The following is a 57,041-nucleotide window of genomic DNA, read 5'->3' on the forward strand; positions in this document are numbered from 1 at the left end:
ATTCAGCACCCCGCTATCCACCGCCGAAAGCAGGACATTGACCTGTTTCGGCGCCTCGCCCTCTTTGACGCTGGCTTTCACTTTCACCGTCAGCGGCTGGTTGGGGCGCATTTTGTCCGGCGCTTCCAGCGCCAGCGTCAGGCGGCGGTTTTCATCGCCCAGCGGCAGATGCAGCAGGCCCACCGCGCGTTTTGGCGTCGCCGAGCGGGATTTATCACCGGGGCGAACCACCAGCGTGCTGAGGTAGAGATCGTGGCGGTTCCAGGCTTTATCCACCGGAATAGACAGATCCATCCCCTCGGCAGGGACGTCAATCTCCTGCCACCACAGCGGCCCTTCGCTGGATTCCACCATCGCGTAGCCTTTACCCGCCGCCGGGGCGGCAATGTGCAGCTTGATGGTGTCGCCCGGTTTATAGCTCGGTTTATCCAGCTTCATGGTGACCCGGTCAGGACGCGCCGCGCCGGTACCTTCGCTGTTATCCTGCCAGCTATAGCCGGCCCAGAAGCGCACGCTGCTGACCACGTCGTCCGGCCCTTTCACCTCCAGGCGATATGAGCCCCACTCTACCGGGAAGCTCACTTTGCCGGTTTGTCCGGCCTGCAGATCCAGCGACTCCTCACCCTCCTGCAGATCTTTTTGATCGAACTGCGACTGCCAGCCCTCGCTATCGGACCAGTTCCAGTAGTAGTCGCGCCGCTCGCGGATCAGCCGTACCTGCAGGCCCGAGACCGCTTTTTTCTCGCCTTTGGCGTCGGCATAGACGATGTCAAACGCGGCGTTACTGTTCTCATCGACCACCGGCTGCTTCACCGTGGTGTCGGTGCGGTAATCGTAAACGTCCTTCAGTGTAAATTGCGGGCGGATCCCCGGCAGCGCCTCGGCAGGCCAGATCGGCTGCTTAACCGTACGGGTCACCGGGCGACCGCCGGATTCCAGCAGGCTCGCCTGCAGCACCACCTGCAGCGGCGAGTGGCTATCCTGCCACTGGCTTGAGGTGGTCACTTCGCCACGGCCTTTTTTATCCAGCGTCAGCTGGACTTCATCCAGACTACGGGAGAGGTTTTCTTCCGCGATATCGCCGAACTGGAAGCCCGGCAGCGCGGCAACGGCATCGCGCAGCGGGCGCAGGAACAGCTTGCCCTGCAGCTGATTGCCGCTGGCCGGCGCACCGTAGAGATAAGCGCCGCGGACGCCAAAGGTGACGTCGGCATCCGGCGCGACTGGCGCCGCCTGCGGCGTCAGGTTCAGGGCCATGCGTTCCGGCATAAAGTCCTCGACGTGGAAGTCCCATTCGCGCGGCTGGTTATCGCCGGTGCTGGCGCGAATGTGCCACATACCGGTGGCCGCGCCGCTGTCGAGCGGATAAGTGAACTGGTACAGACCATTCACCGGTTTGCTCATCACCGAGCGGATCACCTGGCCATCCGGCTGAACCACCTCCAGCTTCACCGGCTGCTCCGCCAGCGGCTTGCCGTCGCTATCGCGCAACAGCGCATTAAGGATGACGGTTTCACCCGGGCGATAAAGGTCGCGCGGGCCAAACATAAAGAACTGTTTGCTAAAGCCGGGCGCCCCTGCGATAGAGAATTCAGCCAGATCCAGCGCCGGCAGCTTGAGGTCGAGCAGCGTCGTCTGCCCCTCTTTGCGCGCCAGCAGCAGCGCGGCTTCTTTATCGGTTTGCAGGGTGACATGGCCCTGGCTGTCGCTTTTCGCCAGCGCCAGCGTCTGCCCTTTGGCATTGAGCAGTTGCACCTCAATGCCCGACTGGGCAGCGCCGTTTTCCAGGCTCTGGGTAAAGACGTCCAGCCGGTTATGGTAGCGATGCGCCGAGACGCCGATATCGCTGAGGGTAAACAGCGTCGCCGCGTTGCTGTAGCTATAATGGCCCGCCGGGTTCATGACCGCCACGTAGACACCCGGCTGCTGGAGCGGCTTGATATCGTTCAGCGGCAGCAGCAGCTTCTCGCGGGTATTGCGTGCCGGGTTGAGATCGAAGCGGCCGGTATAGACCAGATCCGCCATCTTCAGCAGCTCATCAGACTCCCAGTTGCTTAACGAGTTGCGGTATTCCCACTGGCTGACAAACGCGGAGAGTGATTCCGGCTTAATACGGAAGAAATTGACATCGACATTGTCGACGTTCAGCGCCATCACCGGCAGCCCGGCGACCACGTTGCCCGGCAGCAGCGAGCCGCGGCTGGCGAAACCAACGCTCGGTGCGATATCGCGGGTGGTCAGGGTCTTCTCGAACGGTTTGTCGAGCGTAGCCTTGTTCAGGGCGGTCAGCGTCGGGTCGACCGAGACAATCAGCTCGCGCTTTGGCTCAAGGTGACGCAGACGCAGCTCTTTCAGATTCGGCGCCAGCTCCCAGGCACCGTCCACCTTACCGCTTTTCTTGTCGACCAGATGTACGCTGCGGGAGAAATCCTGGTCCGGCTGCAGCGGCACGGAAAACGTCAGCACCAGGGTCGCGGCGCCATCCAGTTGGACTTCCGAGGCGTCGATCAGCGTCAGCGCTTTGCCCTGACTTTTTTCCGCCAGCGCCGCCAGCTGGGCGCTGTCCGGTTTTGTCGTCGTGTCTGGGCTGCTATCCGCAGCTGGCGCCGGGGCAGTGGCCTGCGGCGTACTGCTGTCATCACACCCGGTTAATGAAAATGCGGTAAGGAGCGCCAGTGACAGCGCCGCTAAACGAAATGGTTTCATCCTTCTAACCCCTCGGCCGGTGGGCCTGATGCAAATTATCACTTTTTATTATGCGTTAAGGCGGCACTTCTCAACAGTGATGACGCGGGTTTCTGCCGATTAATCAGAAAAGTGCCGTGACGTCGTCCCCACTATGACGTCCTTAACTTGTCAGCGTGAGATAAAACGCCGACAATTCAGTCATGAATCGTAAAACGGAGGCACCCATGTCCACCTCGTTTTTTATCGCCGCCGACTGGCTGGCAGAACATATTGATGACCCGGAGATCCAGATTATCGACGCCCGCATGGCGCCCGCCGGGCAGGAGGCCCTGCGCGATATGGCAGCGGAATACCGCGCCGGCCATGTGCCGAACGCGCTGTTTTTCGATATCGAGGCGCTGTCCGATCATACCAGCCCGCTGCCGCATATGATGCCGCGCGCCGAGGCGTTTGCCGTCGCCATGCGCGAGCTGGGCGTCTGCAGCGATAAGCACCTGGTGGTTTATGACGAAGGCAATCTGTTTTCCGCGCCTCGCACCTGGTGGATGCTGCGCACCTTTGGCGTGGAGAAGGTGTCCATACTGGCCGGTGGGCTGGAGGGCTGGCGGCGCGACGAACTGCCGCTGGAGCAAGGCGTGCCGGAAGTAGCTGAAGGGGAATTCGACGTGCGTTTCGATCCCCAGCAAATTAAGCGCCTGACCGACGTCCTGCTGGTCAGCCATGAAGGGTCGGCGCAGATTGTCGATGCCCGTCCGGCAGCCCGGTTTAACGGCCTGGCCGACGAACCGCGCCCGGGCCTGCGTCGCGGGCATATCCCCGGCGCGCTTAACGTGCCGTGGACTGAGCTGGTGATTAACGGCGAGCTGAAAACCGTCGACGAGCTGAACGACATCTTTTTGCGTCAGGGTGTCGATTTTGAACGGCCAATCATCGCCAGCTGCGGATCGGGGGTGACGGCGGCGGTGGTCGTGCTGGCCCTCACCACGCTTGGCGTGAATGGCGTCTGCCTGTACGACGGCTCCTGGAGCGAATGGGGCGCACGGACCGATCTGCCGATTGAACCGGCCTCTGCCGCTCAGTAAACACGGCCTGACCGCGGGCGGTTCCCTCCCGCGGTCACTAAATAATTTCTGATTTTCCCTCCCCCTTCCTTCTGCTTCTCGATAAACCGGTTACTCTGTGCTGCCGCAGGGTTTGTACCTGCCGTATTCGCTTTGCCTGATGAGGAGGCAGAGCACCGGTACGGAATTCCTCAGGGCTGATAGCGCATCCAGTCCGTCCCAATCTGATGTCACCACAAGGAGTGAAAATGGCATTAGTCTCCAACCCACATTCTGCTTATTCGCCGCGCCTTCCCTGGCTGGGAGGCATAGCTGGCCTGCTGGCAGGCGGCGCGATCCTTTATTTTTGGCCGCAATGGAACCGAACATGGTTAAGCGTGATTCCTGCGCCGGTCTCCGTGTATACCCAGTTTCTCGGGGTCACTCTGGAAGAGGTCCCGTTGATCACCTATGGCCATCAGGCGCTGCTGGGTTTTCTGATGGTGCTGCTCGCGCCCGGCTACGGAAAATCGACCCTTGCCGCGTGGATGATGCATAACCCTGCGTCAAGCCGGCGCTGGCCCGGCGAGGTACTCCGTGCCTGGGGCATAAAATTTGGCCTGCTGATCATCGTCTTTTGCAATCTGTTCTTTTTGTCCCGGGTCGGATCCGGAACCCTGGCGTTATATATTTTTATTCTCCAGCACGTCAGCGTTGCCGCGGCGGTGGCGTCAGGGGTGCTGCTCCTGCGTGACGCCCGGCGTCTGGCCCGCACGTTTGACGCTCCGCTGGCGGATCTGCGTCTCCTCGTGATACTCACTCTGGGGTTCCAGACGATTTTGCCAGCGCAGATCGCGCTGATGAGCGCCCGGGGCGTGAATACACCGCTGGGCTGGTACATTGTTATCGCGCAAATGGCAGGGGTGTTACTGGCGTTTATGCTGGTCGGCGGGCTGGTGGCAGCGCTACGTTCTTTGCTGGGCGAGGAGAGATGTCGGGCATGGCGTGGGGATATGGCGCTCTTCAACGGCATTGTCACGCTGTGTGTGACGGGATTTCTCCTCTATAACATGGTGTCAGCCTATCCGCGGATCTTTGCTGCGCTGCATTAACCCTGGCAAAGCCGATTTTCGGCCTCACACTGGAAGCATAAAGAAACAGCGGGGGCAGCCGCCCCCGCTGTCAGATAATGCGGTTTTGTTTGAAATCGCGCAGGAAGCTGCCCCAGCGCTTTTCATAGAACGGCGTGATATGGGCAATCATAAAATGGCTGATGCCCTTCTCGCCTTCTACCACCTGGCAAATATCGATAGGTTCATCGCCTGGCAAGGTATCGGTGGCCACGCTGCCGGTGGTCTGAATAACGGATTCAATATCCCCTTCAGCTTCAATGCCGATCAGCAAGTTGGCCGGTGCGTCGACACGCTCTTTAATCGAGCACAGGAACGCCCGCTTGACGATCTTCAGCGTTTTAAACAACGTGGTCAGGGAATCCACCATCTGCGCCGGCGGGTCGGCGACTTCAGACAATAACAGCGCTTCGCCGCCTTCCAGTACTGTCTGGGTACTGAGCGGGCTGCCCTCTTCACCGAGCAGATGGCTGATCTCCCGCGGGGTGAACTCTTTGCCGCTCGGCAGCTTCGGGTTGAGGAACAGCGATTCGCCCAGTGTCATCGCCATCAGTGTGCGGGCCGGCATCATCACGAAAGCTTGTTCGTCTTCCACCGCCTGCTGCAGCGCCTCCAGCGAGGTAAAGAACGGGATCACCGAGCTGCCGTCATCTTTTTCCCAGTGCTGCAGATCCAGCGCGCTGTCTTCGACAATCTGCTCACCATCGGCTGCACTGCCCGGTACCCAGACGGTCGCCTCAAGCAGCGCGCTGAAAAATGCCGGACGGTGGGCGGGCTCGGTCGCCGCTTTTTCCAGCAGGGTTTCTAATTCATTTTTCGTATCAGACATAGTTTGGCTACTTCACAATGAATTGCCCGGCGGTGCTACGTCCACGCGGGCATACGAGTTTCCAGTCCGGGTAAGCGTAGCGCCACCCGGCAAAGCCGTTACTCGGCCGTCAGCAGGTTAGCAATGGTACGTACGCCAAGACCCGTCGCGCCCGCCGACCACTGCTCAACGGCAGATTTACGATAGGTTGCCGAACAGTCGATATGCAGCCAGCCCTGATGGTAGTTTTCCACGAAGTGGGACAGGAAGCCCGCCGCGGTACTGGCGCCAGCCGGATAGGCCGCGCTGCCGGTATTGTTCAGTTCTGCGAAGTTCGACGGCAGCTGATTACGGTGGAACTCGGCCAGCGGCAGACGCCAGAAGGCTTCGTTTTCCGCCTGCGCGCTCGCCAGCAGGCGATTCGCCAGCGCATCGTCAAAGCTAAACAGCGCATGGTAGTCATTACCCAGGGCAGTTTTCGCCGCGCCGGTCAGGGTGGCGGCATCGATGATCAGCTGCGGCTTCTGCGCCGAAGCGTCAATCAGGCCATCCGCCAGCACCAGGCGGCCTTCGGCGTCAGTGTTCATCACTTCAACGGTTTTGCCGTTACGATAATGAATAATATCGCCGAGTTTAAAGGCGTTACCGCTGATCAGGTTGTCGGCGCAGCACAGGTAGAGCTTCACGCGCTTGTTCAGCCCGCGAGAAATGGCAAAAGCCAGCGCGCCGGTGATGGTCGCCGCGCCGCCCATATCGGATTTCATTGAATCCATAAAGGCGCTCTGTTTGATGCTATAGCCGCCGGAATCAAAAGTAATGCCTTTGCCCACCAGGCAGGCGTATACCGGGGCTTCTTTATCGCCGGTTGGGTTATAGTCCAGCGCAAGCAGGACCGGCGGACGCTCGGAGCCGCGGCCCACGGTGTGCAGACCAAGATAGCCCTGCTCACGCAGATCTTCACCTTTGGTGATGCGATAGCTCATCTTCTCGCCCGCCACACTGCACAGCAGGTCGACGGCGCGCTGCGCCAACTGCTCAGGACCCAGCTCTTCCGCCGGGGCATTGATGGTGTCGCGCACCCAGTCAATAATGGTCAGACGGTTGTCCAGCTCGCTACGCTGCGCATCGTCCAGCGTCGGCCATTCGACCTGGCGCTTCCCCTTCGGCCCTTTGTAGCCGGCCCAGAACGCCCAGGCACGATCGGTGTCCCAGCCTTCGCCGCTTAACGCGACATGTTTAATGCCCATACCGTCAATTTTACGCGCCGCACGCTGAATCAGGCCCAGGTCGTCTTTGCCGTTGAGGTGCAGGGCGATGCCGTCGTTATTAATGCTGTAAGACGCCTTTTCTCCCCAGCGCGCATCGGCTGGCTGAGTAGAAAGCGTAATCTTCATGGCTTCGGTCATTATCATTATCCTTCTTAGCAAACGGGCCACCGTATGGCAGCCCGTAAAGTTCTCTCACTCGATGATTCATCCGACTTAAACTGCCGCATAAATCATGACGCGAAAATTATTCGGCTTCGTCTAACCAGACTAGCAGAATCGCCTCGAGAATTTTTTCATTGGATGCGTTTGGGTCGTCATCAAACTCTTCCAGATCGCAAATCCACTGATGCATGTCGGTAAAGCGAACGGTTTTCGGGTCGAGATCCGGGTAAGCGTCGTACAAGGCTTCGCCGATTTCACGACTGTCGGTCCATTTCAGTGCCATATTAGTGCTCGCGTGCGTGGTTGATGGTGTAACGCGGGATCTCAACGACCAGATCTTCGTCGGTGACGCGCGCCTGGCAGCTCAGGCGGCTGTCAGGTTCCAGTCCCCAGGCTTTATCCAGCATATCATCTTCATCTTCGGTACTTTCCGCCAGCGAGTCAAAGCCTTCACGCACAATGCAGTGGCAGGTGGTGCAGGCACAGGATTTTTCGCAGGCGTGTTCAATCTCGATGCCGCTACGCAGCGCCGCATCCAGAATGGTTTCACCGGTCTCAGCTTCCACAACGATGCCATCCGGACACAGGTCCTGGTGCGGCAGAAATACAATTTTTGGCATTTTAAACCTCGTCCACGGATTGGCCTTTCAGCGCGATACGGACCGACTGATCCATACGGCGGGCGGCGAATTCCTGGGTTTGTGTGTCGATATTTTTAATCGCTTCTTTAATGGCGTCGGCATCGTCGCCTGCCGCAGCGGCGCGCACTTGCTCCGCGGCGGCATCGATAGCCTGACGCTCCGCGGCGCTTAACAGCGCGGCATCGGCGGCCAGCGCGCTGACCAGGCTTTCCAGAACGCGGGCGGCTTCCACTTTCTGCTCAGCCAGCATACGCGCCTGGACATCCTGTTCGGCATAGCTCATCGAATCTTTGATCATGGTGGCGATTTCGCCATCAGTCAGACCGTAAGACGGTTTCACCTGGATAGAGGCTTCCACGCCGGTCGATTTTTCCATCGCCGTGACGCTCAGCAAACCGTCGGCATCGACCTGGAAGGTGACGCGAATATGCGCCCCGCCCGCCGGCAGCGCCGGGATACCGCGCAGCGCAAAACGCGCCAGCGAGCGGCAATCCTGCACCAGCTCACGCTCGCCCTGCATCACATGAATGGACATTGCCGTCTGACCATCTTTGAAGGTGGTAAACTCCTGCGCGCGGGCCACCGGAATAGTGGTATTACGCGGGATGACTTTCTCCACCAGCCCGCCCATCGTTTCCAGCCCTAACGACAACGGGATAACGTCGAGCAGCAGCAGTTCGCTGTCCGGCTTGTTGCCGACCAGAATATCCGCCTGAATCGCCGCGCCGATGGCGACGACTTTGTCCGGGTCGATGGAGGTCAGCGGGGTGCGGCCAAAGAATTCGCCAACGCGTTCGCGCACCAGCGGCACGCGAGTGGAACCACCGACCATCACCACTTCCAGTACCTCTTGCGCCTCAACGCCGGCGTCTTTCAGCGCACGACGGCAGGCCAGTAAAGTACGTTTTACCAGGGAGGCAATCAGATCGTTAAACTGGCTACGGGTGATATCGCCCTGCCAGCCGCCAACCTCGACGTGCGCCACCTCAGCATCGCTGAGGGCGATTTTCGCCGCGATGGCGGCATCCAGCAGCTCGCGCTGCAGGCGGTTATCGCTGCGGTCGCTGAAGCCCGCCTGCTCGCGCAGGTAGTCCGCCAGCAGATGGTCAAAATCATCGCCGCCGAGAGCAGAATCACCGCCGGTGGCCAGTACTTCAAACACCCCGCGGCTTAAGCGCAGAATAGAGATATCAAAGGTGCCGCCGCCGAGATCATAGACCGCAATCACCCCTTCCTGACCGGAATCGAGGCCGTAGGCGATAGCCGCCGCGGTCGGCTCATTGAGCAGGCGCAGCACGTGCAGCCCCGCCAGACGCGCCGCGTCTTTGGTCCCCTGACGCTGAGCATCATCGAAGTAAGCGGGAACGGTAATCACCACGCCATCAAGTTCGCCGCCCAGCGCTTCGGTCGCCCGGGCGGCCAGCGCTTTGAGGATATCGGCGGAGACGCGAATCGGGTTCAGCAGGCCGCCGGCGGTCTGGATCATCGGCAGACCGTTTTCACTGGCCTGCAGCTGATACGGCAGATGCGGATAGCGGTTTTGAATATCGGCGAGGGAGCGCCCCATCATTCGCTTCACCGAGCTGATGGTGTTCACCGGATCCTGGGCGGCATTCAGCCGGGCTTCATAGCCGACGGTCAGTCCCGAGGCGTGGTAGTTCACCACCGACGGCAGCAGATAGCGACCTTGATGATCGGGCAGAGTTTCGGCCTGGCCGCTACGCACGGTAGCCACCAGAGAATTGGTGGTGCCCAGGTCTATGCCGGCCGCCAGACGACGCTGGTGCGGCGCGGCGCTCAGGCCGGGCTCACTAATTTGTAATAAGGCCATAATTGCTTCCGAAAATTAAAAATCGAGCAGTTTTTCTTCGAGTTCTTCAGCACTGCTGCGCAGTTTATCGAGAAAACGGAGCTTACGTACCGTGTCCGCCGCCGCCTCCCAGCTCTCATTATGCAATTGTTCAACCATCAGTTGATGGCGGGTATCAAACAGCGCTTTCACTCGTTTGATAAAGTCTTCCAGCCGCACATCGTCTTTCGCCTTACCGATCTCATCGAGCTCTTCACGCAGTTCCAGCTGTTCCATCAGGAACGCGGTATCGCGGACGGTATGTTGCTCGCTGGCGAGGTCGAAGCCGTGCAGCGAAAGGAGATATTCCGCTCGGGTCAGCGGATGGCGCAGAGTTTGCCAGGCCTGGTTAATGGTGGCGGAGTGCTGAACCGCTACCAGCTGTTCCGCAGCAGGCGCGCTGGCAAATTTATCCGGATGGTACTGGCGCTGCAGATCCTGATACCGGACAGCCAGTTGTTCAAGCGAGAGGGTATAGCTGGCTGGTAACCCGAAGAGGGTGAAATAGTCCATAGTAACCTCAGGGTCATGCATCTAAATTAAAACCCCACGCGCGGCGTGACCGCGGTGGGGTTGGGGATGACCGATTATACGTTAAAGCTTTCGCCGCAGCCGCACTCATCTTTGACGTTAGGGTTGGTGAACTTGAACCCTTCGTTGAGGCCTTCTTTGACGAAGTCCAGCTGAGTGCCGTCGAGGAATTGCAGACTTTTGCCGTCGATCACGACCTTCACGCCTTTGTCTTCAAACACGGTGTCTTCAGCCGCCGGCTCGTCAACAAACTCCAGTACATAGGCCATACCCGAGCAGCCGGAGGTTCTCACGCCCAGGCGCAGGCCAAACCCTTTACCGCGGTTCGCCAGAAAGGCATTGACTCGCGCTGCAGCACTGTCGCTAAGAGTAATCGACATAACAAAACCTCAACTAATTATTTTGCTTCACGTTTGCTTTTGTAATCCGCAATCGCGGCTTTAATCGCGTCTTCCGCCAGAATAGAGCAGTGAATTTTCACCGGCGGCAGTTCCAGTTCATCGGCGATATCGGTGTTCTTGATCGCCTGCGCTTCGTCCAGGGATTTGCCCTTCACCCACTCGGTGACCAGGGAGCTGGAAGCGATGGCGGAACCACAGCCGTAGGTCTTGAAGCGCGCGTCTTCAATGATACCTTCATTGTTGACTTTAATCTGCAACTTCATCACGTCGCCACAGGCCGGCGCACCGACCATGCCGCTGCCGACGTTCTCGTCGCTGTTGTCAAAAGAGCCGACGTTGCGCGGGTTTTCGTAATGATCGATGACTTTTTCGCTGTATGCCATGTTGAATTCTCCTTATCGGTGCCGAATTAGTGATGTGACCATTCAATACTGTTCAGATCCACGCCCTGCTTGAACATTTCCCACAGCGGAGAAAGGTCGCGCAGACGGCCGATGGAGTTGCGAACCAGATTGATGGTGTAGTCAATCTCTTCTTCGGTAGTGAAACGACCTAAAGAGAAACGAATAGAACTGTGCGCCAGTTCATCAGTCATACCTAACGCGCGCAGCACGTAGGATGGCTCAAGGCTCGCGGAAGTACAGGCTGAACCGGAGGAAACCGCCAGGTCTTTCAGCGCCATAATCAGCGACTCACCTTCAACGTAGTTGAAGCTGACGTTAAGAATGTTCGGCGCGCCCTGCTCGAGGTCGCCGTTCAGATAAACTTCTTCCATATCCTTCACGCCGTTCCACAGACGGTTGCGCAGGGTGCGCAGACGCGCCATTTCGCTTTCCATCTCTTCTTTGGCGATACGGTAAGCTTCACCCATGCCGACGATCTGGTGAACAGGCAGAGTACCAGAACGCATACCGCGCTCGTGGCCGCCGCCGTGGATTTGCGCTTCGATACGAATACGCGGCTTACGGCGAACATACAGCGCGCCAATGCCTTTCGGACCGTAGATTTTGTGGCCGGAGAAGGACATCAGGTCCACTTTCAACTGGCTCAGATCGATAGGCAGCTTGCCCACGCTCTGGGTGGCGTCTACGTGGTAAATGATACCGCGGGCGCGACACATCTCGCCGATGGTAGCGATATCCTGCACCACGCCGATTTCGTTATTCACATGCATGATGGAAACCAGGATGGTGTCGTCACGCATCGCCGCTTCCAGCTCTTTCAGATCGATAATCCCGTTGCGCTGCGGCGCCAGGTAGGTCACTTCGAAGCCTTCGCGCTCCAGCTGACGGCAGGTATCCAGAACCGCTTTATGCTCGGTTTTGCTGGTGATGATGTGCTTGCCTTTTTTCTGATAAAAGTTGGCTGCACCCTTGATCGCCAGGTTGTCGGATTCCGTCGCACCAGAGGTAAAGACGATTTCGCGCGGGTCGGCACCGACCAGCTCGGCAATCTGATTGCGGGCGATATCAACCGCCTCTTCAGCCTGCCAGCCAAAACGGTGGGAACGGGAGGCCGGGTTACCAAAGGTCCCGTCCATGGTCAGGAACTGCATCATTTTCTCGGCAACACGCGGGTCCACCGGCGTGGTTGCGGAGTAATCGAGATAAATCGGTAATTTCATTGCTCTTAAACTCCGTACATCACTCAATGCAAGGAATCAGGCAACCGGCTTGATGTACGACCGAGTACACGGAATGTTGGAGCATCCCGGCCTGATTCTGAAAGCTCTTTATAATCGTTGTCCCGACCGTTTCGTGCTGCCTCGCCCTGTCAGCGGCAGTCCGAAACGGGACGGGTCACTCAGGCGCGCAGTTTAACGTCGATCGCGTCCTGGGTGCGCGCATTGCGCTGGGTTTCGTGCTGATGCTGACGACCGGACACATCAAGGATTTCCTGGTTATTCACCAGTTCACCCAGGGTGATATTGTTCAGGAAGCCGGTCAGGCGTTCGCTCAAATCGCGCCACAGCGCGTGAGTCAGGCATTTATCGCCGCCCTGACAGCCGCCTTTGCCCTGGCAACGGGTCGCGTCAACGGATTCGTCTACCGCGCTGATCACTTCGCCAACGGCGATGCTGCTGGCATCTTTACCTAACAGATAACCACCACCTGGACCACGAACGCTGGAAACCAGGCCATTTTTACGCAGGCGAGAGAACAGCTGTTCCAGATAGGAAAGCGAAATTCCCTGACGCTCTGAAATATCTGCCAACGGTACCGGGCCCGTTTCAGAGTTGAGCGCAACGTCAAGCATCGCGGTCACGGCATAACGCCCTTTAGATGTCAGTCTCATGTCTTACTTAACCTCAAACTCGCCCCTGGCCGGGCTTTTTATTAATATGGGTATTGCATAGCAGGGGCAAGTCTGACATTCCCGAGTAATTTGGTCAACTATTTACTTGACTGTTTTAGTCAGGTATTTGGCTTTCCGTGCCGTTATTGATTTAGAGCCGCTCCCGGGCTACAACAGCGATGTAGATTCGTAGGCCGGATAAGCGAAGCGCCATCCGGCGTTAACGCGCTTACTTACCTTTATTCTGCTGCTCAATAGACGCCAGCATCCCGCGCAGGATGTTCAGCTCCTGGCTTTCCGGACGCGCGCGGGTGAACAGACGACGCAGCTTGTTCATCACCTGCCCCGGATGATTCGGGCGGATGAAGCCCGTCGCCAGCAGCGTCTGCTCAAGATGGCCGTAGAAACGCTCCAGATCGTCCACCAGCGGGTACGGCGCCTCTTCATGGTCAACCGCCGGCTGCGCCTGCTCCTGCGTCGCCAGCCAGGCCATCCGCACTTCATAAGCGATAACCTGCACCGCCATCGCCAGGTTCAACGAGCTGTACTCCGGGTTCGCGGCGATCGCCACGTGGTAGTGGCACTTCTGCAGCTCTTCGTTGGTCAGGCCAACGCGTTCGCGGCCAAAGACCAGCGCCACCGGCGCATGCTGCCCCTCGGCGACGCTTTTCAGGCCGCATTCGCGCGGATCGAGCATTGGCCACGGCAGTGTGCGGGAGCGCGCGCTGGTACCCACCACCAGGCTGCAGCCCGCCAGGGCTTCATCAAGGGTATCGACGATCTGCGCATTGCCGATCACATCGCTGGCGCCCGCGGCGAGGGCTATCGCCTGTGAGTCGGGTTTGACCAGCGGGTTGACCAGCCACAGGTTAGTTAAGCCCATGGTTTTCATCGCGCGGGCTACAGAGCCCATATTGCCGGTGTGGGAGGTTTCTACCAGTACGATTCGAATATTTTGCAGCATTATGGTTCTTCGGCTAAAGATTATTCGGGCATGCTACCATAAAACGGAGACATAAGCAGATTTCGCTGTTATTATATGCGCCGTTTTTTCCCGTTCTTTAACATCCAGTGAGAGAGACCGATGCATCCGATGCTGAACATCGCCGTGCGCGCAGCGCGCAAGGCGGGTAATTTAATTGCCAAGCACTACGAAACGCCAGACACCGTAGAAACCAGCCAGAAAGGCAGCAATGATTTTGTGACCAACGTCGATAAAGCCGCCGAAGCGATTATTATCGAAACCATTCGCAAATCTTACCCGCAGCACACCATTATCACCGAAGAAAGCGGTGAACACGCTGGTGAAGATCAGGATGTTCAATGGGTTATCGATCCACTGGATGGCACCACCAACTTCGTTAAACGTCTGCCGCACTTCTCTGTTTCCATCGCCGTACGCATCAAAGGCCGTACTGAAGTCGCGGTGGTTTACGATCCCATGCGTAACGAACTGTTCACCGCGACCCGTGGCCAGGGCGCGCAGCTGAACGGCTACCGTCTGCGCGGCAGCAACGCTCGCGACCTCGACGGCACCATCATCGCTACCGGCTTCCCGTTCAAAGCGAAGCAGCACGCGACCACTTACATGAATATTCTTGGCAACCTGTTTACCGAGTGCGCCGACTTCCGTCGCACCGGCTCCGCCGCGCTGGATCTGGCCTACGTTGCCGCTGGCCGCGTTGATGGTTACTTTGAAATCGCCCTGAAACCATGGGATTTCGCCGCAGGCGAGCTGATCGCTCGTGAAGCAGGCGCTATCGTTTGCGACTTCACCGGTGGCCATAACTACCTGCTGACGGGCAACATCGTTGCCGGTAACCCGCGCGTGGTGAAAGCGATGCTGGCGAATATGCGTGAGCATCTGAGCGATGCGCTGAAGCGTTAATCTCTTACTGATGTCAAAAAGGAAGCCGCGGCTTCCTTTTTTTATGTCATTTTATCATGTTGAGGATCTGGCGAATCACCGCATTGCCGCCGATGCACAGCACCGTCAGGCCGCTAAACAAGGCCAGCGGTCCGCGCCAGCGCAGGCAGCCCTGCGGCCCCAGCCAGTGCCGGAGGCACAGCGCTATTCCCACCGTCGCCAGGCGGGCTAACAGCACGCCGACCATCGCCGGGATCAGCAGCAGCCATCCCCACAGCGGCAACTCGAACTGTTGCGCACTGAGTAAAATCCACACCAATTGAAACGGCAGATAAAAGCTCAGGGCAAAGATCAGCGGAATGCGAATATTGCTTGCCGATGCGGAAACGCCTTTAAAGCCGCGCCAGCTATCGCGCAGCAGTATTCCAGCCAGCACCAGCGTGGCCAGATAGCAGACGTCGTTAAAGATGCCCACGATCTGCATCAGCCGATAACTGGTCAGCTTCCCCATGAAAGCAAAACGCCAGAAAATGATCACCAGGAAACCGAACTGCAATATCCAGCTGCGCAGGATCCAGTCGACCATTTCCCGCGGCGAGGGCTGATTATGCACGGCCCAGGCAACGACGGGCAGTTTACTGTGCCCGGGATGGCAAAAGGCCATGACGAAACCCGACAGCGTTAAGGTGGCGTAGGCCACCAGCGGGATATCCCCGATGTGCGACACCCCGAATCCCATGACGTACGACATGGCGTGATAGACGCGCACCAGACCTGACGGCCACCAGCTGGCCAGCACCGGAAACCAAAAGACGATCGCCAGCCCCGCCAGCAGCCCGGCGACACCGGCGCAGCCATAATAAAACCGCCCGCTCTGCGCGGGAGAAACGATATTTGCGGCCATAGCGACTCCTTGTCATCCGCCGAAATGCGGAAAACTAGAGCATCGCTTCGCCAGCGGCAAGCGCTGGCGCCCACTTTCGGATTTGCGCCCGGCGCCGGGCTAAAACGGGCGGATCCCACCGCCGGCCGGGACCGCGCTGAACCACATTACCCCTGCCGCCGCCAGCAAAATCACGCCGCCGGCCAGCGCCAGCGTCAGCCAGCCCACCTGGCGCCACAGCGGCGGCGCCTGATGCTGACCCAGCTTCACTGCCAGCTGGCGAAAACTGTGCACCAGCAACGCCAGCGCGGTGATGGTTAATGAGGTTCCCGCCGCCATCGCCAGCGCCGCCGCCATTCCCCAACTGAACACCCCGATCACCTTGCTGAACAGCAGAACCATGATCGCCCCAGAACAGGGACGCATGCCCATCGACAGGACGATCGCGGCGCGTGCCCGCCAGTCGTCGCCGCTCTGAAGTTGTTCCGGCGCGGGAAGATGCTGGTGGCCGCAACCGCAGTGGTCATGATGCACATGATGCGGGGTAAAAGCGGTAAACCTTGGCCGGCTCAGCAGCCGATACAGCTTTTTCAACGCCCGCCAGCACAGCAGCAAGCCTAATGCGCCAACCAGCAGATAGCTGCCCTTCTCCAGCCAGAAACTGCTGAGATGCAGCTGGCGCGCCGGCAGCTGCAGCAGCGCCAGCACCACGACCACCAGCGCGATGGCCACCAGCCCCTGTAATAAAGAGGCGGCCAGCGTCAGGTTAATGCTCGATTTCAGCTTCGAGGGATGGGTGGCGAGCCAGGTAGTAATGACAATTTTGCCATGGCCGGGCCCTAAGGCATGCAGCACACCATAAACGAAACTGAACCCGAGCAGCGACAGCCCTGCCGCCGCCGGGTTCTCCGCCACCGCCTGCAGCAGGCGGCTGAGTTCCAGATTCAACGAGCGCTGCCAGACCGCGCTCTGCATCAGCACCTGCGGCCACGCCCGCCATAGCCACATGCCGCCGATGATGCTCACAGCCAGCAACAGCGCCAGCGGCCACAGCGCTTTCCAGCGCGAGGAGCGCGCGCGCGGGGTGAAAATTACTGACATGTCAGGGTCACCTTCTGAGCAAAATAGCTGCCCAGCGCCATATCCTCCGGCGGCGCATCCGCTTTATCCAGCGACTGAGCGTACGAGAGCATTTTGTCGTTCGGTTTTGGCGTCATCACCGTTGCCTTACAGGCGGCTCGCAGCGCGGCGGGCAGGAAAAAATCGCTATCCTTGTCATAAAACATGTCGACGTAGTAGGTCGGGTCGAAAGTGGAAAAGGTAAACGTCTGCCCGGCAACAGGTTGCGGCGTCGCCAGCGGCAACGTAAAGGTCAGTACCGCCTGCAGTCCGTCACGCTCGAGGCCATAGCCGTCGGGACGATTTTCAAATTTCACCCGCTGGCCGTTGTGCCACAGCTCGCTGAAATAGTGCTGGCCGAGCACGTTGGCCATCACCTCCGCCGCCAGCTTTTTCCATACTTCGCTGCCCGGTTTGGCGTTACCGGCATCATAGAGCAGATCCGATGAGGTAATTTCATCCATGGTCCAGCGCATTTTAAACCCACTCAGCAGACCGTCTTTGACCACCGGCTCGCTCTGCAAACTAATGAAGCTATGCGGATGCGCGGCGGCTGAAAATGATAAAACCATGAAAAACGCCGCGCTGGTGCATTGTTTCACTCTGTTCATCTGTTCCTCACGTGAAAAATTCTGTGAACTTCACCAGCAATCCTGAGCTAAAGCGGACGTTTCGCCCTGCCTCCGCCTCTGCCATTGTCTATTCTTAGCGAAAACCCTAACTGGAACTTACCAGATGATGACCGTCATTGAACCACCATCTGCGCTTTCCAGTCCACAGCGCCGTAGCCAGGTGCTCCTGATGTTTTATCTGCCCGGGCAGTCGGTGACGACTGAACGGCTTGGCAGGATCAACCTCGTTGATGAGTCCACGGCCCGGCAGGATATTGAGGAGACCGGACGCGAAATTCAGCGTTACCACCGTTTGACTCTCCGGTCACAGGTGGACGGCAGCTATCGGATTGAAGGCGCCGCGCTCGACCAACGTTTATGCCTGCTGCATGCGCTGCGGCGGGGGCTGCGCCTCTGCCCCCAATTCGTTAACCATCATTTTACTCCGGCCCTGAAAACGCAGCTTAAACAGGAAGGCATTGCCCGCACCTTATACGATGATACCAACCTGCAGGCGCTGGTGAACCGCTGCGCGCGGACACTCAATCGTCAGTTTGACTGCCGCGATGTCCAGTTTCTGCGCCTGTATCTGCAGTACTGTCTGCTCGAGCATCACCGGGGATACTCTCCCGACTTCAATGATGAACAGCAGCGCTGGGCCCAGACCGCCGCCGAGTTTACCCTGGCGCAGGAGATTGTCCGCCACTGGCAGCGTCGGGTCGGCGCTCCGCCGCATGTTGGGGAGCCCTTCTTCCTCTCGCTGCTGTTTATGTTGCTCAAAACCCCCGACCCGGTCCGCGACGGTCACCCGCACGATCGCCGCCTGCGGCTGGCTATCTCCGGCCTGATCCACCGCTTCCAGGTCATCGCCGGCAGGGCATTCAGTGATGAGCAGGGGCTCAGCGATCAACTCTATATTCATTTATCGCAGGCGTTGATCCGCAGCGTGTTTGCCATCGGCATCGACAGCACGCTCACGGAGGAAGTGAGCCGACTCTATCCTCGCTTACTGCGCACTACCCAGGCGGCATTGAGCGAATTCGAGGAGGCCTGGCATATCCGTTTTAATGAGGAAGAGACTGGCTTAATCGCGGTGATCTTTGGCGCCTGGCTGATGCAGAAAAGCGATCTGCACGAGAAGCAGGTGCTGTTGCTGACCGATGACAACCCGGCTATAGAAGAGGCCCTGGAACAGCAACTGCGCGAACTCACGCTGCTGCCGCTGAATATCAAATACCAGAGCGTAGAGCGCTTTCAGAAAGAAGGTGCGCCCAAAGGGGTGACGCTTATCGTCACCCCTTATGCGACGGCGCTACCACTGTTTTCGCCGCCGCTGATCCACGCGGAAAACTGCTTCACTGAACGCCAGCAGCAGCATATCTGCGCGATGCTCGAAGACTAGGCCGCCACTGTTTTTGGCCGGATAACCAGCGCCGGGATCGTCAGCAGGGCCATCACCCAGAACACGCCCTGGTGCAGGTGCTGATAGAGGAAACCGGCGAAGACGGTCATGATGGCAATACTCCCGCCCATCGCCACCGCGGAGTAGACGGCCTGCAGGCGGATCACTTCGCTGCCCTGACGGGCGGCGATATAGCGCATCGCCGCCAGATGACATACCGTGAAAGTGCCGCAGTGAAGGATCTGCGCAAGGAGGAGTCCCGGCAGCGCCGTGGTCCAGCCCATTAGCGTCCATCGGATCAGTCCGCAGACGGCGGAGAGCAGCAGCAGGTCGCGCGCGCTGAAGCGGCGGAACACCTTTTTACTCAACGCGAAGATCACCACTTCCGCCACCACACCTAACGACCACAGATAACCGACCGCCGAGGCAGAATAGCCGGCCTGCTGCCAGTAGATGGCGCTAAAGCCGTAGTAGGCGGCGTGCGCCCCCTGCAGCAAACAGACGCAGGCGAGAAAGCGCCAGCTCTGGCGCACCAGCGTCAGCCAGGCCGTCAGTCCGGCCCCCTGCTGCTGGCGCGACTCCCCCTGGGGCATCACCGACGGCTTAAGCAACATACCGAGCAGCATCGAGGCAGTCCCCAGGCTCAACATCAGCAGGATCGCCCGGTAGTCAAACAGACTCACCAGCTTGCCAGTCAGCGCCGAACCAATAACGAAGGCAATGGAGCCCCATAGCCGCACCCGGCCATAGTCCATGGTGATCTGCTTTTGCCAGGTATTGGCCAGGGCATCCGTCAGCGGCACCAGCGGCGAAAAGAACAGGTTGAAGCCGATGATGACCGCCAGCAGCCATGCCACGTGACTGCCGACCCAGAAGGCCAGCGCGAAAAGCAAAGTTAACAGGGCCAGCACGCGCAACGCGGCAATGAGCCGGGAGGGATCGCTGACCCGCGGGGCAATCAGCAGGCTCCCAAGAAAACGGGCCACCAGGCCGGCGCCAAGCAACAGGCCGATGGTTTCCGGCGTTAATCCGTTGCCTGCCAGCCAGACGCTCCAGAAGGGCAGAAAAATACCGTAGCTAAAAAAGTAGGTGAAATAACTGAGCGCCAGCCAGCGCGTGGAGTGCAAGACCATGATTTCCTCCCGAATGGTGGCGACAGTCTGGCGATAAAGCCCGGTGGGCGCAAGATACTCTGTCTCCTGATATTTCGCTATTTATGCCCCTCGATGATGATTTTCAGCGAAAAATTCAGCACCTCGCCTGCGCCCAAAACTCGCAGCCCCGGCTGCCCATCCATGTTATGGGCGTTTACCGGATGACTTTGCGGCTCGAGGCACAAGAACGGTTCACCTTGCATTCTGAAGAGCATCAACCACGGAGTTTGCGATAGAATTGTGATACTCATCACATCACTACTCACCCTCGCCCGCCCACTCCAGCCGGAATAGCCCACGTTCAGCCAACGATCTTCACCGAACTGCGCCACACTGAAATTGGCATAGTCGGGCAAGTTTCCTTGCCAGCTGAGAGGTAAATGATTCTCCCCTTCCGGCCAGTAGCCGCTGGCCTCGAACTGGGCTTTGCTGCGTTCATCAAAAGGGAAAAAGGGATGAAAGCCGCAGCCGTAAAGCGCAGGGACCTCCCCACAGTGGGTAAGCGTCAGCGACGCTATCAGTTGGTTACGCAGCAACTGGTAGCGGAGCTGTGCCAGATAATCGAAACCGCAGGCATGCTGCCGACGCAGCTGTAACACACAATGCTCGGCGCCGTGCTCAATAATCTTCCAGCGCTGTAACCAGCCATCACCGTGAAGAAAGAAATGCTCGTCGGCATGGTGGTGAGGCAGGACAATCTCCTGCCCATGGAGAGTAAAACGGTTCCCGGCGACGCGATTGGCCAACGGCAGCATGGGAAACATGCCGCCAGCAGGGTTGTCATACAGCACCGGAGCCTGATGTTGCCGGGAGAACAAACTTTGCACTTTGCCCCCCAGAGAGGAGATGCGCATCCGCAGATGCGCGTTTTCCAGAATCAACGCTTCCGCCATCAGCGTGTCTGCTCCTGCTTTATCGCCTGGCCGGCCGAGTGACGCTGCGCCAGTTGCTCTTCCAGCGCTTCGAGGGTGATACCTTTCGTTTCCGGCACGTTGCGCAGAATATAGAGGTAGCCGGCAGCGCAAATGACGCCGTACAGCAGGAAGCTGCCTGCCGCGCCCAGGCCGGCATTAAGCAGCGGGAAAGTATAGGTTAACAGGAAACAGGCAATCCACAGCGCCAGGGTACCTAAAGACATCGCGAGTCCACGTACGCGGTTGGGGAAAATCTCCGCCAGCAGCACCCAGGTCACCGGCGCCAGGGTTAACGCATAAATAGCAATCGCCGCCAGCACCAGCAACAGTACTGGCCACCCCATCATGCCCATCGCGTAAGCGCCGGCGATCAGGACATAGATCACCGTCAATCCTGAAGCGCCGAGCAGCATTAATTTACGGCGGCCGATTTTATCCACCAGCGGCAGTGCGGCAATGGTAAAGACCAGGTTAACGACGCCCGTGGCGACGATCGATTTTAACGTGCTGTTGATATCGAATCCCGCCGAGGCAAAAATCTCCTGCGCGTAGTTAAAGATGACGTTGATCCCACACCACTGCTGGAACACAGCGAGCACCATGCCAATGATCACAATCGGTTTCACCTGCGGAGCCAACAGCGCGCCGTAGGAGACTTTGTTGTTATCCTTTTCCAGGGTATGCGCGATTTCACGCAGGATCCGGTCGGCATAGTCGGCAGAACCAATGCGCTCCAGCGCGGCCCGGGCACGCTCCGGTTTTCCGGCCTTCATGAGCCAGCGCGGCGACTCGGGAACAAAAAACATCAGGACCAGAAACGCCAGCGCCGGAACCAGTTCCGCGCCGAACATCCAGCGCCACCCCATCTGTCCGTTCCAGGTTTCCACAATCATCTGCTGCGTTGCCCCCGTCTCCACAGGTTCAGCAATCATCAGGTTGATAAGCTGAGCGGCCAGCACGCCAATCACGATGGTGAGCTGATTGACCGCCACAAAGCGCCCTCTTTTCTCTGCCGGACTGACTTCGGCAATGTAAAGCGGGCTGAGCGCGGATGCCAGACCAATCCCCACGCCGCCCACAATGCGGTAAACCACAAACATGTCAAAATGACTGGCGACCGCCGTCCCCCACGCCGACGCGCTGAACAGCACAGCGGAAAGAATTAATGGCAGTTTGCGCCCCAGTTTATCGGCGCACCATCCCGAAATTAATGCGCCGAAAATGCAGCCCAACAGCGCCGAGCTCATCGCCCAGCCGGACTGCGCCGGATCCGTAATTGAAAACCAGGCTTCATAAAATGGCTTAGCGCCGCCAATCACCACCCAGTCATAGCCAAACAGTAAACCACCGCAGGCGGCGACCAGACAAATAGTCCAGACGTAGCCCATTTTCAGGTGTGTCTGCGCGTTATTCATAATGATTCCTCTATAAGGGAAACGTAGGGAACAGTAGGGTTCAGGCGGGCCTGGCCCGCCACTTTCAGATTCAGGAAAAGATGCCGCTTTGCAGGGCGTGGCGAATCAGATGCGCCTTATCATGAGCCGGGTTCATTTGCAGAAGCTGCTGCATCGCCTGCTGGCAGGCAGATAAATGACCCAGCCCCAGATGTCCCAGCGCTTCAATAAACAAACAGTGCTGCAGATGTCGTTGCTGCGCTGATACGTCGAGAACCACCAGGTCCGGAAGAGAGACGGCAAAAAAATCGGCTTGCGGAACGTCATCCCGATGCTGCCCAGCCCACTCGATAAAATGGCGGAAGTGCCGCTCGGCCTGAGTCGGGTTACCGCGCTTACGCAGCGCTATGCCCTGCCAGAAAAGGTAATCTGCGGGCTGATCGTTGTAGTAACGCCCGGCGTCCAGCGTTGAGCCACCTTGCAGGGCAAGCTGGTAATATTCGGCTGCCTGCGGCGCATCCCCCGTCTGTTCAGCGCAATAGCCCAGCAAACACCAGATATCGTTGTCCGTTTGCCCGGGCAGTCGTCCCTCCCCCAGGTTATCGGGATAGCGTAATGCTGTTTTCAGACAGAGCGTGGCTGGCTTAAACGCCTGACGTTCGATGAACTGCAAAGCCCGATGAAGCTGATTCAGCAAATACTGGCCGGTAATTTTCCCTTCTCCCCCTTCCCAGGGATGGAATACGCGCGTATCCAGAATCGCGGCGGCATCGGCATAATGACCGGACGCGTTCCACAGGCTTAACAGCTCAGCGGTCAGATCGTCCCGCTTCAGCACCACGGCTTTACGCTCCGCCAGCGTCGTCAGTCGTTCATTGACCGGCGTAGCCAGTAACTTTTGCAGGAAATCGAGCTCAAACAGGAAGCGCGCATTTTCGGGTTCCAGCGCGACGGCGCGCTGCAGATATGCCAGCGCCTGCGTTGCATCCTGTTGTTTATTCCACGCATAGACGCCCAGCAGACGATGCGCGGGCGCATAATCGGGAGATTTTTCGAGCGTCTCGCGCCAGCAGCTCACCGCCTCTTCATAGCGACGTTTGCTGTACCAGAAGCAACCGAGCAGATAGCGGGCAAAAGCGCTGTCGCCCAGCGTTTGCAGCATCTGAACTTCATCAAGCGTGTTAGGGAAACGAACGTTGCGCGCATGACAGCGCTCGGCGGCGGCAACAAACTGTTGGCGTTGATTGGCATCGTCACTTAACGACGCACGCCACAGCATCGGCAACGCTTCCTGACAATCCAGAACCTCAAGCACCTCTTTCGCCGCCATTTTCTGTCCGATAGAGAGCAGCCAGCCCGCCAGCAGGCTGCCGTTGATCCCTCTGCGCCCTGTGACGCGCAGCAGGGTCTCTCGCGCTTCGTCACTCCGCTCAATCATCCAGCGCGCGCAGTGCAGCGGGTAGCTCAACGGGTATTGCTCAAGAGAGGCGAAAACAGACTCCAGCGCCGCTTGCTTCTGCCCGCGGTTTGCTAACGCCAGCGCTTTAAGCCCCATCGCCAGTGGGTTGCTGGCGTTGAATCGCAGGCTGGTATTAACTTTTTCCAGCGCATCGGCGACATCACCGCGCTTCATCGCCAGCCGCGCCAGCGACCACCAGGCGGCGTCACGGCAGTTACCGCTCCAGGAGGCTTTGAAATAGTGATCCCAGGCGCCTGCATCATCCCCCTGCCTTTCCAGTGTACTGGCTAGCAGCATACTGGCTTCGCCATCCCGTGGGTTCTTATTCAGACGATGCGCGCGCTGTAGCGCGGCGCGGGAACACTGTTCCGCCAGTGCCCAGTCGGCGCAGTTGAACGCCAGAGTACCGAGGGCAACATTATTGCGATAATCCTGCGGATCGAGCTCAACCGCCCGGCGATAGTAATCCCCGGCATAGCGGCTTGCGTGATTGTATTGTTCAAGGTGCTGGCCGATAAAATAGAGCTCGTCGCCATTGTGGATCGCTTCCGGTAACGCTGGCGCGATGGCGGGATCGGGCAGCGGCGTCTGCCGGGTAATATGTTCCTGATAATCCAGCAGCAGCCGGTTCTCGGCGGTTTTCACTTTGATGGTTAAGCGCCCTGCGCCATTTTCCGGCAGCGTCTGCAGCCAACTCTCACCGGGCTTCAGCGTCAGCTGAGTTTCGTACAATGGCTGATGGTCAGCGCTGAGTTCCACCACGATATGTGTCAGCGGAGCAATGGCATAAACGCCAAGCTGCAGCTGCTCAGACTCGCGAACCAGCTTCAGTGCCAGCTGCGTATTGGCGTTTTGCACCATCCCTAACTCGCTGTAGGGAAGGAAATTTTGCACAAAAACCTTCTCTTCATAAGGCGCAAGCCACGTAAAGTCAGGCTGGTTATCGGTGAAGACACCGGTCATCAGCTCAATATAGGGGCCATTTTCATCGGTCAGATTGCGGTCCCAGGCCTGGCCAAATTCCCCGTAGCCCCAGCTCCACTGTTTCTTCCCCGGAGAGACATGGTGATCCGCGACATGCAGTAACCCACCTCGCTCGTCATGGTGATAAGCGCCGACAAAATCGTAGTCCGACCTCTCCGCCATATACGAGGTCGGTACCGGAACGTTTTTATAGCGGGAGATATCAACGCCCGCAGAATAGTCCACTTTGTAATAGGTGCCGGTGGCAATGGGGAAAGCGGAAACGTCACGTTTACCATGGTCGAATACCGCGGTGACATCGGGAGGGAATACGCTCTGGTGGGCATCGCCGCCTTTGACTGCAGGGTTTGCCCACCACAGGAAATGACGCGGCGTGGCGTTACCATTAAAGACCTTACCGGCGATCTCAATCAGTGCCCGGTCAGGATAGAGCGTAAACCCGGCCATAACCTGCAAGCCGCGCATGGGCTCCGCTTCCCCCATCCATACAGTCTGTGCGCCGTTTTCTCCCTGCTGAACAGAAAAATCGACCGGCATAAAGGTCGTCGGCCGGTGATGTTGCGGCCAGTTAAACTCGATTCCGCCAGAGATCCAGGGCCCGAGCAGCCCGACCAGGGCAGGCTTAACCACTTCATTGTAATAGACGAAATCACGTTGTTTGACTTTGTCATACGCCCGATGAATACGGCCGCCAAGCTCCGGTAGCAGCATGATCCGAATGAAATCATTCTCCATCCACACGGCGTGATAATCGCGCATTTCACATTCGCCGGTCAGGGTATCAATCACGCCATAGGGATAGACGCTGCCGGAGGAGCCTTGATAAACACGTTTTTCCAGAAACATAGGGTTCGGATCTTCCGCCCCCGTCGTCCACGTTGGTAATGAAATGGTTTCCTGCCAGACCTTAACCGAACCGTACATGACGCCTCCACTAAACAAAACGAAGTAAAATATGTTATGAGAGGAGTCTATATCGCCAATTCGCTGTTAAAATGCGCAAAGCTCACGCAATATAGTTAAGGGAGTTAAGTGTATGCAGCGTACTGGTTTTAATAACGCCCGGGTCCGGCAGGCCAATAAATCGATTTTTCTTTCCCATCTGTGGCGGGAAAAGCAGCTCAGTAAATCACAGCTCTCTCAACTCACCGGACTCTCCATTCCGGCAGTGAGCAATATTCTCGCCGAGCTGCTGGGCGAAGGATTGATTAGTCACTCAACGGAACACATGAGCAAACGCGGCGTGAACAGCGGCAGCTACCAGATCCCCGAACACGGCGCCTGGACACTGTGCATGAATATCACCCCGACCAGCATTGAGTATCAGCTTGCCGACGCCCGTCTGCTGGCAGTGGACAACCACCAGCATTTGCCAGTCGACGCCCCCACCCCACAAGCCCTGCTTGACGCTATCGTTGAATGCTGGCGGCATATCCACCGCCGCTACCCGCAGCACAGTATTAATCTCGCCCTTGGCGTGCACGGACAAGTTGATCCGATAACCGGCGTTTCACAAACCATGCCCCAGGCACGCTGGAAAACACCGATTGAAATAAAGTATCTGCTTGAGGAACAGCTTGGCGTGCAGGTTCGGGTGGATAATGACTGCGTGATGCTGGCGCTGGCGGAAAAGTGGCAGCATCAGGGTACCCAGCCGGATTTTTGCGTGATCAACGTCGACTACGGCATCGGCTCGTCATTTGTGATTAACGATCATATCTATCGTGGCAGCCTGTACGGCAGCGGGCAGATTGGGCACACGATTGTCAATCCTGACGGCAAAGCCTGTGACTGCGGAAGATACGGTTGCCTCGAAACCGTCGCCTCGCTCAGTGCGTTGAAAAAACAGGCCCGAATGTGGCTCAAAACACAGCCTGAAGCAACGCTCTCACCCGAGCAGCTCACCACGACATCGCTCATTGCGGCCTGGGAACAGGGAGATGTGCAAATTCGCGCATGGGTTGATAACGCTGCCAACGCTATTGGCTTAAGCCTCTATAATTTCCTGAATATATTAAATATTAATCAGATCTGGCTGTACGGACGTAGCTGCGCCTTTGGTGAGCAATGGCTGGAAAATATCGTCAAACAAACGGGCTTCAACCCTTTTGACCACCGAGATACGCCGCGAGCGCACGCCACCCAAATCGGTTTTGGCCAGCTAACCCGCGCCCAGCAGCTGATGGGGATAGGTTATCTGTACGTTGAGGAGCAGTTGCAGACGTTGGTTTAGTCATAAACGAACGTGGCGGAGCGTAAATTTGTGTATTACGTTTAGATCACACTTCTCTCATAACGAGCTGATTATGAACACACTCCGCTATTTTGATTTTGGCGCTTCCCGCTCCTTGCTGCTGCTCATCGCCCGCATCGCCGTGGTGGTCCTGTTTATTCTTTTTGGTTATCCGAAACTGTTGGGCTTTAGCGGCACGGTGCAGTACATGGCCGCCTCCGGCGCGCCAATGCCGACGCTGGCGGCGATTATCGCTGTGATTATGGAGGTCCCTGCGGCGATCTTAATTGTGCTGGGCTTTTTCACCCGCCCGCTGGCGGTCATCTTTATTTTTTATACGCTGGGTACGGCGGTGATTGGCCATCATTACTGGGATATGACCGGCGATGCGGTATTGCCGAACATGATTAATTTCTGGAAAAACGTCAGTATTGCCGGCGCTTTTCTGCTGCTGGCGATTACCGGCCCCGGCGCGATTTCGCTCGACCGCCGCTAATCGGCAGACACAAAAAAGGCCGCAATCGCGGCCTTTTTTATTGCAACGTTAACGCTTACGCATAAACCGGGAAACGTGCGCAGATATCCAGCACTTTGCCTTTCACACGTTCAATGACGGCTTCGTCATTGATATTGTCCAGCACGTCACACATCCAGCCAGCCAGCTCTTTGACTTCCGCTTCTTTAAAGCCGCGGCGAGTCACAGCCGGAGAACCGATACGGATACCGGAAGTCACGAACGGGCTCTTCGGATCGTTCGGCACGCTGTTTTTGTTCACGGTGATGTTGGCGCGGCCCAGGGCGGCGTCAGCTTCTTTACCGGTCAGGTTTTTATCCACCAGGTCCAGCAGGAACAGGTGGTTCTCAGTCCCACCAGAAACCACTTTATAACCGCGGCTCAGGAACACTTCCACCATCGCTTTCGCGTTTTTCGCAACCTGCTGCTGGTAAACTTTGAACTCTGGCTCCATCGCTTCTTTCAGCGCCACCGCTTTCGCCGCGATAACGTGCATCAGCGGGCCGCCCTGCGCGCTTGGGAACACGGCAGAGTTCAGTTTTTTGTACAGCTCTTCGCTACCGCCTTTCGCCAGAATCAGGCCGCCGCGCGGACCCGCCAGGGTTTTGTGGGTGGTGGTGGTCACAACGTGAGCATGCGGAACCGGGTTCGGATACACACCCGCGGCAATCAGGCCAGCCACGTGCGCCATATCGACGAACAGGTAGGCGCCGATGCTGTCGGCGATTTCACGCATTTTTGCCCAGTCAACGATACCGGAGTAAGCCGAGAAACCACCGATGATCATCTTCGGTTTGTGTTCCTGAGCCTGCTTCGCCATGTCGTCATAGTCAATTTTACCGGACTCATCAATACCGTAAGGGATGATGTTGTACAGTTTGCCGGAGAAGTTAACCGGGGAGCCGTGAGTCAGGTGGCCGCCCTGCGCCAGGTTCATACCGAGCACGGTATCACCCGGCTGCAGCAGCGCGGTGTAGACGGCAAAGTTAGCCTGAGAGCCGGAGTGCGGCTGGACGTTAGCATAGTCAGCGCCGAACAGTTCTTTCGCGCGGTCGATAGCCAGTTGCTCAACCACGTCGACATATTCACAACCGCCGTAGTAACGCTTGCCCGGATACCCTTCAGCATATTTGTTGGTCAGCTGAGAACCCTGCGCCTGCATGACGCGCGGACTGGTGTAGTTTTCGGAGGCGATCAGTTCGATGTGCTCTTCCTGACGTACTTTTTCCTGCTCCATAGCCTGCCACAGTTCGGCATCATAATCGGCAATGTTCATTTCACGCTTTAACATCCGCATCTCCTGACTCAGCTAACAATAAAATTTCGGCCTAAAAAGGCGGTCCGATTGGACAACGGCCCACAGTATAACCTAATCATTCTGTGATAACAGGTCTTGACAAAGGATTTTACGCAAACGATTGGCTCCGCATGATACAAGGCTTTGAGCAATAACGTCTCTCTCATTATCAACGGATTTCTTTTCAGGTTTGTGATGCAAATTCTTCATGTTGTAACGGCATCGGGGCTAAGTGTTAAAGAACCATTTACATAGCAGGGTTATTTCTATAAGATGCATTTAAAATGCATCAATAAGATAACACACAAGGAAGCACGCTATGCTCGACGCTCAAACCATCGCCACGGTCAAAGCCACCATCCCCCTGCTGGTAGAGACCGGCCCAAAGCTCACCGCCCATTTCTACGATCGTATGTTTGCGCATAATCCGGAGCTCAAAGAGATCTTCAACATGAGCAACCAGCGCAACGGCGATCAGCGCGAAGCGTTATTCAACGCCATTGCCGCCTACGCCAGCAATATCGATAACCTGCCCGCCCTGCTGCCGGCGGTGGAAAAAATCGCCCAGAAACACACCAGCTTCCAGATCAAACCGGAGCAGTACAACATCGTTGGCAGCCATCTGCTGGCGACCCTCGATGAAATGTTCAGCCCGGGTCAGGACGTGCTTGATGCCTGGGGGAAAGCTTACGGCGTGCTGGCGAACGTCTTTATCGGCCGCGAAGCCGAGATTTATCAGCAAAACGCCAGTAAAACCGGCGGCTGGGAAGGGACCCGCGCGTTCCGCATCGTGAAGAAAACCCCGCGTAGCCAGCTCATCACCAGCTTTGAACTGGCGCCGGTCGACGGCCAGCCGGTCGCCGATTACCAGCCGGGGCAGTACCTGGCCATCTGGCTGAAACCGGAAGGCTTCGAATATCAGGAAATTCGTCAATACTCTTTAACCCGCAAAGCAGACGGCAAAGGCTACCGCATCGCGGTAAAACGTGAGGACGGCGGTCAGGTTTCCAGCTGGCTGCATAACCATGCCAGCGAAGGCGATGTGGTCTATTTAGCCGCGCCGGCGGGGGACTTCTTCCTTAACGTTGAACCGCAGACACCGGTCACCCTGCTCTCCGGCGGCGTCGGGCAAACACCGATGCTGGCGATGCTGGATTCGCTGGCGAAGAGCGGTCATCAGGGTCAGGTGAACTGGTTCCATGCGGCAGAAAATGGCGACGTTCACGCCTTTGCCGATGAAGTGAGTGCGCTTGGCGCGGCGCTGCCGGCGTTTACCTCTCACGTGTGGTATCGCAACCCGAGCGAAGCCGACCGTCAGGCTGGACGTTTTGATAGCGAAGGTTTGATGGATTTAGCGGCAGTGGCGGACAATATTCGCGACCCGCAGATGCAGTATTATCTCTGCGGCCCGGTAGCGTTTATGCAGTTTGCAGCGAAGCAGCTGGTAGAATTAGGGGTCAATAAAGACAACATTCATTACGAATGTTTCGGCCCGCATAAGGTGCTGTAAGCCCCGACGACGCGGGGATTTGTAGGCCGGGTAAGCGCAGCGCCACCCGGCAATACTGCAGCGAGCGGCGAGAGTTAAATCGCCGCGTCGTCTTCTTCACCGGTACGGATACGAATAACCCGCGCGACGTCGAAGACAAAGATTTTACCGTCGCCGATTTTACCGGTCTGCGCCGTACGGATGATGGTATCGACGCAGGTATCGACGATATCGTCAGTCACCACGATTTCAATTTTCACCTTCGGCAGAAAATCCACCATGTACTCCGCACCGCGGTACAGCTCGGTATGACCTTTCTGGCGGCCAAAGCCCTTCACTTCCGTCACCGTCATCCCGGTGATGCCGACTTCGGCCAGCGCTTCACGCACGTCATCCAGTTTGAAAGGTTTAATAATCGCATCAATCTTTTTCATGGTGTTCCTGTCTTAGTCGCGTAACCGGTTGCTTACCGTATCATAACTTGCGCTATGCTGCGGAGCTACTCTTTAAAGTCGTTGGCGTCGAGCTCATGGCGCGACAGCAGTTTATAGAATTCGGTGCGGTTGCGCCCTGCCATCCGCGCGGCGTGGGTGACATTGCCTTTAGTAATTTGCAGCAGCTTGCGCAGGTAGTTCAGCTCAAACTGATTACGCGCCTCCACGAAGGTCGGCAGCGCGGTATTCTCTCCTTCCAGCGCCTGCTCCACCAGCGCGTCGCCGATCACCGGCGATGAGGTCAGGGCCACACACTGCTCGATCACGTTCACCAGCTGGCGCACGTTACCCGGCCACTTGGCGGCCATCAGCCGCTTCATCGCATCGCTGGAAAACGCCCGCACAAACGGCTTATGGCGATCGGCGGACTGGCGCAGCAAATGATTAGCCAGCAGCGGGATATCCTCAGCCCGTTCGGAAAGCGGTGGGATCTTCAGATTCACTACGTTGAGGCGGTAAAACAGATCTTCGCGGAACTCGCCGCGGGCCATCGCCTTCGGCAGGTCGCGGTGGGTGGCGGAGATGATCCGCACGTTGATCTCGATATCGCGGTTGCTGCCCAGCGGACGCACCTTACGCTCCTGCAGGACGCGCAGCAGCTTCACCTGCAGTGCAACCGGCATATCGCCGATCTCGTCGAGAAACAGCGTACCGCCCTCAGCGGCCTGGAATAATCCTTCACGGTTACTGACCGCGCCGGTAAAAGCGCCCCGCGCATGACCGAAGAGCTCAGACTCGAGCAGCTGTTCCGGCAGCGCGCCGCAGTTGATCGCCACGAACGGCTTATCATGACGCGGGCTGGCGTTATGGATCGCCTGAGCGACGATCTCCTTCCCGGTCCCGCTCTGGCCATTAATCAGCACGCTGACGTCCGATTGCGCCACCATCCCGGCCTGCTCAAGCAGGCGTAGCATCAGCGGGCTGCGGGTCACAATCGCCTGGCGCCAGGCTTCGTCGGTGGCCGGCGAGCGCTGCTCTAACGCCTCATCAATGGCTTTATACAAGGCATCTTTATCGACCGGCTTGGTCAGGAAGCTGAACACTCCCTGCTGGGTCGCGGCCACGGCGTCGGGAATCGAACCATGGGCGGTGAGAATAATCACCGGCATGCCGGGCAGCCCCTTCTGGATCTCGCTGAACAGCTGCAGGCCGTCCATTTCATCCATCCGCAGATCGCTAATCACCAGATCCACTTTCTCACGTCCCAGCACGCGCAGCGCTTCCGGCCCACTCTCCGCGGTGGCCACGCTGTAGCCTTCGCTGACCAGGCGCATACCCAGCAGCTTCAGCAGCCCCGGATCGTCATCCACCAGCAACAAACGCGCCGGTTTACGGATCGTCATGGATCACCTCCGGCACTTTTTCACTGCCGAAGTTGCCGCCCGGCTTGCGGCTGGAGAGCTGGCGTTCGATATCCGTCAGGTTCTCCAGCTTACGGGTGGTCAGCTCCAGCTGTTCGCGCAACGCCTGCTCCTGCTGACGCAGCGTCTCCAGTTCGCTATCGCTGGACTGCTGAAGCTTCGCGTAACGGGCACGCTCTTCCACCAGCTGCAGCTGGCGGGTCTGGCCGTCGCGCCAGAGCTGATACAGCGGGCGGACCTGAACGGCGATTTGCGGGCTGAAGGTATCGAGACGCGCCACCAGGTCGCGACGCTCGTCGGGAGTAATTTTGGCATCAGCAAGCAGGATGCCGCGACGGAAGGCGTCCTGCCAGCTGTCGTCGGTATGGCGCTTCGCCTCTGCCCGCGCCTGCACCGGAGCCAGACGATCGGCACAATCAATTCCCCGCAGCCAGTAGAGGGGATTTTTATCGCTGGCATCGCTGCTGTGCGCCCAGATGTCCGCGCAGTCGACCGCGACAAAATCGGCCACCTGATGCTGCGCCAGTCCAGGGGCGGCGGTACCTTCCGCCGTATGCGGTGAGAAGCCGGCGGAACACCCCGCCAGCGTCAGACAAGCTATGCCTGAGAGCAACCATCCGTTGAGCGAACGGCGCCAGGCCAGGAAATGGGACATAGTTCCCCGATATCGATTCATAGGTTGGTTTATTCCGGTGCTGCTGCGGGGAGCGTAATGCGAAAACAGACTTGCCCGGCGGGAGCGTCAACCAGACTCAGATCCCCTTGCATCTGCCGGACGCAGTCGCGGGCAATACTCAACCCCAGACCACTGCCCTTAACGGCCCCTTTACGCTGGTGACTTCCCTGGTAAAAAGGCTCAAAAATCATATTCTGTTCTGCGGCCGGGATCGGTTCGCCGCTGTTAGCGACATCAATACGTACCTGCTCTCCGTGCCGGTAGCTATGGATACGAATGTTACCGGATTCAGCGCCATAGTGCACCGCATTGGAGTAGAGATTATCCATTACGCTTATCAATAGCGCAGGCTCTGCCAGACAACGCCGCGCCTGCAGCGTCAGTTCGGTATGCATCAGTTTAGCCCGCGCGGGCAGGCTGTGCGCCGCCACGACGTTTTCCACCAGTTCCACCAGGTCCACCGCTTCGCGTGTCACCGGCCCGTCGGCCTGTTTTCGGTTGTAGTCCAGCAGCTGTTCAATCAGCTTTTGCAGGTTACGGCTACTGCTGTCGAGGATCTCGACGATCTCCTGTTGCTCCGGAGTCAGTGGCCCGGCGACCCTGTCGGCCAACAGCTCGGTACCTTCACGCATACTGGCCAGCGGGGTTTTCAGCTCATGCGACAGATGGCGAAGAAATTGATGCCGCTGCGACTCCAGCCACGCCAGGCGTTCGCTGAGCCAGATGATACGCTTGCCCACCGAGCGCAGCTCGCGCGGACCGGTAAACAATGCGGCGTCGTCCAGCGACTTGCCTGCCCCCAGCTGATTGATCATTCTTTCGATGCCTTTCACCGGACCGATAATCATGCGGGTGAAGAGTAGCACCAGCGCCAGGCTCAGCAGAAACAGCACCAGCGCCTGCCAGCCGAAAAACTGGCCGCGTTCGGCAATCTCCTGCTGCAGCTGCTGGCCGCGGGAATAGACGACCGCCCGGGTCGCCTGCACCATATCGCTGTTATTGCTGGCGAAAACTTCCAGTCTGGCGGCCGACTGGGCATCGGGGCCGCTGTTTTTACACTGCAGCTGCGCCAGATCGCTGACATCCTGACGCAGCGCCTGCCAGAGCCTCTCGTCCGGTAGCACGCCAGCGTGGGCATCCAGCATCTGGCTGTAGCGCTGTCGCTGATTCTGATACACCCGCGCCAGCGTCGGATCGTCCAGCACGCAGTACTGGCGATAGCTGCGCTCCATCTCCAGCGCGGCATTGATCATCGCCTCGCTGCGTCGGGCATCGACCAGCGTAGTGCGGTTGATATGCGCCGCCTGGGCGCTAAGGGCATTCAGGCTCTGCCAGGCCTGCCATGCCAGCACCAGTAACGGCAGCAGGATCAGCACAAAGGAGAGCGTCACCAGCTGACGCAGCGAACGGGGAAAAAGAGAGAGTCGCTTCAAGGATGTTGTCTCAATCATTAGCTCTGGTCGATGCTAACTGAGGAGCGCGCCAGAGAAAAGCGCTACCGCTGACTGCTGCGCCGCAGAAACAACAAAGCCAGGCGCAAGGCCTGGCTTTGTTCAGGAATGAGGCGGTGCCTTACTCGACGTTTCGCCCGATGTCTGATAAAGCCAGGCTATTATCAGGAGTTGGACGGCAGGCACCTGTTTGTGCGTCATTCGAAGTTTATGTAGCGCGTCCCGAAGGGGCTGACATAAGAAGGTGAATGAGCCACTGGTTAATATTATGCATGAACTATGCCATCTTTCAAAACATTTTATTAACACACTGATATTTATGATATTAGTTCAATATCATCGCCCAACCAGAGCTGTGCACTTTTTATTCACACTGTCGCCAGTTGACGACACTAAATAAGCGCTTAATCACTCATCAATTAAATCAATAACTTAAATGTCTCCTATTAGAGACACCATAACATAGCGGTTGTCGGCAATTCCCGACACCCTGGCGTGCCGGCTATCACAGATAAAAAAAGCCCCCTGCCTGAGCAGGGGGCCGATACGTCCGCGTGACACGCTGCGGGGAGATTAACCCAGCTGTTTACGCGCGTTACGGAAGATACGCATCCACGGGCTGTCCTCGCCCCAGTTCTCCGGGTGCCAAGAGTTGCTTACGGTGCGGAAGACGCGTTCCGGGTGCGGCATCATGATGGTCGCGCGCCCGCTTTCGCTGGTCACCGCGGTGATACCGTTCGGGGAACCGTTCGGGTTCGCCGGATAGGTTTCGGTCACTTTGCCGAAGTTATCGACGAAGCGCAACGCCACCAGACCTTTGCTCTCCAGCTGGGCCAGATGCGCGCTGTCGCGCACTTCCACCTGACCTTCGCCGTGGGAGACCGCAATCGGCATCCGTGAGCCAACCATGCCTTCCAGCAGCAGGGATGGGCTTTGCGTCACTTCCACCAGGCTAAAGCGCGCTTCGAAGCGGTCAGACTGGTTACGCACAAAGCGCGGCCACAGATCGCTGCCCGGGATCAGTTCACGCAGGTTGGACATCATCTGACAGCCGTTGCACACGCCGAGCGCCAGGGTCTGCGGACGATGGAAGAACGTCGCGAACTCATCGCGCACGCGCTCGTTGAACAGAATCGACTTCGCCCAGCCTTCACCCGCGCCCAGCACGTCGCCGTAGGAGAAGCCGCCGCAGGCCACCAGGGCATGGAAATCCCCCAGACCGGTGCGGCCCGCCAGCAGGTCGCTCATATGCACGTCGATGGCGTCAAAGCCGGCGCGATGGAAGGCTGCCGCCATTTCAACGTGAGAGTTCACCCCCTGCTCGCGCAGGACGGCCACTTTCGGACGCGCGCCGGTGGCAATGTACGGCGCCGCAACGTCGTCATTAATATCAAACGAAAGCTTCACATTGAGGCCCGGGTCGGCGTCATTGGCTTTCGCCTCGTGCTCCTGATCGGCGCAGGCCGGGTTGTCACGTAGACGCTGCATCTGCCAGGTGGTTTCCGCCCACCACATGCGCAGCGTGGTACGGCTTTCGCTAAACACCGTCTGACCGTTGGCAGTCAGCACAAAGCGATCGCCCTCAACCGCTTTACCGAGGTAATGCACGCAGTCTGCCAGACCGTTAACCGCCAGAATGGCTTCCACCGCCTCACGGTCTGCGGCACGTACCTGGATCACCGCCCCCAGCTCTTCGTTGAACAGCGCGGCCAGACGGTCGTCGCCCAGCGCGGCGATATCTGCTTCCAGGCCACAGTGGCCGGTAAAGGCCATTTCCGCCAGGGTCACCAGCAGGCCGCCATCGGAGCGGTCGTGGTAGGCCAGCAGTTTACGCTGCGCCACCAGGGCCTGCATCGCATCCCAGAAGCCTTTCAGCTGAGCAACATCACGCACATCAGCTGGCTTGTCGCCGAGCTGGCGATAGACCTGCGCCAGGGCCGTCGCGCCCAGCGCGTTGTGGCCTTTACCGAGGTCGATCAGCAGCAGAGCATTATCTTCTGTAGAAAGCTGCGGCGTGACGGTATGACGAACATCTTCGACACGGGCAAAGGCGGAGATCACCAGCGACAGCGGGGAGGTCATCTCGCGCTGCTCGCTGCCTTCCTGCCAGCGGGTTTTCATCGACATCGAGTCTTTGCCGACCGGAATGGTCAGGCCCAGCGCCGGACACAGCTCTTCACCGACCGCTTTCACTGCCTCATACAGGCCAGCGTCTTCGCCCGGGTGGCCAGCGGCGGCCATCCAGTTAGCCGACAGCTTCACGCGGTTCAGCTCGCCAATCTGCGTGGCGGCGATGTTGGTCAGCGCTTCGCCGACCGCCAGACGGCCAGAGGCCGCAAAGTCCAGCAGGGCAACCGGGGCGCGCTCACCCATCGCCATCGCTTCACCGTAGTAGCTGTCGAGGCTGGCGGTGGTTACCGCACAGTTGGCCACCGGGATCTGCCACGGGCCGACCATCTGGTCGCGGGCGACCATGCCGGTCACCGTACGATCGCCGATGGTCACGAGGAAGGTTTTCTCGGCCACCGTCGGCAGATGCAGAACGCGATTTACCGCATCGGCAAGGGTAATCGGTTGGCGATCCAGCGCGCTGCCCTGAGCTTTCAGGGTCTGCACGTCGCGGGTCATTTTCGGCGTTTTGCCGAGCAGGACGTCCAGCGGCAGGTCGATCGGCTGATCGTTAAAGTGGCTGTCGCTCAGGCTCAGGTGCTGCTCAGCGGTAGCTTCGCCGATAACAGCATAAGGCGCGCGTTCGCGGCGGCACAGTTCGTCGAACAGCGGCAGTTGCTCCGGCGCGACCGCCAGAACATAACGTTCCTGCGATTCGTTACACCAGATCTCCAGCGGGCTCATCCCTGGCTCATCGCTGAGAATATCGCGCAGCTGGAATTTACCGCCGCGGCCGCCGTCGCTTACCAGCTCCGGCATGGCGTTGGAGAGACCGCCCGCGCCAACGTCGTGGATAAAGAGGATCGGGTTGGCGTCGCCCAGCTGCCAGCAGCGGTCGATCACTTCCTGACAGCGGCGCTCCATTTCCGGGTTGTCACGCTGTACGGAGGCGAAATCAAGGTCGGCATCAGACTGGCCGGAGGCCATAGAAGACGCCGCGCCGCCGCCGAGGCCGATATTCATCGCCGGGCCACCCAGCACGATCAGCTTCGCGCCGACGGTAATCTCGCCCTTCTGCACGTGCTCGCCGCGGATGTTGCCGATACCGCCGGCCAGCATGATCGGTTTGTGGTAGCCGCGCAGCTCTTCACCGTTGTGGCTGGTGACTTTCTCTTCGTAGGTACGGAAGTAGCCGTTCAGTGCCGGACGACCAAATTCGTTATTAAACGCCGCGCCGCCCAGCGGGCCGTCAGTCATGATGTCCAGGGCGGTGACGATGCGATCCGGTTTACCGAAATCTTCTTCCCACGGCTGCTCGAAGCCCGGAATACGCAGGTTGGAAACCGAGAAGCCCACCAGGCCCGCTTTCGGCTTCGCACCGCGGCCGGTGGCGCCTTCATCACGGATTTCACCGCCGGAGCCGGTTGCCGCGCCTGGCCATGGAGAGATGGCCGTCGGGTGGTTATGGGTTTCCACTTTCATCAGAATGTGCGCCGGCTCCTGATGGAAGTCGTAGCGCCCGGTCTGGTGGTCGGCGAAGTAACGTCCGACTTCAGACCCTTCCATCACCGCGGCGTTGTCTTTATAGGCTGACAGGACGTAGTCCGGCGTTTTTTCAAAGGTGTTTTTGATCATTTTGAACAGCGACTTCGGCTGCTGTTCGCCGTCGATGATCCAGTCGGCGTTGAAAATCTTGTGGCGACAATGCTCAGAGTTCGCCTGAGCGAACATATACAGCTCGATATCGTTCGGATTGCGGCCCAGACGGGTAAACGCGTCCTGCAGGTAGTCGATTTCATCGTCTGCCAGCGCCAGCCCCAGACGGAGGTTGGCGTCAATCAGTGCCTGGCGGCCCTCGCCCAGCAGGTCAACGCTGGTGACCGGCGTCGGCTGATGGTGGGCAAACAACGTCTCGCCCGCTTCCAGGGCGTCGAAGACGCTCTCCATCATGCGGTCGTGCAGTTCCGCCGCCACAGCGGTCCACTGTGCTTCGGTCAGGGTTGAGGCTTCAACGTAATACGCCACGCCGCGCTCCAGGCGCACGACCTGAGTCAGACCGCAGTTGTGAGCGATATCGGTAGCTTTAGAAGACCAGGGAGAGATGGTGCCAGGGCGAGGGGTCACGAGCAGTAATTTACCGGTCGGGGTATGGCTGTTTAAGCTCGGGCCATACTGAAGCAGTCGCGCCAGGCGCTCGCGATCGTCAGCGCTCAGCGGAGCGTTCAGATCGGCAAAATGAATATATTCGGCATATATGGCGCTTACCGGAAGGTTGGCCGCCTGAAATCGTGCCAGCAGTTTATTGATACGGAATGCCGACAGTGCAGGTGAACCACGCAAAATTTCCATCATAAGTCTCTCGTCTTCGAAGCTTTCAGGGTGAGCCAGGGGGGGAAACGGGCGTCATTATAGTGAATCCTGCGCCCCGACGAAACCGTTTGCGTAGAAATAAAATGATTCATCAGCTTTATCAATAAATGTGACGACCATCGCGAATAAGTTGCCAACTGGCGCATTCTTAAGCAGAATGCCGCTCATTCAACGACAACCTTGCGTTTTTTCCGGACATCGCCTGCTGAGGAACTTGAAGCTGCAGAAGATTAACGCTCTGAAAAAATTAAAGATTAATTATCTGCTGATCGGCATTGTCACCCTTTTGCTGGCGGCGGCCCTGTGGCCGTCAATCCCCTGGTCCGGCAAACCCGAGAACCGGGTGGCGGGCATTATCGCTCGCGGCGAGCTGCGCATCAGCACCATCAACTCGCCGATGACCTTCGCCACCATGAACAATAAAACGTTCGGTCTGGATTATGAACTGGCGAAACAGTTTGCTGACTACCTGGGCGTAACGCTTAAGGTAACCGTCCGGCAGAACATCAGCCAGCTGTTTGACGACCTCGACGACGGTCAGGCCGATATGCTGGCCGCCGGTCTGGTCTATAACCAGGAGCGGGTGAAAAACTACCAGGCCGGCCCCACCTACTATTCTGTTTCCCAACAGCTGGTCTATCGTGTCGGTAATATCCGGCCACGCACTCTCGCGTCGCTGACCGCCGAGCAGCTCACCATCGCTCCGGGCCACGTGGCGATCAACGACCTGCAGGCCTTAAAAGCGGAGAAATACCCGGATCTTGCCTGGCGTGTGGACGAGAAGCGCGGTACCACGGCCCTGATGCAGGCGGTGATTGACGGCAAACTCGATTACACCGTCGCCGACTCGGTGGCCGTCAGCCTGTTTCAGCGCGTCCATCCGGAGCTGGCGGTAGCCCTGGATATCACCGACGAACAGCCGGTCACCTGGTTTAGCGCCCGGGGCGAAGATAATTCGCTGTCGGCGGCGATGCTTGATTTCTTCAATAACATTAATGAAGACGGCACGCTGGCACGCCTGGAGGAAAAATACCTCGGCCACGGCAACGACTTCGATTACGTCGACACCCGCACCTTCCTCCGTGCAGTGGAGAATATTCTCCCGGACGTGCAGCCGCTGTTTGAAAAGTACGCCCGCGAGATTGACTGGCGCCTGTTGGCCGCGATCGCCTGGCAGGAATCCCACTGGGATCCGCAGGCCACCTCCCCCACCGGCGTGCGCGGCATGATGATGCTGACGCGCAATACCGCGCAAAGCCTGGGGCTGACTGACCGGACCGATGCGGCGCAGAGTATCGACGGCGGCATGCGCTATCTGCAGGATATGATGGATAAAGTGCCGGATTCGATCCCGAAAGACGAACGCATCTGGTTTGCGCTGGCTGCTTACAATATGGGCTATGCCCATATGCTGGACGCCATGGCGCTAACCCGCAAACAAAAAGGCAATCCCAACAGCTGGGCAGACGTTAAGCTGCGTTTACCCCTGCTGAGCCAGAAGCCTTATTACAGCAAACTTAAATACGGCTATGCGCGCGGCCATGAGGCCTACGCCTATGTGGAAAACATCCGCAAATACCAGATAAGCCTTGTCGGCTATTTGTCAGAGAAGGAGCGCCAGCAACAGCAAACGCTGGCCCTGGCGGAGGATTACCCGGCCGTGCTGCCGAATGAACTCGAACAGCCGCAGGAAACCACCCTGCCCTTTTTCAAGTTTCGCGCCGATAAGCAGATGGATAATGCCCGGTTAAAACTCCCCGGCCACCTGTATTAACTTTCTCCGGTCTGCTCCCGGGCTTTCTTCAGCGCTTTTTTCTCTTCCCGCCGCCAGCGAAAGAAGTCGCTCAGCATGGTAGAGCAGGACTCCGCCAGCACACCTTCGCTTATTTCAACCCGATGATTCATTCCCGGATGGTGCAGGACATCTATCAGCGAGCCGGCAGCACCGGTCTTGGCATCCCTGGCGCCAAAGACCAGGCGGGCGATACGGCTGTGCACCATGGCGCCAGCACACATGACGCAAGGCTCCAGAGTCACGTACAGCGTGGCGTCGATCAGGCGGTAGTTTTGCAGCACCAGCCCGCCCTGGCGTAAAGCCATAATTTCCGCGTGAGCGGTGGGGTCGTGACGGCCGATCGGCCGGTTCCAGCCCTCGCCGATGACCTGGTTGTTATGCACCAGCACCGCGCCCACCGGCACCTCGCCCTCTTCCCAGGCGCGCTTTGCCAGCGTCAGGGCATGACGCATCCAGTATTCATCATTGATTTCGAGGTCAGACACAGCGGCCACTCCAGCAGAAAAAGCGGGGCGCATTATACATGGGCGCTATCAATTACACACTATTACTCCAGCTGCTGGAGCTCTCCCTGAGGCGTTACCCGCCAGCGATGCTGGCAAAAGCCGAGCAAGGGGTTGTCCTGCTCACTGTCGCTATAGCCGCTGTACAGCCGCAGCGGCGCGCCAATCTTTTTCTCCAGTTGCACCACTTTTTCATGCCCCAGGCAGCGCAGGGTCAATACCCAGCCGCCCCTGCGGCGCGCGGTGCGACTGGCAATCAGATTGACCCGTGGCAGCCAGAGGGTATCACGATAGACCTGCTCCACCAGCGACTGCGGCGAGCCGGTGATCAACCAGACGTCGGCATCGGTGCTGGTCAGGTACGCTGTGAGCCGCGCATGAACCACCGGAAACGCCGTCACATGATGGCGAAACCAGCCGACAAATTCCGCTTCCAGCCGCTTCAGTACCGCCTCACGACGGCCAAAGGTTGATGCCCACAACAGGAGACTCATCGGCCAGCGCGCCGCCCGCCCACAAACCGCCAGACCGACAAGGATCACTGGCACCATCGGCACCACCAGCAGCAGGTTTAGCGGCAGATTACGCAGCAGGTAGCGCAGGAAACTGCCGAACATATCCTGCTGATGCAAGGTTCCATCCAGATCGAAAAACACCACTTTCCGTTCATTGTGCTGCAAACTGCCTCCTTATGTCAGGACTCGCTTCTCGTTAGGTTAAGCTTAACAGCCTTACGCCGCGAAGAGGGAAAACATCCCCTGCCGTTAAGGAAGAATTAAAGTAGCAGGCTAAGGAAAAATTGTGGCTCAAGAATTTTTAATTCGTGGTATACCCCTTATAATCGAATAAAAATTCTGTCAGTCACGAGCCGGACGGCTCCAGCGGAGCTCCAATGAACTGTTTAACGCGTATTCGTCAGCGCTATCCCACCCTGGCGGCGAGCGACAAAAAGTTGGCCGATTATATTCTGAGCCAGCCCGATGAGACCCGGCACCTCAGCTCGCAGCAGCTGGCGGCGGAAGCCGGTGTGAGTCAGTCCAGCGTGGTTAAATTTGCCCAGAAGCTGGGATTCAAAGGCTTTCCGGCGCTGAAGCTGGCCCTCAGTGAGGCTCTGGCGAGCAGCCCGGATCCGCACTCCGTCCCGGTGCATAACCACATTCGTGGTGACGACCCGCTGCGACTGGTGGGCGAGAAACTGATTAAAGACAATGTCGCCGCCATGCATGCTTCACTGGACGTCAACACCGAAGAGACGCTACGGGAAGCGGTCACGCTCCTGCGCAACGCCCGGCGGGTGATCGTCACCGGCATCGGCGCGTCCGGTCTGGTGGCGCGTAACTTTAGCTGGAAGCTGATGAAGATCGGCATCAACGCTGTTTCTGAGCAGGATATGCACGCCCTGCTGGCGACAGTGCAGGCCATGTCCAGCGACGATCTGCTGCTGGCGATCTCTTACTCCGGCGAGCGCCGGGAGATCAATATGGCGGCAGGTGAAGCGCTGCGCGTGGGCTGCAAGATCCTGGCGATCACCGGCTTTAGCCCTAACGCCCTGCAGCAACAGGCAACCCACTGCCTGTATACCATTGCCGAAGAGCAGGCGACGCGTAGCGCGGCCATCTCCTCCACCAGCGCGCAAATGATGCTCACCGACCTGCTATTTATGGGGCTGGTGCAGCAGGATCTGGAGCGGGCGCCCGAGCGCATTCGCCATAGCGAAGCGCTGGTGAAAAAGCTGGTCTGAGCAGAAAATGGGCGTATAATGCCCGCCCTGTTTGTGTTGTTTCTGAGACTTTCCTGATGGCGCTGTTAATTACTAAAAAATGCATCAACTGCGATATGTGCGAACCGGAGTGCCCGAATGAGGCCATTTCGATGGGTGATAGCATTTATGAAATTAACAGCGACCGCTGCACCGAGTGCGTGGGTCATTATGACACGCCAACCTGCCAGAAAGTGTGCCCGATCCCGAATACGATCCTGAAAGATCCGGCACACATCGAGAGTGAAGAACAGCTGTGGGACAAATTCGTGCTGATGCACCACGCGGATAAAATTTAACCGCCCCCTGGCTAGCTTTCGACAATCACCGTGGCGCAGGCGTAGTGGCGTTCATCGGCGAGAGTAACGTGAATAGCGCTTACCCCCATTCGTTCAGCCAAAAGGTTTGCTTCACCCCATAGCCGCAGCTTTGGCTTGCCCAGCTCGTCGTTGTAAACCTCGAACTGGTTAAAAGCCAGTCCGTTACGGATCCCGGTTCCCAGCGCTTTCGCCGCCGCTTCCTTGACCGCAAAGCGTTTCGCCAGGAAACGCACCGGCTGCTGATGCTGCTCCCAGATGCTCCATTCATGGTCGCTCAGCACCCGGCGGGCAAGGCGATCGCCGCTGCGGGCGATCACCGCTTCGATGCGGGCGATCTCGACGATGTCGGTACCCAGCCCGAGAATGGCCATTAGCCGCGCGCTTCCAGCATCAGACGCTTCATTTCCGCGACCGCTTCTTTCAGGCCACTCATCACTGCGCGACCGATAATCGCATGGCCGATATTAAGCTCATGCATTTCCGGCAGCGCAGCAATCGCTTTCACGTTGTGGTAGGTCAGACCGTGGCCAGCATTCACCTTCAGGCCAAGGCTGGCGGCATAGGTGGCCGCTTTGGCAATACGTTCCAGCTCCTTCGCCTGCCCGGCGTCGGTTTTGGCATCGGCATAGCAGCCGGTGTGAATTTCGATATAGGGCGCGCCAACATCCGCCGCCGCTTTGATCTGCTCGTTATCCGCATCGATAAACAGAGAGACCAGGATACCGGCATCCGCCAGGCGTTGGCAGGCATCGCGCATCTTGTCGCGCTGCCCGGCCACGTCCAGTCCGCCTTCGGTGGTGACTTCCTGACGTTTCTCCGGCACCAGGCAGCAGAAGTGCGGTTTGGTTTCGCAGGCGATCGTCAGCATCTCTTCGGTGACCGCCATTTCAAGATTCATCCGGGTGTGCAGCGTCTGGCGCAGGATACGCACATCGCGATCGGTAATATGGCGGCGGTCTTCACGCAGATGCACGGTGATGCCGTCGGCGCCGGCCTGCTCGGCAATGAAAGCTGCCTGAACCGGATCCGGATAGGCGGTGCCGCGCGCGTTACGCAAGGTCGCGATATGGTCAATATTGACCCCTAACAGTAATTCAGCCATGACAATCCTCGTTAATCATTATTCGTATTAGCCGCCCGCACCTTTCGCGCGGGCATAAACTGGCGAAACAATTCCCGGCTCTTGAGCGGTTTGCCGCCGAGATAGGGCTTCAGGGCGATACGGGTAAAGCGCTTTGCGGCGCGCAGCGTATCAACATCCGGAAACTCGCGACTCGCCAACGCTTTCAAATGGTGCCCGGTAAACGTGTTGTTATCAATCACCAGGCTGGCAATAAAGCCCTTTTCTTCGCGATAGCGGTAGGTCATGGCGTCGTCCACCGGCTCGCCGCTGCCGGCGCAGTGAAGAAAATCCACGCCATAGCCCAGGTGCCCGAGCAGCGCCAGCTCAAAACGCCGCAGCGCGGGCTCCGGCGAGCCGCTGGTTCCGGCAAGCGCCTGAATGCAGTGCAGATAGTCAAAAAAGAGTTCGGAGAAGCGTGTTTCGTGCTCCAGAACGCGGGAGATAAGCTCGTTAACGTAGAGGCCGCTGTAAAGGGTGATACCACTGAGCGGCAGCGCCAGCGAGACGGCTTCCGCGCTGCGCAGGGTTTTGACCTCGCCGCGGCCACCGAAGCGAACCAGTAAGGGGGTAAAGGGCTGTAAAGCGCCTTTGAGATTAGAGCGTTTGGAGCGTGCGCCTTTGGCCACCAGGCGCACGCGACCCGATTCTTCCGTGAAGACGTCCAGCATCAGGCTGGTTTCGCTCCACGGTCGGCTATGCAGGACAAAGGCGCGCTGCCATCCATCCACGTTGTGTTAACTCAGAGGTCGTCAACGTAACCGAGACTGCGCAGGGCGCGCTCGTCATCGGCCCAGCCGGATTTCACTTTGACCCACAGCTCGAGGTGTACCGGTGCTTCAAACATGTCCTGCATGTCCTTACGCGCTTCGATACCGATGGTTTTAATTTTGGCGCCTTTGTTGCCAATCACCATCTTCTTCTGCCCTTCGCGCTCGACGAGGATCAGGCCGTTGATATCGTAGCCGCCGCGCTCGTTGGTCACGAAACGTTCGATTTCCACGGTCACGGAGTACGGCAGTTCAGCGCCAAGGAAACGCATCAGTTTTTCACGGATGATTTCAGAGGCCATAAAGCGCTGTGAACGGTCAGTAATATAATCTTCCGGGAAGTGATGGATCGCTTCCGGCAGATGCTTACGCACGATCGCCGCGATGGTATCGACATTGGTGCCGGTTTCCGCAGAGATCGGCACAATGTCGAGGAAGTTCATCTGGCTGGCGAGGAACTGCAGGTGCGGCAATAGCTCCGCTTTGTCCTGCACGTTATCCACCTTGTTGATCGCGAGGATCACAGGTGCTTTCGCGTCACGCAGCTTGTTCAGCACCATCTCGTCGTCTTGCGTCCAGCGAGTGCCTTCCACCACGAAAATGACCAGTTCAACATCGCCAATTGAGCTGCTGGCCGCTTTGTTCATTAAGCGGTTAATCGCGCGCTTCTCTTCCATATGCAGGCCCGGGGTATCGACATAAATCGCCTGATACGGCCCTTCGGTATGGATGCCGACGATGCGGTGACGGGTGGTCTGCGCTTTTCGGGAAGTGATCGAAATCTTCTGTCCCAGCAGCTTGTTCAACAGGGTGGATTTGCCAACGTTTGGACGACCAACGATGGCGACAAATCCGCAATAACTTTTTTCTTCGCTCATTCCAGCTCCAGTTTTTTCAGCGCCTGTTCGGCGGCAGCCTGCTCCGCCTTGCGACGGCTGGAACCTGTGCCAACCACCGGTTCACTCAGGCCACTGACCTGGCAGTGGATAGTAAATTCCTGATCGTGCGCTTCGCCGCGCACCTGGACCACCAGGTAGGACGGCAGCGGCAGATGACGTCCCTGCAGATACTCCTGCAGACGCGTCTTCGGATCCTTTTGCTTATCGCCCGGACTGATTTCGTCCAGACGGGTCTGGTACCAGGAGAGGATTAAGCGTTCAACGTTCTGAATATCGCTGTCGAGGAAAACCCCGCCAATTAACGCTTCAACGGTGTCCGCGAGAATGGATTCGCGACGGAAACCGCCGCTTTTCAGTTCGCCCGGCCCGAGGCGCAGACACTCGCCCAGTTCAAACTCGCGGGCGATTTCCGCCAGCGTGTTGCCACGCACCAGCGTCGCGCGCATACGGCTCATATCGCCTTCGTCCACACGAGGAAAACGATGATAGAGCGCATTCGCGATCACAAAACTTAAAATGGAGTCACCTAAAAACTCCAGGCGCTCATTATGTTTGCTACTGGCACTGCGGTGAGTTAATGCCTGTTGCAACAGCTCCTGATGATGAAAAGTGTAGCCCAGCTTTCGTTGAAGCCGATTAATTACGATGGGGTTCATGCGTTACCAATAAATGAATGCGTCAAAGATGCAGCACACGAAACCGACCTGAGCATACGCTTCATACAGCAAGTTGAAACAGTCCAATACGCTTTCGTGTGCAGTGTCACTCGGTTGAGCGACAACCAAAAACTTCGGGGGGATATTCTATACGCAACGACACGGGATGTCGTTAGTTTGAATGGATTTAAATATTAAATAATTCACGCCGCTGTGATAACCGCAGCGGCGTGAATTCAACAGAGGAAATTAATGAATTCCACCAATGCGCGATAACCGCACGCCGGTCGGCCACTCACCTTCCTGCTTTTCAAAACTCATCCAGATAGCGGTCGCTTTTCCGACCAGGTTGGCTTCCGGCACAAAGCCCCAGTAGCGGCTGTCGGCGCTGTTATCCCGGTTGTCACCCATCATAAAATACTGACCGGGCGGTACGATCCAGGTGGCCAGCGGCAGGCCGGACTGGTGGTAGTACATCCCAACCTGATCCTGGGCAATCGGCACCATCAGAATACGGTGCGTGACGTCGCCCAGCGTCTCCTGACGCTCGGTCAGACGAATGCCGTCAGCTTTGGTTTCGCCCTTCGGCAACTGCCAGAAACCGCTGGACGCTTCGCCGCCGTTGCTGCGGGAGAAAGTCTGAACGAAATCGCTCGGCTCAACATTGGAATAAGTCACCGGCAGCGCGTTGCCGCAGGCCTGTCCGGAGCTGCAGCCCGGCTGGATAGTGACCTGCTTGGCAACCGGATCGTAGGTGACCTTATCACCCGGTAACCCTACCGCGCGCTTGATGTAGTCAAGACGCGGATCTTCCGGATATTTAAACACCACGATGTCGCCGCGCTTCGGATGACCCGTTTCGATCAGCGTTTTCTGATAGATCGGATCTTTAATGCCGTAAGCGAATTTCTCCACCAGGATGAAATCGCCAATCAGCAGGGTCGGCATCATCGAACCTGACGGGATCTGGAAAGGTTCATAGATAAACGAACGCACAATCAGCACAATCGCCAGCACCGGGAAGACCGAGGCGCCAGTTTCCAGCCAGCCCGGTTTCGGGCCAACTTTCTTCAGCGTTTTCTTGTCCAGCTGCTCGCCGGTCGCTGCCTGAGCAGCGGCCTGACGCTCACGACGTTTTGGTGCGAATATGAACTTATCCAGACACCACAACAGCCCTGTCACAAGGGTCGCAATGACCAAAATCAGGGCAAACATGTTCGCCATGCCAACTCCTTAATTATTTGCCGTCTTTACCAACGTGCAGAATGGCGAGGAACGCTTCCTGCGGCAGTTCAACGTTACCGACCTGTTTCATACGCTTCTTACCGTCTTTCTGCTTCTGCAGCAGCTTTTTCTTACGGCTGACGTCGCCGCCGTAGCATTTCGCCAGGACGTTTTTACGCAGCTGTTTCACGGTGGAACGCGCGATGATGTGGTTGCCGATAGCCGCCTGAATGGCAATATCGAACTGCTGACGCGGGATCAGCTCTTTCATCTTCTCGACCAGTTCGCGACCACGATAAGGGGCGTTGTCATTGTGGGTGATCAGCGCCAGCGCATCGACGCGATCGCCGTTGATCAGCACGTCAACACGCACCATGTTCGAGGCCTGGAAGCGTTTGAAGTTATAATCCAGCGACGCATAGCCGCGAGAGGTAGACTTCAGACGGTCGAAGAAGTCGAGAACCACTTCCGCCATCGGGATTTCATAGGTCAGCGCCACCTGTTTACCGTGGTAAACCATGTTGGTCTGCACGCCACGCTTCTCGATACACAGGGTGATCACGTTGCCGAGGAACTCCTGCGGCAGCAGCATGTGACACTCGGCGATCGGCTCACGCAGCTCCTGGATATTATTCAGCGGCGGCAGCTTGGATGGGCTGTCGACGTAGATAACTTCTTTGGAGGTGGTTTCCACTTCGTAGACTACCGTCGGCGCCGTGGTAATCAGGTCGAGATCGTACTCACGCTCCAGACGCTCCTGAATGATTTCCATGTGCAGCAGACCAAGGAAGCCGCAGCGGAAGCCGAAGCCCAGCGCCGTTGAGCTTTCTGGCTCATAGAACAAGGAAGCATCGTTCAGACTCAGTTTACCCAGCGCATCGCGGAAGTTTTCATAGTCATCAGAACTCACCGGGAACAGACCGGCGTAGACCTGCGGCTTCACTTTTTTGAAGCCCGGCAGCGCTTTATCCGCTGGATTACGGGCGGCGGTCAGGGTATCGCCCACCGGCGCGCCGAGGATGTCTTTAATGGCGCAAACCAGCCAGCCTACCTCGCCGCATTTCAGCTCGGTACGGTCAACCTGTTTCGGGGTAAAGATGCCCAGACGGTCAGCGTTATAGACCTGGCCGGTGCTCATCACCTTAATTTTGTCGCCTTTGCGCATGGTGCCGTTTTTAATACGCACCAGCGACACGACGCCTAAGTAGTTATCGAACCAGGAGTCGATAATCAGCGCCTGCAGCGGCGCGTCCGGATCGCCTTCCGGCGGCGGAATGTCGCGCACCAGACGTTCCAGTACATCCGGCACGCCAACACCGGTTTTAGCTGAACAGCGAACCGCGTCGTGGGCGTCGATACCGACGATGTCTTCAATCTCGTCCGCTACGCGCTCAGGGTCGGCCGCAGGCAGGTCGATCTTGTTGAGCACCGGAACGACTTCGAGGTCCATCTCCATGGCGGTGTAGCAGTTGGCCAGGGTCTGGGCTTCTACGCCCTGCCCGGCATCCACCACCAGCAGCGCGCCTTCGCACGCGGCGAGGGAACGAGAAACTTCATAAGAGAAGTCCACATGGCCTGGGGTGTCGATAAAGTTCAGCTGATAGGTCTCACCGTCGTTGGCCTTGTAGTCCAGAGTGACACTCTGCGCCTTGATGGTGATCCCGCGCTCGCGCTCAAGATCCATGGAGTCCAGAACCTGGGCTTCCATTTCACGATCAGAAAGGCCACCGCAAATCTGGATGATACGGTCAGACAGCGTCGACTTACCGTGGTCGATGTGAGCGATGATCGAAAAGTTACGTATATTCTTCATATTTAGAGTTAATTATGCCTTACGAGTATCATGAGGCCGCTGTACTGTGCCTGACGTTTTTTAATCCGAAAACGCCGCATTCTACACTACATCCGTGAAACCAGGAAATGCTGTTAGATCCAGCATAACGGCAGAAATTGTGGCGTTGTAACAGGAAGAGTAAATAAAGGTGAAGGACAGTGAAATCACTGCCCCATTTCAGAGGAAGGCGTATCAACACGCAGTAGATCAGGCGGCAAACCGACGCTTAAAATCACCGGCTGCCATGACTGGCGAGCAGCCAGCTGCGGCGACAGACCGCGCGCCACCAGGAAGCCGCCGACGCCGCCCAACAACGCACCGCAAAGTGACGCGATATCGCTGGCAAACAGCACCTGGAAAATGGACGCCATCATAAACAGCCCCACCAGCGGCGCCATATAGACGAGCAGCGCTGAACCCAGCAAGCTGCTTTCGGCGATCCCCAATTCCACTTTTTGCCCCGCTGCCAACGGCTGCTCGCAGGGCACGCTAATGGTATGGCTGGTCTGCGGTCCCAGCTTGTTTAACACCCTGCTACCACAGCCGGCACGGGAAGCGCAGCTGCTGCAGGAGGCTTTAACGTCGCAGTGCACCTGCGCCACGCCGTTATGCCAGGAAACCACGGTGGCCCACTCTTTAATCATTGTACTGCCTTGAATTTAATACTGTCAGCGATACGCTTCGCCGTCTGCGGCGGCAGTTCGCCCACCACGGTGATCTCCGCGTTATCACGTACTGTCGTGCTGACGGTGCGTCGGCCGGTACGCAACAGCTGGTCGCTGCTGGCCGCCGTGGCGCGGTTAATATTGATCGAGAAGCTGAACAAGCCATCGGAATAGAGACGCGATTCGACGGGACCGTCAAAAGTGGGCAGACGGCGCTGACTGCTGGAAACTTCAGTCATCCCCTGGGGAAGCCACGTCGGAGCCCAGTTGAAGTTGGCTTTGTCGCCCCCTTCAGGGACGGACAGCTGCGGGGGTAGATTCGCTTTTGCCAGCGTCTCCATGCTGGCGCTGACGTTGTCGCCAACGTTGAAGGAGACAACCCGGAACTGCTCGAGCGTTTCGCCGTCGCGGTCGAGCAAATCGACGCGCAGCGGCAGTTTGGTCTCGGCGTCCAGCCAGGCGATAAAGCTATAGCGCGTACCGTCGCGAGCTACGACGCGGATCACGTCACAGAGGCGGTCAGCGATACGGGTACGGCCAACGGAGATAAAATCATACGCCGCGGAGAGGCGTTTGAAATCGCTGTAAACTAACGACGGCAGCGAATCGACGATATAGTCGCCGTTCAGGGTAAACGGATCGAGACCGGGTTCAAAATAGCTGATTTCCGTGCCGCGCAGGACCACTTCCCGGCGCGGACCGTCCAGCTGCAGCAGCTGCGCCAGCGGTTGATTGTTCAGTCGCGCATGACGATAGCGCAGCGACTCAACGCCTTGTTTATTGATGCTGACGAAAGACAGCTCATAATTGAGGGACTGGCTGGCCAGGTTCATCTGCTGCAACAACGCCCCGGACGATGTATCAGCCGAGGCGTTGACAGAGAACAACAGGCTGCCTGCCATGAGCGACATGGCACACCAAAGTTGCTTCATTACTGCGATTGCGTTCCTAAAGTTTGATAACCCGGCACCTGGACTGCTGCCTGCTGAGTCTGGGCCTGGCCAAACTGCAGCTGCTCAGCGTGCAGGCGGCGCTGCAGTTCATAGTCCTGCAACATGGCGTTAATCCGGCGGCGCTGTTCCTGGACCTGCGCCTGCTGGCCGCTACCTGCTGATGCGTCAGCCGGTACGCCAAGGCTTACCGGGCTCGCTTTACCCATCATCGGCAGGGTATTGAACACTGGCGCCTCTGGCTGCTGAGTCGCATCAGACTGCCCATTATAGTGCTGGACGCCGACGATAACCGCAAGCGATACGCAGGCGGCAACGCCCATTTGGGTGAGTGAGCTGGCCCATGGACGCACTTTGTTCCAGAACGGCATCTGCCGCCACTGGTGCGGTGCGGGCTGAGATTCAGGAATAAGCGGCGCCGTCTGACGAACGGGCTCATTTTCAATGGCGGCCATCACCCGGGCGGAGATATCGAATTGCAGCACCTCTGCGGTATCGCCACGCAGCGTATCGCGAATGAGGTGATAACTCTCCCAGGTTTTTTGCATCTCAGAGGAACGGCTCAACTCGTTGAGCAGTTCTTTATCCAGCGTTTCACCATCCATTAAAGCCGAAAGTTGTTCTTTCTGCATGCCTGATACCCTTTTCCAGTATTCCGCTATCGTCAACGCCTGATAAGCGGTTGAACTTTATTATCAATAGCTTCTCGCGCCCGGAAGATACGCGAACGCACCGTCCCAACCGGACAATCCATGATAGCGGCTATCTCTTCATAGCTCAGGCCATCCAGCTCCCGTAACGTAATTGCCATGCGTAAATCTTCCGGGAGCGATTCAATGGTACGAAAAACTATTTGTCTCAGTTCTTCTGACAACATTAAGTTCTCAGGGTTCGAAATTTCTTTCAATGCCCCGCCGCTTTCGAAGTTTTCCGCCTCGTTGGCGTCAACATCGCTGGACGGCGGACGGCGTCCCTGAGCAACCAGATAATTCTTCGCCGTGTTGACGGCGATACGGTATAACCAGGTGTAAAAAGCGCTATCTCCCCGGAAAGAGTCCAGCGCACGCCATGCCTTAACGAACGATTCCTGAACAACGTCAGCGATATCGCCCGGCGGTACATAGCGGGAAACCAGACTCGCGACCTTATGCTGATAGCGCACCACCAGCAAATTAAACGCTTTCTGATCTCCTTTCTGGACCCGTTCAACAAGGACCTGATCCGTTAACTGCTCGCTCATCCGAGGTAATGTCTCCCCAAACCCAATTCCCATGCGTCTTCAAAACACCACCCAAAATCTGCATTATGAGCAAGCTGACTGTTGGAGTGCATGAAAACAATAAAGTTCCGTTACGCTTTTGTTTTTTGTCTGGCAACGGCGGCAGATCGTTATCAATCATTATATGCCCAGGTTGCTAAACAACAGGTTAGTCAATAAGAAAAAGCGCAGGCCCGACTGAAGGGTATCGTAACACAGTGTTTATTTCACTATAAAATCCAATGCTAACAACCTGCTCCACTTCTCTTTTTTACCGCACAACGCCCCTTTTCCCGGTCCCTTCTGTTTAGCCGTCACAACACCAGGCAAAAAAAATGTACGATTCCTCACGCGCTGGTGCTATTGTGAGCTAAATGTGTTTAGTAAATTAAACAAAGACGATGAATACCACTCCTGACTTCTCTTGTGATGTGTTGATTATCGGCAGCGGCGCTGCCGGTCTCTCTCTCGCGCTGCGCCTGGCGGAGCACAGTTCGGTGACGGTGCTGAGTAAAGGGCCGATCAGCGAAGGTTCTACGTTCTATGCGCAGGGCGGAATTGCCGCCGTCTTTGATGAGACGGACAGTATCGAATCCCATGTTGAAGATACACTGATCGCCGGCGCGGGACTCTGCGATCGCCATGCGGTCACCTTCGTCGCCAGCAACGCCAGACCGTGCGTACAATGGCTTATCGATCAGGGCGTGCTGTTTGACACCCAGGTTCAGGCCAATGGCGAAGAGAGCTACCATCTTACTCGCGAAGGAGGTCACAGCCATCGACGCATTCTTCACGCCGCCGATGCTACCGGCAAAGCGGTAGAGACGACGCTGGTCGATAAAGCCCTTGCCCATCCAAATATCCGCATCATTGAGCGCAGCAATGCCGTCGATTTGATCGTATCGGATAAGATTGGCCTGTCGGGCACGCGCCGAGTGGTCGGGGCCTGGATCTGGAACCGCAATAAAGAGCGGGTGGAAACCTGCAGCGCGAAGGCGGTAGTGCTTGCGACCGGCGGGGCTGCCAAGGTTTATCAATATACCACTAACCCCGACGTCTCTTCCGGAGACGGCATTGCGATGGCCTGGCGGGCGGGCTGCCGGGTAGCGAATCTCGAATTCAACCAGTTCCACCCCACCGCGCTGTATCATCCACAGGCACGTAATTTCCTGCTTACTGAAGCGTTGCGCGGCGAAGGCGCCCATCTTAAACGCCCGGACGGCACCCGCTTTATGCCGGACTTTGACGAGCGCGGCGAGCTGGCCCCGCGCGATATCGTCGCCCGCGCCATCGACCATGAAATGAAGCGCCTGGGCGTTGACTGTATGTTCCTTGATATCAGCCATAAACCCGAGGCGTTTGTTCGCCAGCACTTCCCGATGATTTACGAAAAGCTGCTCGGCCTGGGAATTGATTTAACCAAAGATCCGGTGCCGGTCGTCCCCGCCGCGCATTACACCTGCGGCGGCGTGATGGTGGATGATAATGGCCGTACTGACGTCGATGGCTTATACGCCATCGGCGAAGTCAGCTATACCGGGCTGCACGGCGCGAACCGCATGGCCTCAAACTCGCTGCTGGAATGTCTGGTCTACGGTTGGTCCGCCGCCGAGGACATTGCCCGGCGCCTGCCGCTGGCCCAGAAGGTCACCACCCTGCCGGCGTGGGATGAAAGTCAGGTGGAGATCCCGGATGAACTGGTGGTTATCCAGCACAACTGGCATGAGCTACGCCTGCTGATGTGGGATTACGTGGGCATTGTGCGCACGACGCGCAGACTGGAGCGCGCCCTGCGGCGTATTACCATGCTCCAGCAGGAGCTGGATGAGTATTACGCCCGCTTCCGCGTCTCGAATAATCTGCTGGAGCTGCGCAATCTGGTGCAGGTGGCGGAGCTTATCGTACGCTGTGCGATGTTGCGTAAGGAGAGCCGCGGACTGCACTATACCCTCGACTATCCGCAGCCGCTGCCGAACAGCGGCCCCTCAATACTGTCCCCTCTGGCTCACATAAAGAGATAAAAATCCTCGGTCAGAGCAGTAAACCCTTCGGAATACTGCTGCTCTGGCCCGCGGATCGCCAGCCTGTCGCTGAAACACTCTCCTGCCGTCGGGGAGAAAGCCAGCAGCACCCGGTGCGGCGGCCGCAGTTCGGTCTCCGCCACGTCAGTGCGCAGTCGCAAATGCCACCCCATCGCCGTCGCTCGCTCGATAAACGCATTACCGATATCCACCGGCAGCACCACGCAAAAAAATCCTTCTTCGGTGATATGCTCTGCGGCACAGGTCAGCAGGGATGCGTGATCGAGCGTCGTGGTATATCGCGCCTGCTCCCGCTGCGAGGTAGCGCATGGCACCCCTTCGGCAAAAAAAGGCGGGTTACTGATTATCAGTTCATAGCGCCGGGTCTGCGACGGCTGCCACTGATGAATATCGGCCTGGCAGACTTCTATGCGCGAAGACCATGGCGACGCGATGGCATTTTCCCGCGCCTGAGCGGCTGCCTCCTCGTCCAGTTCGACCGCATCGACATGCACATCATGACCGGTACGCTGGGCGAGCATTAGCGCCAGCAGGCCGCTGCCCGCGCCAATATCCAGCACATGCTTCACCCCGGCAATCGGCGCCCAGGCACCAAGCAAAATGCCATCAGTGCCCACCTTCATCGCGCAACGATCGTGGGCGACAAAGAACTGTTTGAAGGTAAAACCATTGCGCGGCAGCGCAAACTTCGACTGAGACATCCTCAATAACCTTGCCGACAAAAACTCCTGAACGTAAGGCTATGCACAATACCGGAGAACAGATAGCCTTACAAACAGATGAACATTACGTCAGTAACGTCTATAATCGGCGGCCCACTCAGAGGTAGAACATGACTGTAACGACTTTTTCCGAACTTGAACTCGACGAAAACCTGCTGGAGGCCCTCCAGGATAAAGGTTTCACTCGCCCGACAGCCATTCAGGCCGCCGCTATTCCGCCTGCGCTCGATGGCCGTGACATTCTCGGTTCAGCGCCGACCGGCACCGGTAAAACGGCGGCGTATCTGCTGCCAGCGTTGCAGCACCTGCTCGATTTCCCGCGTAAGAAATCCGGCCCGCCGCGTATTCTTATCCTGACGCCGACCCGCGAGCTGGCGATGCAGGTTGCTGACCACGCCCGCGAGCTGGCGAAGCATACCCATCTGGACATCGCCACCATTACCGGCGGCGTTGCGTACATGAACCACGCGGAAGTGTTCAGCGAAAACCAGGATATCGTGGTCGCTACCACCGGTCGCCTGCTGCAATATATTAAAGAAGAGAACTTTGACTGCCGCGCCGTCGAGACCCTGATCCTCGATGAAGCTGACCGCATGCTGGACATGGGCTTTGCCCAGGATATCGAAACCATCGCCGGTGAAACCCGCTGGCGCAAGCAGACCATGCTGTTCTCCGCGACGCTGGAAGGCGATGCGATCAAAGATTTTGCCGAGCGTCTGCTGGAAGAGCCGGTTGAAGTCTCCGCCACCCCATCGACCCGCGAACGTAAAAAAATACATCAGTGGTACTATCGCGCCGACGATATCGAGCATAAAACCGCGCTGCTGATTAATTTGCTGAAGCAGCCGGAAGCAACCCGCTCCATCGTCTTTGTTCGTAAGCGTGAGCGCGTTCACGAACTGGCCGCTAAGCTGCACGAAGCAGGGATCACCACCTGCTGGCTGGAAGGCGAGATGGTGCAGATTAAGCGCAACGAAGCGATTAAACGCCTGACCGATGGTCGCGTGAACGTGCTGATCGCCACCGACGTCGCCGCGCGCGGTATTGATATCCCGGATGTCAGCCACGTGTTTAACTTCGACATGCCGCGCACCGCCGATACCTATTTGCACCGTATCGGTCGTACCGGCCGCGCCGGTAAAAAAGGCATCGCTATTTCGCTGGTTGAAGCGCATGACCACCTGCTGCTGGGCAAAATCGGCCGCTATGTTGAAGAACCGCTTAAGGCCCGCGTGATTGATGAACTGCGACCAAAAACCCGCGCGCCGAGCGAGAAGTTAACCGGTAAACCGTCGAAGAAAGTGTTGGCGAAGCGCGCCGAGAAAAAAGAGAAAGAAAAAGAGAAACCGCGGGTGAAGAAACGCCACCGCGATACGAAAAATATCGGTAAGCGCCGTAAACCAAGCGCTACCGGGACGCCATCAACGTCCAACGAAGAGTAAAAAAAACGCCGGGATATCCCGGCGTTTTTACATCTGGCTTCAGCCTTACAGGCTTTCGGTAAAGGTACGGGCGATGACGTCGCGCTGCTGTTCCGGAGTCAGAGAGTTGAAGCGTACCGCGTAGCCGGAAACACGGATGGTCAGCTGCGGGTATTTTTCCGGATGCTCAACCGCGTCCAGCAGGGTTTCGCGACGCAGCACGTTAACGTTCAGGTGCTGGCCGCCTTCCACGCGAACTTCTGGTTTCACGTCCACCGGGATTTCACGGTATTCGATTTCACCCAGTTTGCTCACTGCAACCACGTCATCTTCCGCAAAACCACCTTTGGCACACAGGCAGCGCGCTTCGCCTTTTTCGCTATCCAGCAGCCAGAAAGAGTTCAGCAGGTCGTCGTTTGCCGCTTTAGTAATTTGGATACCAGTAATCATTTGATGCCTCCCAGGCAGTGTTTATTCGATTTTGGCCTCTTCGCGGCCAATTGGTAAAA

The 57,041-nt window shown here is 57.7% G+C and carries 54 protein-coding genes (1 of these 54 cut by a window edge); 12 read left to right on the forward strand and 42 right to left on the reverse strand.

Annotation, left to right across the window (positions count from 1 at the left end):
- A protein-coding gene (locus CWM54_RS18630) for an alpha-2-macroglobulin family protein (RefSeq protein ID WP_100698079.1) crosses the window boundary here: on the reverse strand, nt 1-2,706 show its 5' portion. 2,244 nt of this gene lie to the left of the window's left edge; 2,706 of the gene's 4,950 nt are visible here — the first part of the coding sequence; the start codon lies at nt 2,704-2,706; its stop codon lies off the left edge, out of view.
- A gap of 206 nt (nt 2,707-2,912) precedes the next feature.
- On the opposite strand from CWM54_RS18630, the gene sseA reads away from it, so the two are divergent.
- Nucleotides 2,913-3,770: a 3-mercaptopyruvate sulfurtransferase gene (gene sseA / locus CWM54_RS18635; protein ID WP_100698081.1), complete on the forward strand. Its 858-nt coding sequence runs from the start codon at nt 2,913-2,915 to the stop codon at nt 3,768-3,770.
- Nucleotides 3,771-3,997: 227 nt separating this feature from the next.
- Nucleotides 3,998-4,840 carry a hypothetical protein gene (locus CWM54_RS18640; RefSeq protein ID WP_100698083.1) on the forward strand — a complete coding sequence of 281 codons (843 nt, stop codon included), beginning with the start codon at nt 3,998-4,000 and terminating at the stop codon, nt 4,838-4,840.
- Between the two features lie 70 nt (nt 4,841-4,910).
- Here CWM54_RS18640 and sseB read toward each other — a convergent pair whose 3' ends face one another.
- The 11 genes from sseB to trmJ all read right to left on the reverse strand — a co-directional run bounded on the left by sseB (nt 4,911) and on the right by trmJ (nt 13,777).
- Entirely contained in the window at nt 4,911-5,687 is a 777-nt protein-coding gene (sseB, locus tag CWM54_RS18645; protein WP_100698085.1) for an enhanced serine sensitivity protein SseB, read from the reverse strand.
- A gap of 98 nt (nt 5,688-5,785) precedes the next feature.
- Complete coding sequence (pepB, locus tag CWM54_RS18650) at nt 5,786-7,072, reverse strand: aminopeptidase PepB (RefSeq protein WP_100698087.1); 1,287 nt, start codon at nt 7,070-7,072, stop codon at nt 5,786-5,788.
- A 106-nt stretch (nt 7,073-7,178) separates the two neighbouring features.
- Complete coding sequence (gene iscX / locus CWM54_RS18655) at nt 7,179-7,379, reverse strand: Fe-S cluster assembly protein IscX (RefSeq protein ID WP_002913954.1); 201 nt, start codon at nt 7,377-7,379, stop codon at nt 7,179-7,181.
- 1 nt (nt 7,380) lies between these two features.
- Nucleotides 7,381-7,716, reverse strand: a complete 336-nt coding sequence (gene fdx, locus CWM54_RS18660) for an ISC system 2Fe-2S type ferredoxin (protein ID WP_004201872.1) — start codon at nt 7,714-7,716, stop codon at nt 7,381-7,383.
- Nucleotide 7,717: 1 nt separating this feature from the next.
- Entirely contained in the window at nt 7,718-9,568 is a 1,851-nt protein-coding gene (gene hscA / locus CWM54_RS18665) for a Fe-S protein assembly chaperone HscA (RefSeq protein ID WP_061153664.1), read from the reverse strand.
- A gap of 15 nt (nt 9,569-9,583) precedes the next feature.
- On the reverse strand, nt 9,584-10,099 hold the full coding sequence (hscB, locus tag CWM54_RS18670) for a co-chaperone HscB (RefSeq protein ID WP_100698089.1): 516 nt from the start codon (nt 10,097-10,099) through the stop codon (nt 9,584-9,586).
- 74 nt (nt 10,100-10,173) lie between these two features.
- A complete protein-coding gene (gene iscA, locus CWM54_RS18675; RefSeq protein WP_002913979.1) occupies nt 10,174-10,497 on the reverse strand; it encodes an iron-sulfur cluster assembly protein IscA in 324 nt (107 codons plus the stop codon).
- Nucleotides 10,498-10,514: 17 nt separating this feature from the next.
- Nucleotides 10,515-10,901, reverse strand: a complete 387-nt coding sequence (gene iscU / locus CWM54_RS18680; RefSeq protein ID WP_002913991.1) for a Fe-S cluster assembly scaffold IscU — start codon at nt 10,899-10,901, stop codon at nt 10,515-10,517.
- Nucleotides 10,902-10,927: 26 nt separating this feature from the next.
- Nucleotides 10,928-12,142 (reverse strand): cysteine desulfurase, encoded by a 1,215-nt coding sequence (iscS, locus tag CWM54_RS18685; RefSeq protein ID WP_061153662.1) that lies wholly within the window; start codon nt 12,140-12,142, stop codon nt 10,928-10,930.
- A 179-nt stretch (nt 12,143-12,321) separates the two neighbouring features.
- Complete coding sequence (gene iscR / locus CWM54_RS18690; protein ID WP_012540866.1) at nt 12,322-12,813, reverse strand: Fe-S cluster assembly transcriptional regulator IscR; 492 nt, start codon at nt 12,811-12,813, stop codon at nt 12,322-12,324.
- A gap of 229 nt (nt 12,814-13,042) precedes the next feature.
- Nucleotides 13,043-13,777 (reverse strand): tRNA (cytosine(32)/uridine(32)-2'-O)-methyltransferase TrmJ, encoded by a 735-nt coding sequence (gene trmJ, locus CWM54_RS18695; RefSeq protein ID WP_008803789.1) that lies wholly within the window; start codon nt 13,775-13,777, stop codon nt 13,043-13,045.
- A 120-nt stretch (nt 13,778-13,897) separates the two neighbouring features.
- On the opposite strand from trmJ, the gene suhB reads away from it, so the two are divergent.
- On the forward strand, nt 13,898-14,701 hold the full coding sequence (suhB, locus tag CWM54_RS18700) for an inositol-1-monophosphatase (RefSeq protein ID WP_061153660.1): 804 nt from the start codon (nt 13,898-13,900) through the stop codon (nt 14,699-14,701).
- 46 nt (nt 14,702-14,747) lie between these two features.
- Here the strand turns inward: suhB and CWM54_RS18705 are convergent, their stop codons facing one another.
- From CWM54_RS18705 to CWM54_RS18715, 3 genes are all read right to left on the reverse strand, one after another.
- On the reverse strand, nt 14,748-15,584 hold the full coding sequence (locus tag CWM54_RS18705) for a hypothetical protein (protein WP_100681110.1): 837 nt from the start codon (nt 15,582-15,584) through the stop codon (nt 14,748-14,750).
- Between the two features lie 99 nt (nt 15,585-15,683).
- Nucleotides 15,684-16,664: a nickel/cobalt transporter gene (locus tag CWM54_RS18710; protein ID WP_100698091.1), complete on the reverse strand. Its 981-nt coding sequence runs from the start codon at nt 16,662-16,664 to the stop codon at nt 15,684-15,686.
- Nucleotides 16,655-17,293, reverse strand: a complete 639-nt coding sequence (locus CWM54_RS18715) for a DUF1007 family protein (protein WP_100698093.1) — start codon at nt 17,291-17,293, stop codon at nt 16,655-16,657. The genes CWM54_RS18710 and CWM54_RS18715 overlap by 10 nt, the downstream gene beginning before the upstream one ends.
- A gap of 124 nt (nt 17,294-17,417) precedes the next feature.
- Here CWM54_RS18715 and csiE point away from each other — a divergent pair, with 124 nt between their 5' ends.
- Nucleotides 17,418-18,695, forward strand: a complete 1,278-nt coding sequence (gene csiE, locus CWM54_RS18720; RefSeq protein WP_100698095.1) for a stationary phase inducible protein CsiE — start codon at nt 17,418-17,420, stop codon at nt 18,693-18,695.
- Here the strand turns inward: csiE and CWM54_RS18725 are convergent.
- The 4 genes from CWM54_RS18725 to CWM54_RS18740 form a co-directional block, all read right to left on the reverse strand.
- Complete coding sequence (locus CWM54_RS18725) at nt 18,692-19,828, reverse strand: 3-phenylpropionate MFS transporter (RefSeq protein ID WP_100698097.1); 1,137 nt, start codon at nt 19,826-19,828, stop codon at nt 18,692-18,694. The genes csiE and CWM54_RS18725 overlap by 4 nt on opposite strands.
- Nucleotides 19,829-19,905: 77 nt before the next feature.
- Nucleotides 19,906-20,742, reverse strand: a complete 837-nt coding sequence (locus CWM54_RS18730) for an aldose 1-epimerase (protein WP_100698099.1) — start codon at nt 20,740-20,742, stop codon at nt 19,906-19,908.
- The gene (locus CWM54_RS18735) at nt 20,742-22,178 is read right to left on the reverse strand and encodes a sugar porter family MFS transporter (protein ID WP_100676044.1); all 1,437 of its coding nucleotides are present in this window, start codon (nt 22,176-22,178) and stop codon (nt 20,742-20,744) included. The genes CWM54_RS18730 and CWM54_RS18735 overlap by 1 nt, the downstream gene beginning before the upstream one ends.
- Before the next feature lie 70 nt (nt 22,179-22,248).
- A complete protein-coding gene (locus tag CWM54_RS18740; RefSeq protein WP_100698101.1) occupies nt 22,249-25,524 on the reverse strand; it encodes a DUF5107 domain-containing protein in 3,276 nt (1,091 codons plus the stop codon).
- Nucleotides 25,525-25,636: 112 nt separating this feature from the next.
- Between CWM54_RS18740 and CWM54_RS18745 the strand changes: the two genes are divergently transcribed.
- Nucleotides 25,637-26,833 (forward strand): ROK family transcriptional regulator, encoded by a 1,197-nt coding sequence (locus tag CWM54_RS18745; protein WP_100698103.1) that lies wholly within the window; start codon nt 25,637-25,639, stop codon nt 26,831-26,833.
- A gap of 73 nt (nt 26,834-26,906) precedes the next feature.
- Nucleotides 26,907-27,329, forward strand: coding sequence for a DoxX family protein (locus CWM54_RS18750; RefSeq protein ID WP_100698105.1), 423 nt, complete (start codon nt 26,907-26,909; stop codon nt 27,327-27,329).
- A 55-nt stretch (nt 27,330-27,384) separates the two neighbouring features.
- Here CWM54_RS18750 and glyA read toward each other — a convergent pair whose 3' ends face one another.
- Entirely contained in the window at nt 27,385-28,638 is a 1,254-nt protein-coding gene (glyA, locus tag CWM54_RS18755; RefSeq protein WP_061153655.1) for a serine hydroxymethyltransferase, read from the reverse strand.
- A 325-nt stretch (nt 28,639-28,963) separates the two neighbouring features.
- Here glyA and hmpA point away from each other — a divergent pair, with 325 nt between their 5' ends.
- Nucleotides 28,964-30,154: an NO-inducible flavohemoprotein gene (hmpA, locus tag CWM54_RS18760; protein ID WP_061153654.1), complete on the forward strand. Its 1,191-nt coding sequence runs from the start codon at nt 28,964-28,966 to the stop codon at nt 30,152-30,154.
- A gap of 74 nt (nt 30,155-30,228) precedes the next feature.
- Here hmpA and glnB read toward each other — a convergent pair whose 3' ends face one another.
- The 6 genes from glnB to CWM54_RS18795 form a co-directional block, all read right to left on the reverse strand.
- Nucleotides 30,229-30,567, reverse strand: a complete 339-nt coding sequence (gene glnB / locus CWM54_RS18765) for a nitrogen regulatory protein P-II (protein ID WP_002914032.1) — start codon at nt 30,565-30,567, stop codon at nt 30,229-30,231.
- A gap of 65 nt (nt 30,568-30,632) precedes the next feature.
- Nucleotides 30,633-31,970: a two-component system response regulator GlrR gene (gene glrR, locus CWM54_RS18770; RefSeq protein ID WP_061153653.1), complete on the reverse strand. Its 1,338-nt coding sequence runs from the start codon at nt 31,968-31,970 to the stop codon at nt 30,633-30,635.
- On the reverse strand, nt 31,957-32,643 hold the full coding sequence (gene qseG, locus CWM54_RS18775) for a two-component system QseEF-associated lipoprotein QseG (protein ID WP_061153652.1): 687 nt from the start codon (nt 32,641-32,643) through the stop codon (nt 31,957-31,959). Before qseG ends, glrR begins: the two co-directional genes overlap by 14 nt.
- A gap of 29 nt (nt 32,644-32,672) precedes the next feature.
- Nucleotides 32,673-34,097 carry a sensor histidine kinase gene (locus tag CWM54_RS18780; protein ID WP_077274667.1) on the reverse strand — a complete coding sequence of 475 codons (1,425 nt, stop codon included), beginning with the start codon at nt 34,095-34,097 and terminating at the stop codon, nt 32,673-32,675.
- A 591-nt stretch (nt 34,098-34,688) separates the two neighbouring features.
- Complete coding sequence (gene purL / locus CWM54_RS18790; protein ID WP_100698107.1) at nt 34,689-38,576, reverse strand: phosphoribosylformylglycinamidine synthase; 3,888 nt, start codon at nt 38,574-38,576, stop codon at nt 34,689-34,691.
- Nucleotides 38,577-38,630: 54 nt separating this feature from the next.
- Nucleotides 38,631-38,762: a phosphoribosylformyl-glycineamide synthetase gene (locus CWM54_RS18795; RefSeq protein ID WP_074387845.1), complete on the reverse strand. Its 132-nt coding sequence runs from the start codon at nt 38,760-38,762 to the stop codon at nt 38,631-38,633.
- On the opposite strand from CWM54_RS18795, the gene mltF reads away from it, so the two are divergent.
- Nucleotides 38,752-40,368 (forward strand): membrane-bound lytic murein transglycosylase MltF, encoded by a 1,617-nt coding sequence (gene mltF, locus CWM54_RS18800; RefSeq protein WP_074387844.1) that lies wholly within the window; start codon nt 38,752-38,754, stop codon nt 40,366-40,368. The genes CWM54_RS18795 and mltF overlap by 11 nt on opposite strands.
- On the opposite strand, the gene tadA is transcribed toward mltF, so the two are convergent.
- Together tadA and yfhb are read right to left on the reverse strand one after the other, a co-directional pair.
- Nucleotides 40,365-40,874 (reverse strand): tRNA adenosine(34) deaminase TadA, encoded by a 510-nt coding sequence (gene tadA, locus CWM54_RS18805; RefSeq protein ID WP_061153647.1) that lies wholly within the window; start codon nt 40,872-40,874, stop codon nt 40,365-40,367. The genes mltF and tadA overlap by 4 nt on opposite strands.
- A 62-nt stretch (nt 40,875-40,936) precedes the next feature.
- Nucleotides 40,937-41,548 (reverse strand): phosphatidylglycerophosphatase C, encoded by a 612-nt coding sequence (gene yfhb, locus CWM54_RS18810; RefSeq protein WP_218057855.1) that lies wholly within the window; start codon nt 41,546-41,548, stop codon nt 40,937-40,939.
- 236 nt (nt 41,549-41,784) lie between these two features.
- Here yfhb and CWM54_RS18815 point away from each other — a divergent pair, with 236 nt between their 5' ends.
- Together CWM54_RS18815 and CWM54_RS18820 are read left to right on the forward strand one after the other, a co-directional pair.
- Nucleotides 41,785-42,633, forward strand: coding sequence for a MurR/RpiR family transcriptional regulator (locus CWM54_RS18815; protein WP_004144349.1), 849 nt, complete (start codon nt 41,785-41,787; stop codon nt 42,631-42,633).
- A 56-nt stretch (nt 42,634-42,689) separates the two neighbouring features.
- Entirely contained in the window at nt 42,690-42,950 is a 261-nt protein-coding gene (locus CWM54_RS18820) for a YfhL family 4Fe-4S dicluster ferredoxin (protein WP_047373197.1), read from the forward strand.
- An 11-nt stretch (nt 42,951-42,961) separates the two neighbouring features.
- On the opposite strand, the gene acpS is transcribed toward CWM54_RS18820, so the two are convergent.
- The 12 genes from acpS to rseD all read right to left on the reverse strand — a co-directional run bounded on the left by acpS (nt 42,962) and on the right by rseD (nt 52,421).
- Nucleotides 42,962-43,342, reverse strand: a complete 381-nt coding sequence (acpS, locus tag CWM54_RS18825) for a holo-ACP synthase (RefSeq protein WP_004144351.1) — start codon at nt 43,340-43,342, stop codon at nt 42,962-42,964.
- The gene (gene pdxJ / locus CWM54_RS18830) at nt 43,342-44,073 is read right to left on the reverse strand and encodes a pyridoxine 5'-phosphate synthase (protein ID WP_042948161.1); all 732 of its coding nucleotides are present in this window, start codon (nt 44,071-44,073) and stop codon (nt 43,342-43,344) included. Before pdxJ ends, acpS begins: the two co-directional genes overlap by 1 nt.
- A gap of 11 nt (nt 44,074-44,084) precedes the next feature.
- Nucleotides 44,085-44,822 carry a DNA repair protein RecO gene (gene recO / locus CWM54_RS18835; protein ID WP_074387838.1) on the reverse strand — a complete coding sequence of 246 codons (738 nt, stop codon included), beginning with the start codon at nt 44,820-44,822 and terminating at the stop codon, nt 44,085-44,087.
- Nucleotides 44,823-44,833: 11 nt separating this feature from the next.
- The gene (gene era, locus CWM54_RS18840) at nt 44,834-45,739 is read right to left on the reverse strand and encodes a GTPase Era (protein ID WP_061153644.1); all 906 of its coding nucleotides are present in this window, start codon (nt 45,737-45,739) and stop codon (nt 44,834-44,836) included.
- Nucleotides 45,736-46,416 carry a ribonuclease III gene (gene rnc / locus CWM54_RS18845; protein ID WP_002914065.1) on the reverse strand — a complete coding sequence of 227 codons (681 nt, stop codon included), beginning with the start codon at nt 46,414-46,416 and terminating at the stop codon, nt 45,736-45,738. The genes era and rnc overlap by 4 nt, the downstream gene beginning before the upstream one ends.
- A 249-nt stretch (nt 46,417-46,665) precedes the next feature.
- On the reverse strand, nt 46,666-47,640 hold the full coding sequence (gene lepB, locus CWM54_RS18855; RefSeq protein WP_008803766.1) for a signal peptidase I: 975 nt from the start codon (nt 47,638-47,640) through the stop codon (nt 46,666-46,668).
- A gap of 13 nt (nt 47,641-47,653) precedes the next feature.
- A complete protein-coding gene (gene lepA, locus CWM54_RS18860; protein ID WP_061153643.1) occupies nt 47,654-49,453 on the reverse strand; it encodes a translation elongation factor 4 in 1,800 nt (599 codons plus the stop codon).
- Between the two features lie 185 nt (nt 49,454-49,638).
- On the reverse strand, nt 49,639-50,118 hold the full coding sequence (gene rseC / locus CWM54_RS18865) for a SoxR-reducing system protein RseC (RefSeq protein ID WP_061153642.1): 480 nt from the start codon (nt 50,116-50,118) through the stop codon (nt 49,639-49,641).
- On the reverse strand, nt 50,115-51,071 hold the full coding sequence (gene rseB / locus CWM54_RS18870; protein ID WP_061153641.1) for a sigma-E factor regulatory protein RseB: 957 nt from the start codon (nt 51,069-51,071) through the stop codon (nt 50,115-50,117). Before rseB ends, rseC begins: the two co-directional genes overlap by 4 nt.
- Nucleotides 51,071-51,721, reverse strand: a complete 651-nt coding sequence (gene rseA / locus CWM54_RS18875) for an anti-sigma-E factor RseA (RefSeq protein ID WP_008803762.1) — start codon at nt 51,719-51,721, stop codon at nt 51,071-51,073. The genes rseB and rseA overlap by 1 nt, the downstream gene beginning before the upstream one ends.
- Nucleotides 51,722-51,753: 32 nt before the next feature.
- Entirely contained in the window at nt 51,754-52,329 is a 576-nt protein-coding gene (gene rpoE, locus CWM54_RS18880) for an RNA polymerase sigma factor RpoE (protein WP_002914074.1), read from the reverse strand.
- Nucleotides 52,326-52,421 (reverse strand): rpoE leader peptide RseD, encoded by a 96-nt coding sequence (gene rseD, locus CWM54_RS29525; protein ID WP_121980491.1) that lies wholly within the window; start codon nt 52,419-52,421, stop codon nt 52,326-52,328. The genes rpoE and rseD overlap by 4 nt, the downstream gene beginning before the upstream one ends.
- 327 nt (nt 52,422-52,748) lie before the next feature.
- On the opposite strand from rseD, the gene nadB reads away from it, so the two are divergent.
- Nucleotides 52,749-54,368, forward strand: coding sequence for an L-aspartate oxidase (gene nadB, locus CWM54_RS18885; RefSeq protein WP_061153640.1), 1,620 nt, complete (start codon nt 52,749-52,751; stop codon nt 54,366-54,368).
- On the opposite strand, the gene trmN is transcribed toward nadB, so the two are convergent.
- A complete protein-coding gene (gene trmN / locus CWM54_RS18890) occupies nt 54,353-55,090 on the reverse strand; it encodes a tRNA(1)(Val) (adenine(37)-N(6))-methyltransferase TrmN (protein WP_061153639.1) in 738 nt (245 codons plus the stop codon). The two genes, nadB and trmN, sit on opposite strands and share 16 nt — an antisense overlap.
- Nucleotides 55,091-55,221: 131 nt before the next feature.
- On the opposite strand from trmN, the gene srmB reads away from it, so the two are divergent.
- Entirely contained in the window at nt 55,222-56,553 is a 1,332-nt protein-coding gene (gene srmB / locus CWM54_RS18895) for an ATP-dependent RNA helicase SrmB (RefSeq protein WP_061153638.1), read from the forward strand.
- 45 nt (nt 56,554-56,598) lie between these two features.
- Here srmB and grcA read toward each other — a convergent pair whose 3' ends face one another.
- Nucleotides 56,599-56,982 carry an autonomous glycyl radical cofactor GrcA gene (gene grcA / locus CWM54_RS18900; protein WP_002914084.1) on the reverse strand — a complete coding sequence of 128 codons (384 nt, stop codon included), beginning with the start codon at nt 56,980-56,982 and terminating at the stop codon, nt 56,599-56,601.
- Between the last annotated feature and the right edge of the window lie 59 nt (nt 56,983-57,041).

The organism is Klebsiella sp. D-Nf1 (assembly GCF_002810515.1).
In the GTDB taxonomy this organism is placed as follows: domain Bacteria; phylum Pseudomonadota; class Gammaproteobacteria; order Enterobacterales; family Enterobacteriaceae; genus Klebsiella; species Klebsiella variicola.

Excerpts from the sequence above, each read along its gene's own strand:
- CWM54_RS18795 (WP_074387845.1), bottom strand. The coding sequence starts at position 38,762 with ATGAGCGGCATTCTGCTTAAGAATGCGCCAGTTGGCAACTTATTCGCG.
- iscS (WP_061153662.1), bottom strand. The coding sequence starts at position 12,142 with ATGAAATTACCGATTTATCTCGATTACTCCGCAACCACGCCGGTGGAC.
- trmN (WP_061153639.1), bottom strand. The coding sequence starts at position 55,090 with ATGTCTCAGTCGAAGTTTGCGCTGCCGCGCAATGGTTTTACCTTCAAA.
- CWM54_RS18735 (WP_100676044.1), bottom strand. The coding sequence starts at position 22,178 with ATGAATAACGCGCAGACACACCTGAAAATGGGCTACGTCTGGACTATT.
- CWM54_RS18745 (WP_100698103.1), top strand. The coding sequence starts at position 25,637 with ATGCAGCGTACTGGTTTTAATAACGCCCGGGTCCGGCAGGCCAATAAA.
- csiE (WP_100698095.1), top strand. The coding sequence starts at position 17,418 with ATGATGACCGTCATTGAACCACCATCTGCGCTTTCCAGTCCACAGCGC.
- rseA (WP_008803762.1), bottom strand. The coding sequence starts at position 51,721 with ATGCAGAAAGAACAACTTTCGGCTTTAATGGATGGTGAAACGCTGGAT.
- lepA (WP_061153643.1), bottom strand. The coding sequence starts at position 49,453 with ATGAAGAATATACGTAACTTTTCGATCATCGCTCACATCGACCACGGT.
- rseC (WP_061153642.1), bottom strand. The coding sequence starts at position 50,118 with ATGATTAAAGAGTGGGCCACCGTGGTTTCCTGGCATAACGGCGTGGCG.
- sseA (WP_100698081.1), top strand. The coding sequence starts at position 2,913 with ATGTCCACCTCGTTTTTTATCGCCGCCGACTGGCTGGCAGAACATATT.
- hmpA (WP_061153654.1), top strand. The coding sequence starts at position 28,964 with ATGCTCGACGCTCAAACCATCGCCACGGTCAAAGCCACCATCCCCCTG.
- sseB (WP_100698085.1), bottom strand. The coding sequence starts at position 5,687 with ATGTCTGATACGAAAAATGAATTAGAAACCCTGCTGGAAAAAGCGGCG.
- fdx (WP_004201872.1), bottom strand. The coding sequence starts at position 7,716 with ATGCCAAAAATTGTATTTCTGCCGCACCAGGACCTGTGTCCGGATGGC.
- CWM54_RS18815 (WP_004144349.1), top strand. The coding sequence starts at position 41,785 with ATGAACTGTTTAACGCGTATTCGTCAGCGCTATCCCACCCTGGCGGCG.
- CWM54_RS18710 (WP_100698091.1), bottom strand. The coding sequence starts at position 16,664 with ATGTCAGTAATTTTCACCCCGCGCGCGCGCTCCTCGCGCTGGAAAGCG.
- CWM54_RS18820 (WP_047373197.1), top strand. The coding sequence starts at position 42,690 with ATGGCGCTGTTAATTACTAAAAAATGCATCAACTGCGATATGTGCGAA.
- rseD (WP_121980491.1), bottom strand. The coding sequence starts at position 52,421 with ATGCACTCCAACAGTCAGCTTGCTCATAATGCAGATTTTGGGTGGTGT.
- glyA (WP_061153655.1), bottom strand. The coding sequence starts at position 28,638 with ATGTTAAAGCGTGAAATGAACATTGCCGATTATGATGCCGAACTGTGG.
- CWM54_RS18640 (WP_100698083.1), top strand. The coding sequence starts at position 3,998 with ATGGCATTAGTCTCCAACCCACATTCTGCTTATTCGCCGCGCCTTCCC.
- purL (WP_100698107.1), bottom strand. The coding sequence starts at position 38,576 with ATGATGGAAATTTTGCGTGGTTCACCTGCACTGTCGGCATTCCGTATC.
- glrR (WP_061153653.1), bottom strand. The coding sequence starts at position 31,970 with ATGACGATCCGTAAACCGGCGCGTTTGTTGCTGGTGGATGACGATCCG.
- rnc (WP_002914065.1), bottom strand. The coding sequence starts at position 46,416 with ATGAACCCCATCGTAATTAATCGGCTTCAACGAAAGCTGGGCTACACT.
- iscA (WP_002913979.1), bottom strand. The coding sequence starts at position 10,497 with ATGTCGATTACTCTTAGCGACAGTGCTGCAGCGCGAGTCAATGCCTTT.
- iscX (WP_002913954.1), bottom strand. The coding sequence starts at position 7,379 with ATGGCACTGAAATGGACCGACAGTCGTGAAATCGGCGAAGCCTTGTAC.
- pdxJ (WP_042948161.1), bottom strand. The coding sequence starts at position 44,073 with ATGGCTGAATTACTGTTAGGGGTCAATATTGACCATATCGCGACCTTG.
- CWM54_RS18715 (WP_100698093.1), bottom strand. The coding sequence starts at position 17,293 with ATGAACAGAGTGAAACAATGCACCAGCGCGGCGTTTTTCATGGTTTTA.
- CWM54_RS18750 (WP_100698105.1), top strand. The coding sequence starts at position 26,907 with ATGAACACACTCCGCTATTTTGATTTTGGCGCTTCCCGCTCCTTGCTG.
- trmJ (WP_008803789.1), bottom strand. The coding sequence starts at position 13,777 with ATGCTGCAAAATATTCGAATCGTACTGGTAGAAACCTCCCACACCGGC.
- CWM54_RS18730 (WP_100698099.1), bottom strand. The coding sequence starts at position 20,742 with ATGGCGGAAGCGTTGATTCTGGAAAACGCGCATCTGCGGATGCGCATC.
- mltF (WP_074387844.1), top strand. The coding sequence starts at position 38,752 with ATGCCGCTCATTCAACGACAACCTTGCGTTTTTTCCGGACATCGCCTG.
- qseG (WP_061153652.1), bottom strand. The coding sequence starts at position 32,643 with ATGTCCCATTTCCTGGCCTGGCGCCGTTCGCTCAACGGATGGTTGCTC.
- nadB (WP_061153640.1), top strand. The coding sequence starts at position 52,749 with ATGAATACCACTCCTGACTTCTCTTGTGATGTGTTGATTATCGGCAGC.
- hscA (WP_061153664.1), bottom strand. The coding sequence starts at position 9,568 with ATGGCCTTATTACAAATTAGTGAGCCCGGCCTGAGCGCCGCGCCGCAC.
- rpoE (WP_002914074.1), bottom strand. The coding sequence starts at position 52,329 with ATGAGCGAGCAGTTAACGGATCAGGTCCTTGTTGAACGGGTCCAGAAA.
- glnB (WP_002914032.1), bottom strand. The coding sequence starts at position 30,567 with ATGAAAAAGATTGATGCGATTATTAAACCTTTCAAACTGGATGACGTG.
- srmB (WP_061153638.1), top strand. The coding sequence starts at position 55,222 with ATGACTGTAACGACTTTTTCCGAACTTGAACTCGACGAAAACCTGCTG.
- rseB (WP_061153641.1), bottom strand. The coding sequence starts at position 51,071 with ATGAAGCAACTTTGGTGTGCCATGTCGCTCATGGCAGGCAGCCTGTTG.
- pepB (WP_100698087.1), bottom strand. The coding sequence starts at position 7,072 with ATGACCGAAGCCATGAAGATTACGCTTTCTACTCAGCCAGCCGATGCG.
- era (WP_061153644.1), bottom strand. The coding sequence starts at position 45,739 with ATGAGCGAAGAAAAAAGTTATTGCGGATTTGTCGCCATCGTTGGTCGT.
- iscU (WP_002913991.1), bottom strand. The coding sequence starts at position 10,901 with ATGGCATACAGCGAAAAAGTCATCGATCATTACGAAAACCCGCGCAAC.
- acpS (WP_004144351.1), bottom strand. The coding sequence starts at position 43,342 with ATGGCCATTCTCGGGCTGGGTACCGACATCGTCGAGATCGCCCGCATC.
- iscR (WP_012540866.1), bottom strand. The coding sequence starts at position 12,813 with ATGAGACTGACATCTAAAGGGCGTTATGCCGTGACCGCGATGCTTGAC.
- grcA (WP_002914084.1), bottom strand. The coding sequence starts at position 56,982 with ATGATTACTGGTATCCAAATTACTAAAGCGGCAAACGACGACCTGCTG.
- suhB (WP_061153660.1), top strand. The coding sequence starts at position 13,898 with ATGCATCCGATGCTGAACATCGCCGTGCGCGCAGCGCGCAAGGCGGGT.
- hscB (WP_100698089.1), bottom strand. The coding sequence starts at position 10,099 with ATGGACTATTTCACCCTCTTCGGGTTACCAGCCAGCTATACCCTCTCG.
- lepB (WP_008803766.1), bottom strand. The coding sequence starts at position 47,640 with ATGGCGAACATGTTTGCCCTGATTTTGGTCATTGCGACCCTTGTGACA.
- CWM54_RS18705 (WP_100681110.1), bottom strand. The coding sequence starts at position 15,584 with ATGGCCGCAAATATCGTTTCTCCCGCGCAGAGCGGGCGGTTTTATTAT.
- CWM54_RS18740 (WP_100698101.1), bottom strand. The coding sequence starts at position 25,524 with ATGTACGGTTCGGTTAAGGTCTGGCAGGAAACCATTTCATTACCAACG.
- CWM54_RS18725 (WP_100698097.1), bottom strand. The coding sequence starts at position 19,828 with ATGGTCTTGCACTCCACGCGCTGGCTGGCGCTCAGTTATTTCACCTAC.